The sequence below is a fragment of the Methylobacterium sp. GC_Met_3 genome (assembly GCF_026540775.1).
Lineage (GTDB): Bacteria > Pseudomonadota > Alphaproteobacteria > Rhizobiales > Beijerinckiaceae > Methylobacterium.
This window is the reverse complement of record NZ_JALNUL010000002.1, coordinates 168,426-224,694: the sequence shown is the minus strand read 5'-3', so window position 1 is coordinate 224,694 and position 56,269 is coordinate 168,426. Positions and strand designations below refer to the sequence as shown.

52 protein-coding genes, 2 tRNA genes and 1 pseudogene (2 of these 55 only partly in view) are annotated in these 56,269 nt (G+C 67.4%); 26 read left to right on the top strand and 29 right to left on the bottom strand.

Going from position 1 to position 56,269, the window contains the following annotated elements; genetic code table 11:
- Window positions 1-279, bottom strand: the start of a protein-coding gene (gene fdhD, locus OXS27_RS04385) for a formate dehydrogenase accessory sulfurtransferase FdhD (RefSeq protein ID WP_267354797.1). Its footprint begins 519 nt before the window's first position; the window shows 279 of its 798 coding nt (coding positions 1-279); the start codon lies at window positions 277-279; the stop codon falls past the left edge of the window.
- Between the two features lie 339 nt (window positions 280-618).
- Between fdhD and coxB the strand changes: the two genes are divergently transcribed.
- The 10 genes from coxB (at window position 619) to OXS27_RS04335 (ending at window position 10,000) form a co-directional block, all read left to right on the top strand.
- Window positions 619-1,458 carry a cytochrome c oxidase subunit II gene (coxB, locus tag OXS27_RS04380; protein WP_243921242.1) on the top strand — a complete coding sequence of 280 codons (840 nt, stop codon included), beginning with the start codon at window positions 619-621 and terminating at the stop codon, window positions 1,456-1,458.
- A gap of 45 nt (window positions 1,459-1,503) precedes the next feature.
- Entirely contained in the window at window positions 1,504-3,132 is a 1,629-nt protein-coding gene (gene ctaD / locus OXS27_RS04375) for a cytochrome c oxidase subunit I (protein WP_243921245.1), read from the top strand.
- A gap of 207 nt (window positions 3,133-3,339) precedes the next feature.
- The gene (locus OXS27_RS04370) at window positions 3,340-4,290 is read left to right on the top strand and encodes a heme o synthase (RefSeq protein ID WP_267354419.1); all 951 of its coding nucleotides are present in this window, start codon (window positions 3,340-3,342) and stop codon (window positions 4,288-4,290) included.
- A 5-nt stretch (window positions 4,291-4,295) separates the two neighbouring features.
- Window positions 4,296-4,460, top strand: coding sequence for a hypothetical protein (locus OXS27_RS04365; RefSeq protein WP_243921249.1), 165 nt, complete (start codon window positions 4,296-4,298; stop codon window positions 4,458-4,460).
- Between the two features lie 11 nt (window positions 4,461-4,471).
- Entirely contained in the window at window positions 4,472-5,083 is a 612-nt protein-coding gene (locus tag OXS27_RS04360; protein WP_243921251.1) for a cytochrome c oxidase assembly protein, read from the top strand.
- 153 nt (window positions 5,084-5,236) lie between these two features.
- Window positions 5,237-6,097, top strand: a complete 861-nt coding sequence (locus OXS27_RS04355; protein ID WP_243921253.1) for a cytochrome c oxidase subunit 3 — start codon at window positions 5,237-5,239, stop codon at window positions 6,095-6,097.
- Window positions 6,098-6,243: 146 nt separating this feature from the next.
- A complete protein-coding gene (locus tag OXS27_RS04350; protein ID WP_243921255.1) occupies window positions 6,244-6,618 on the top strand; it encodes a DUF983 domain-containing protein in 375 nt (124 codons plus the stop codon).
- Window positions 6,615-7,376: an SURF1 family protein gene (locus OXS27_RS04345; protein ID WP_267354418.1), complete on the top strand. Its 762-nt coding sequence runs from the start codon at window positions 6,615-6,617 to the stop codon at window positions 7,374-7,376. The genes OXS27_RS04350 and OXS27_RS04345 overlap by 4 nt, the downstream gene beginning before the upstream one ends.
- 211 nt (window positions 7,377-7,587) lie before the next feature.
- Window positions 7,588-8,703 carry a dimethylsulfone monooxygenase SfnG gene (gene sfnG / locus OXS27_RS04340; RefSeq protein WP_267354417.1) on the top strand — a complete coding sequence of 372 codons (1,116 nt, stop codon included), beginning with the start codon at window positions 7,588-7,590 and terminating at the stop codon, window positions 8,701-8,703.
- A 40-nt stretch (window positions 8,704-8,743) separates the two neighbouring features.
- Window positions 8,744-10,000: an SfnB family sulfur acquisition oxidoreductase gene (locus OXS27_RS04335; RefSeq protein ID WP_267354416.1), complete on the top strand. Its 1,257-nt coding sequence runs from the start codon at window positions 8,744-8,746 to the stop codon at window positions 9,998-10,000.
- A gap of 8 nt (window positions 10,001-10,008) precedes the next feature.
- Here the strand turns inward: OXS27_RS04335 and OXS27_RS04330 are convergent, their stop codons facing one another.
- From OXS27_RS04330 to OXS27_RS04320, 3 genes are all read right to left on the bottom strand, one after another.
- Window positions 10,009-10,896: a cation diffusion facilitator family transporter gene (locus tag OXS27_RS04330; protein WP_267354415.1), complete on the bottom strand. Its 888-nt coding sequence runs from the start codon at window positions 10,894-10,896 to the stop codon at window positions 10,009-10,011.
- 98 nt (window positions 10,897-10,994) lie between these two features.
- Entirely contained in the window at window positions 10,995-11,210 is a 216-nt protein-coding gene (locus tag OXS27_RS04325; RefSeq protein ID WP_243921265.1) for a hypothetical protein, read from the bottom strand.
- 11 nt (window positions 11,211-11,221) lie between these two features.
- Window positions 11,222-11,470, bottom strand: a complete 249-nt coding sequence (locus OXS27_RS04320; protein ID WP_267354414.1) for a hypothetical protein — start codon at window positions 11,468-11,470, stop codon at window positions 11,222-11,224.
- Between the two features lie 97 nt (window positions 11,471-11,567).
- Between OXS27_RS04320 and queA the strand changes: the two genes are divergently transcribed.
- Window positions 11,568-12,632: a tRNA preQ1(34) S-adenosylmethionine ribosyltransferase-isomerase QueA gene (queA, locus tag OXS27_RS04315; protein WP_267354413.1), complete on the top strand. Its 1,065-nt coding sequence runs from the start codon at window positions 11,568-11,570 to the stop codon at window positions 12,630-12,632.
- On the top strand, window positions 12,629-13,765 hold the full coding sequence (tgt, locus tag OXS27_RS04310; RefSeq protein WP_267354412.1) for a tRNA guanosine(34) transglycosylase Tgt: 1,137 nt from the start codon (window positions 12,629-12,631) through the stop codon (window positions 13,763-13,765). The genes queA and tgt overlap by 4 nt, the downstream gene beginning before the upstream one ends.
- 7 nt (window positions 13,766-13,772) lie before the next feature.
- Here tgt and OXS27_RS04305 read toward each other — a convergent pair whose 3' ends face one another.
- From OXS27_RS04305 to OXS27_RS04290, 4 genes are all read right to left on the bottom strand, one after another.
- Window positions 13,773-14,771: a hypothetical protein gene (locus tag OXS27_RS04305; protein ID WP_267354795.1), complete on the bottom strand. Its 999-nt coding sequence runs from the start codon at window positions 14,769-14,771 to the stop codon at window positions 13,773-13,775.
- 584 nt (window positions 14,772-15,355) lie between these two features.
- On the bottom strand, window positions 15,356-15,628 hold the full coding sequence (locus tag OXS27_RS04300; RefSeq protein ID WP_267354411.1) for a hypothetical protein: 273 nt from the start codon (window positions 15,626-15,628) through the stop codon (window positions 15,356-15,358).
- A gap of 510 nt (window positions 15,629-16,138) precedes the next feature.
- A tRNA-Pro gene (locus OXS27_RS04295) sits at window positions 16,139-16,215 on the bottom strand.
- Window positions 16,216-16,301: 86 nt separating this feature from the next.
- Window positions 16,302-16,985, bottom strand: a complete 684-nt coding sequence (locus OXS27_RS04290) for a 4'-phosphopantetheinyl transferase superfamily protein (protein WP_267354793.1) — start codon at window positions 16,983-16,985, stop codon at window positions 16,302-16,304.
- Window positions 16,986-17,121: 136 nt separating this feature from the next.
- Here OXS27_RS04290 and OXS27_RS04285 point away from each other — a divergent pair, with 136 nt between their 5' ends.
- From OXS27_RS04285 to OXS27_RS04275, 3 genes are all read left to right on the top strand, one after another.
- On the top strand, window positions 17,122-18,417 hold the full coding sequence (locus OXS27_RS04285; protein WP_267354410.1) for an MFS transporter: 1,296 nt from the start codon (window positions 17,122-17,124) through the stop codon (window positions 18,415-18,417).
- A 64-nt stretch (window positions 18,418-18,481) separates the two neighbouring features.
- Window positions 18,482-20,914, top strand: a complete 2,433-nt coding sequence (ligA, locus tag OXS27_RS04280) for an NAD-dependent DNA ligase LigA (RefSeq protein WP_267354409.1) — start codon at window positions 18,482-18,484, stop codon at window positions 20,912-20,914.
- A 72-nt stretch (window positions 20,915-20,986) separates the two neighbouring features.
- Complete coding sequence (locus tag OXS27_RS04275; protein WP_267354408.1) at window positions 20,987-21,868, top strand: 3'-5' exonuclease; 882 nt, start codon at window positions 20,987-20,989, stop codon at window positions 21,866-21,868.
- 6 nt (window positions 21,869-21,874) lie between these two features.
- Here the strand turns inward: OXS27_RS04275 and OXS27_RS04270 are convergent, their stop codons facing one another.
- Together OXS27_RS04270 and OXS27_RS04265 are read right to left on the bottom strand one after the other, a co-directional pair.
- Window positions 21,875-22,924, bottom strand: a complete 1,050-nt coding sequence (locus OXS27_RS04270) for a GntG family PLP-dependent aldolase (protein ID WP_267354407.1) — start codon at window positions 22,922-22,924, stop codon at window positions 21,875-21,877.
- Between the two features lie 32 nt (window positions 22,925-22,956).
- The gene (locus OXS27_RS04265; protein WP_243916646.1) at window positions 22,957-23,868 is read right to left on the bottom strand and encodes an amino acid ABC transporter substrate-binding protein; all 912 of its coding nucleotides are present in this window, start codon (window positions 23,866-23,868) and stop codon (window positions 22,957-22,959) included.
- A 113-nt stretch (window positions 23,869-23,981) separates the two neighbouring features.
- Between OXS27_RS04265 and OXS27_RS04260 the strand changes: the two genes are divergently transcribed.
- Entirely contained in the window at window positions 23,982-24,926 is a 945-nt protein-coding gene (locus tag OXS27_RS04260; RefSeq protein WP_267354406.1) for a LysR substrate-binding domain-containing protein, read from the top strand.
- A gap of 2 nt (window positions 24,927-24,928) precedes the next feature.
- On the opposite strand, the gene OXS27_RS04255 is transcribed toward OXS27_RS04260, so the two are convergent.
- Entirely contained in the window at window positions 24,929-27,130 is a 2,202-nt protein-coding gene (locus OXS27_RS04255; RefSeq protein ID WP_267354405.1) for a 3-hydroxyacyl-CoA dehydrogenase NAD-binding domain-containing protein, read from the bottom strand.
- Window positions 27,131-27,243: 113 nt separating this feature from the next.
- On the opposite strand from OXS27_RS04255, the gene OXS27_RS04250 reads away from it, so the two are divergent.
- Window positions 27,244-28,023 (top strand): EAL domain-containing protein, encoded by a 780-nt coding sequence (locus OXS27_RS04250; RefSeq protein WP_267354404.1) that lies wholly within the window; start codon window positions 27,244-27,246, stop codon window positions 28,021-28,023.
- 30 nt (window positions 28,024-28,053) lie between these two features.
- Here OXS27_RS04250 and OXS27_RS04245 read toward each other — a convergent pair whose 3' ends face one another.
- From OXS27_RS04245 to rpsT, 4 genes are all read right to left on the bottom strand, one after another.
- Window positions 28,054-28,560 carry a hypothetical protein gene (locus tag OXS27_RS04245; RefSeq protein WP_267354403.1) on the bottom strand — a complete coding sequence of 169 codons (507 nt, stop codon included), beginning with the start codon at window positions 28,558-28,560 and terminating at the stop codon, window positions 28,054-28,056.
- Window positions 28,561-28,679: 119 nt separating this feature from the next.
- A complete protein-coding gene (locus OXS27_RS04240; RefSeq protein ID WP_267354402.1) occupies window positions 28,680-29,888 on the bottom strand; it encodes an acetyl-CoA C-acetyltransferase in 1,209 nt (402 codons plus the stop codon).
- Between the two features lie 269 nt (window positions 29,889-30,157).
- A complete protein-coding gene (gene dnaA / locus OXS27_RS04235) occupies window positions 30,158-31,651 on the bottom strand; it encodes a chromosomal replication initiator protein DnaA (RefSeq protein WP_243916662.1) in 1,494 nt (497 codons plus the stop codon).
- A 487-nt stretch (window positions 31,652-32,138) separates the two neighbouring features.
- On the bottom strand, window positions 32,139-32,405 hold the full coding sequence (gene rpsT, locus OXS27_RS04230; protein WP_243916652.1) for a 30S ribosomal protein S20: 267 nt from the start codon (window positions 32,403-32,405) through the stop codon (window positions 32,139-32,141).
- 279 nt (window positions 32,406-32,684) lie between these two features.
- On the opposite strand from rpsT, the gene OXS27_RS04225 reads away from it, so the two are divergent.
- Both OXS27_RS04225 and OXS27_RS04220 read left to right on the top strand, forming a co-directional pair.
- Complete coding sequence (locus tag OXS27_RS04225; protein WP_267354401.1) at window positions 32,685-33,764, top strand: hypothetical protein; 1,080 nt, start codon at window positions 32,685-32,687, stop codon at window positions 33,762-33,764.
- Window positions 33,761-34,528, top strand: coding sequence for a hypothetical protein (locus OXS27_RS04220; protein WP_267354400.1), 768 nt, complete (start codon window positions 33,761-33,763; stop codon window positions 34,526-34,528). Before OXS27_RS04225 ends, OXS27_RS04220 begins: the two co-directional genes overlap by 4 nt.
- A 477-nt stretch (window positions 34,529-35,005) precedes the next feature.
- On the opposite strand, the gene ccmB is transcribed toward OXS27_RS04220, so the two are convergent.
- The gene (ccmB, locus tag OXS27_RS04215; RefSeq protein ID WP_267354399.1) at window positions 35,006-35,674 is read right to left on the bottom strand and encodes a heme exporter protein CcmB; all 669 of its coding nucleotides are present in this window, start codon (window positions 35,672-35,674) and stop codon (window positions 35,006-35,008) included.
- A complete protein-coding gene (ccmA, locus tag OXS27_RS04210; protein WP_267354398.1) occupies window positions 35,671-36,309 on the bottom strand; it encodes a heme ABC exporter ATP-binding protein CcmA in 639 nt (212 codons plus the stop codon). Before ccmA ends, ccmB begins: the two co-directional genes overlap by 4 nt.
- Window positions 36,310-36,412: 103 nt before the next feature.
- Between ccmA and OXS27_RS04205 the strand changes: the two genes are divergently transcribed.
- Entirely contained in the window at window positions 36,413-36,598 is a 186-nt protein-coding gene (locus tag OXS27_RS04205) for a hypothetical protein (RefSeq protein WP_267354397.1), read from the top strand.
- On the opposite strand, the gene OXS27_RS04200 is transcribed toward OXS27_RS04205, so the two are convergent.
- A complete protein-coding gene (locus OXS27_RS04200) occupies window positions 36,599-37,372 on the bottom strand; it encodes an RNA methyltransferase (RefSeq protein WP_267354396.1) in 774 nt (257 codons plus the stop codon).
- A gap of 194 nt (window positions 37,373-37,566) precedes the next feature.
- Between OXS27_RS04200 and OXS27_RS04195 the strand changes: the two genes are divergently transcribed.
- Window positions 37,567-38,781, top strand: a complete 1,215-nt coding sequence (locus OXS27_RS04195; RefSeq protein ID WP_267354395.1) for an NADP-dependent isocitrate dehydrogenase — start codon at window positions 37,567-37,569, stop codon at window positions 38,779-38,781.
- A 654-nt stretch (window positions 38,782-39,435) separates the two neighbouring features.
- Here OXS27_RS04195 and OXS27_RS04190 read toward each other — a convergent pair.
- From OXS27_RS04190 to OXS27_RS04180, 3 genes are all read right to left on the bottom strand, one after another.
- Complete coding sequence (locus OXS27_RS04190; protein ID WP_267354394.1) at window positions 39,436-40,815, bottom strand: HD-GYP domain-containing protein; 1,380 nt, start codon at window positions 40,813-40,815, stop codon at window positions 39,436-39,438.
- 341 nt (window positions 40,816-41,156) lie between these two features.
- Window positions 41,157-41,594 carry a DUF3429 domain-containing protein gene (locus OXS27_RS04185; protein ID WP_243924963.1) on the bottom strand — a complete coding sequence of 146 codons (438 nt, stop codon included), beginning with the start codon at window positions 41,592-41,594 and terminating at the stop codon, window positions 41,157-41,159.
- Window positions 41,595-41,733: 139 nt separating this feature from the next.
- Complete coding sequence (locus tag OXS27_RS04180) at window positions 41,734-45,066, bottom strand: hypothetical protein (RefSeq protein WP_267354393.1); 3,333 nt, start codon at window positions 45,064-45,066, stop codon at window positions 41,734-41,736.
- 296 nt (window positions 45,067-45,362) lie between these two features.
- On the opposite strand from OXS27_RS04180, the gene OXS27_RS04175 reads away from it, so the two are divergent.
- Window positions 45,363-47,150, top strand: a complete 1,788-nt coding sequence (locus OXS27_RS04175; protein WP_267354392.1) for an acyl-CoA dehydrogenase C-terminal domain-containing protein — start codon at window positions 45,363-45,365, stop codon at window positions 47,148-47,150.
- Window positions 47,151-47,260: 110 nt separating this feature from the next.
- On the opposite strand, the pseudogene OXS27_RS04170 reads toward OXS27_RS04175, so the two are convergent.
- The 5 genes and pseudogenes from OXS27_RS04170 to OXS27_RS04150 all read right to left on the bottom strand — a co-directional run.
- Window positions 47,261-47,536 (bottom strand): annotated as a pseudogene (locus OXS27_RS04170) (type II toxin-antitoxin system YafQ family toxin); the annotation flags it as partial.
- Complete coding sequence (locus OXS27_RS04165) at window positions 47,482-47,784, bottom strand: type II toxin-antitoxin system RelB/DinJ family antitoxin (protein ID WP_267354391.1); 303 nt, start codon at window positions 47,782-47,784, stop codon at window positions 47,482-47,484. The gene OXS27_RS04165 and the pseudogene OXS27_RS04170, both read right to left, overlap by 55 nt.
- A 124-nt stretch (window positions 47,785-47,908) precedes the next feature.
- On the bottom strand, window positions 47,909-49,189 hold the full coding sequence (locus OXS27_RS04160) for an O-acetylhomoserine aminocarboxypropyltransferase (RefSeq protein WP_267354390.1): 1,281 nt from the start codon (window positions 49,187-49,189) through the stop codon (window positions 47,909-47,911).
- Window positions 49,190-49,295: 106 nt separating this feature from the next.
- The gene (locus tag OXS27_RS04155; protein ID WP_243924968.1) at window positions 49,296-49,511 is read right to left on the bottom strand and encodes a hypothetical protein; all 216 of its coding nucleotides are present in this window, start codon (window positions 49,509-49,511) and stop codon (window positions 49,296-49,298) included.
- 29 nt (window positions 49,512-49,540) lie between these two features.
- Entirely contained in the window at window positions 49,541-49,783 is a 243-nt protein-coding gene (locus OXS27_RS04150) for a hypothetical protein (RefSeq protein WP_243924969.1), read from the bottom strand.
- Between the two features lie 184 nt (window positions 49,784-49,967).
- On the opposite strand from OXS27_RS04150, the gene OXS27_RS04145 reads away from it, so the two are divergent.
- The 3 genes from OXS27_RS04145 (at window position 49,968) to OXS27_RS04135 (ending at window position 54,047) form a co-directional block, all read left to right on the top strand.
- On the top strand, window positions 49,968-50,153 hold the full coding sequence (locus tag OXS27_RS04145) for a hypothetical protein (RefSeq protein WP_243924970.1): 186 nt from the start codon (window positions 49,968-49,970) through the stop codon (window positions 50,151-50,153).
- Between the two features lie 398 nt (window positions 50,154-50,551).
- On the top strand, window positions 50,552-52,381 hold the full coding sequence (locus OXS27_RS04140; protein ID WP_243924971.1) for an ATP-binding protein: 1,830 nt from the start codon (window positions 50,552-50,554) through the stop codon (window positions 52,379-52,381).
- Window position 52,382: 1 nt separating this feature from the next.
- Window positions 52,383-54,047: an EAL domain-containing protein gene (locus OXS27_RS04135; protein WP_243924972.1), complete on the top strand. Its 1,665-nt coding sequence runs from the start codon at window positions 52,383-52,385 to the stop codon at window positions 54,045-54,047.
- Window positions 54,048-54,316: 269 nt separating this feature from the next.
- Here the strand turns inward: OXS27_RS04135 and OXS27_RS04130 are convergent.
- The 3 genes from OXS27_RS04130 to OXS27_RS04120 all read right to left on the bottom strand — a co-directional run bounded on the left by OXS27_RS04130 (window position 54,317) and on the right by OXS27_RS04120 (window position 55,679).
- Window positions 54,317-54,391: transfer RNA gene (locus OXS27_RS04130), tRNA-Gly, on the bottom strand.
- Between the two features lie 107 nt (window positions 54,392-54,498).
- Complete coding sequence (locus tag OXS27_RS04125; RefSeq protein WP_243924981.1) at window positions 54,499-54,963, bottom strand: NUDIX domain-containing protein; 465 nt, start codon at window positions 54,961-54,963, stop codon at window positions 54,499-54,501.
- A 20-nt stretch (window positions 54,964-54,983) separates the two neighbouring features.
- Window positions 54,984-55,679 carry a fumarylacetoacetate hydrolase family protein gene (locus OXS27_RS04120; protein ID WP_267354389.1) on the bottom strand — a complete coding sequence of 232 codons (696 nt, stop codon included), beginning with the start codon at window positions 55,677-55,679 and terminating at the stop codon, window positions 54,984-54,986.
- Between the two features lie 135 nt (window positions 55,680-55,814).
- Here OXS27_RS04120 and OXS27_RS04115 point away from each other — a divergent pair, with 135 nt between their 5' ends.
- A protein-coding gene (locus OXS27_RS04115) for an FAD-binding oxidoreductase (protein WP_267354388.1) crosses the window boundary here: on the top strand, window positions 55,815-56,269 show its 5' portion. 1,009 nt of this gene lie beyond the right edge of the window; 455 of the gene's 1,464 nt are visible here — the first part of the coding sequence; it begins with the start codon at window positions 55,815-55,817; the stop codon falls past the right edge of the window.

Genomic DNA, 56,269 nt, shown 5'->3' with positions numbered 1-56,269 from the left:
GCGCAACCGCCCCGGGGCCAGATCGATGTGGAGCCGCACGCCGTCCGACCCGGCCTCGACCCGCGTTCCGCGGATCTCTTCGGCACCCTCAACGATTCCTTCGGTGAGACTGAAGCCGTAGGCGAAATCGTCGAGATCGGACGGTGTCGCCATCATGACCGCGTGCGGCACGCTGCCGTACACCAAGTTGACTGGTGTCTCGACAGCGAGCGCCCGATTGCCGGACAAAGCCCGGTCGCCGGACCGCGTCGCATCGCCTGTGTAAGCAACGACCAGCATCGGGACGTTCACCGAGCAGGGCGGCAGGCTGGTGAGTTGAGTCCCGGTGTCGGTCGACATACAGCGCTCCAATAGCGAGTCTCCTACGTATCGATCACCGTTCGCGACACAATGGTGCGGCGGCAAACCTGCGCGCGACCGAGGTGGGACCCTCGCAAACCGCTGGAAAGCGCGCGATGCGACGCTTGTGCGGTTGCGCCATGGCGGCCCTTGTGGTCTGAAGCCTCGGTCGGATAATGCCGGGTGACACAACCGGCACTCCGTCACGTTGGCACAATCTCACTCTCAGTCGAGTGGCGGCCGGCGGGACCCAGCAGCCAGGGGAGCCACGAGAGGCAGATGCGGACGGTGCGGACGATCAACCGGTCACTCTGGAGCCTCGCCACGTTCGGCGCCCTGCTCTTCCCGACAGCGCATGCTCAAGCCGGCGGCTTCGGCCAGCCGATCCCGTGGGAGATGAGCCGGCAGATCCCGGTCACTGAGAACGCCCGGGACATCCTGAACTTCGAGATCGGCCTCCACTGGTTGTCGATTGCAATCTCGGTCTTCGTCCTGGGCTTGATCCTGTGGTGCGTGTTCCGCTTCGGCGAGAAGCGCAACCCGACACCCTCGCGTACGACCCACAACACCGCCATCGAGGTCGCCTGGACGATCGTTCCGGTGCTGATCCTGGTCGCTGTGGCGATCCCGTCCTTCCGCCTGCTGCGCACGCAGCTCTCCGATCCAAAGGCCGACATGATCGTGAAGGTCATCGGCCACGCATGGTACTGGTCCTACGAGTACCCGCAGACCGAGGCCGGTGGCGGCTTCACCTTCGATGCCAACATCGATGAGGACAAGCAGCCCCGCCTGCTGCAGACCGACAACGAGATGGTGGTCCCGGTCGGCAAGATCGTGAAGATCCAGGTCACCGCCGCGGACGTCCTGCATTCCTGGGCGATGCCGTCCTTCGGCTTCAAGATCGACGCCGTGCCCGGCCGCCTGAACCAGATGTGGTTCAAGGCCGACAAGGAAGGCACCTTCCACGGTCAATGCTCCGAACTCTGCGGTCAGCGCCACGCCTACATGCCGATCGTCGTCCGCGTGGTCAGCGAGCAGGCCTATGCCGAATGGCTGACGGAGGCGAAGACCAAATACGCCCGCATCGATAACGGCACGAGCCTCGCCGAGGCGCGCTGAGCCCCGGCTGACCGAACCCTTCCGATTCACAAGGCACCCGAATCCATGGCTACAGCCGCAGCCCATGCCGAGGCCCACGAGGTCCACGACCACAAGCCCTCGTTCTTTGCCCGGTGGTTCCTGTCGACGAACCACAAGGACATCGGCACCCTCTATCTGCTCTTCGCCTTCTGCGCCGGCATGATCGGCGCCTTCCTCTCCTTCGGCATCCGGATGGAGATGGAGCAGCCTGGACTGCAGTACTTCTCGAACCCGGCGACCTACAACGTGTTCGTCACGGGTCACGGTCTCATCATGGTGTTCTTCATGGTGATGCCGGCGCTGATCGGCGGCTTCGGCAACTGGTTCGTGCCGCTCATGATCGGTGCGCCCGATATGGCGTTCCCGCGCATGAACAACATCTCGTTCTGGCTGACGGTGGCGGGCTTCTGCTCGCTGCTGTGCTCGCTCTTCGTCGAGGGTGCACCGGGAGCCTCGGGCGCCGGCACCGGCTGGACCGTCTACCCGCCGCTTTCGACCGCCGGCCATCCCGGCCCGGCCGTCGACTTCGCGATCTTCGCCCTGCACCTTTCCGGCGCTGGCTCAATCCTCGGCGCGATCAACTTCATCACCACCATCCTGAACATGCGCGCCCCGGGCATGACGCTGCACAAGATGCCGCTCTTCGCCTGGGCTGAGCTGGTCACCGCCTTCCTGCTGCTGCTCTCGCTGCCGGTTCTGGCGGGCGCCATCACGATGCTGCTGACTGATCGGAACTTCGGCACGACCTTCTTCGATCCGGCCGGCGGCGGTGACCCGATCCTGTACCAGCACCTGTTCTGGTTCTTCGGTCACCCCGAAGTCTACATCATGATCCTGCCGGCCTTCGGCATCGTCTCCCACATCATCGCCACCTTCTCGCGCAAGCCCGTCTTTGGCTACCTCGCGATGGCTTACGCCATGGTGGCGATCGGCGTGGTCGGCTTCGTCGTGTGGGCCCACCACATGTACACGGTCGGCCTGTCGCTGCAGACGCAGTCCTACTTCGTGTTCGCCACCATGGTGATCGCGGTGCCGACCGGCGTGAAGATCTTCTCGTGGATCGCCACCATGTGGGGTGGCTCCATCCGCTTCACCGCAGCGATGCACTGGGCGGTGGGCTTCATCTTCCTGTTCACGGTCGGCGGCGTCACCGGCGTCGTGCTCGCCAACTCGGCGGTCGATAAGTACCTGCACGACACCTACTACGTGGTCGCCCACTTCCACTACGTGCTGTCCCTGGGCGCGGTGTTCGTCATCTTCGCCGGTGTCTACTACTGGTTCCCGAAGATGACCGGCCGCATCATCCCGGAATGGGCTGGCAAGCTGCACTTCTGGCTGGCCTTCATCGGTGCGAACGTCCTGTTCTTCCCGATGCACTTCCTCGGCCTCGCCGGCATGCCGCGACGCTACGCCGACTATCCGGAGGCCTTCGCGGGCTGGCATAAGGTCTCGACCTACGGCGGCCACATCTTCGGCCTCGGCATGTTCGTGTTCGTCATCGGCGTGGTCATGGCCTTCCGCTCGAAGGAGCGCGCCGCGGACAATCCGTGGGGCGAAGGCGCCACCACGTTGGAGTGGACGCTCACGTCCCCGCCGCCCTTCCACCAGTTCGAGACGCTGCCCCGCATCGTCGACGAGCCGGGCGCACACTGATAGACACCCGCGAGGGCCGCGTATGCGGCCCTCGCCCTTCCCCGGAGGCCGGTTCACCGACCTCCGGGCAAGGGCGAGCGCGATCCGCATGGGCCGTGGGACAAATCCCGGGCCCCGCTCACGTAACCCCTTGGAATACGTCGAATTCGAAACTCGACTCGGCCGTGACGCGCGTGGCCGGGCGCCGGCACAGCAGCGGCAGACGCGATGACGAGCCTGACGAACACCATTGGACGGGACGGCCCGGCCCCAGCCCTTTCGACGGCTGGCGGAGATGTCCCGGACTATTTCGCGCTTCTGAAGCCGCGGGTGATGGTCCTCGTGATCTTCACAGCCCTCGTCGGCATGGTCGTGTCGCAGGGTCACGTGCAACCGGCGATCGGTGCGATCTCGCTGCTCGCCATTGCAGTCGGTGCCGGCGCCTCCGGCTGTCTCAACATGTGGTGGGATGCGGACATCGACGCCGTGATGAGCCGCACCGCCACGCGGCCGATTCCGGCCGGTCGCATTACGTCCGAGGAGGCCCTCGGCTTCGGGCTGTTTCTGTCGGTCGCCTCGGTGCTGGTGCTGGGCCTCGCCGCCAACCTTCTGGCTGCGGCCCTGCTCGCCTTCACGATAGTGTTCTACGCGGTGGTCTATTCGATGTGGCTGAAGCGGGCGACCGCGCAGAACATCGTGATCGGCGGCGCCGCGGGCGCCCTGCCCCCGGTCATCGGCCAAGCCGTGGTGTCCGGTTCGGTCGGGATCGAGTCGCTGGTCCTGTTCGCCATCATCTTTATCTGGACGCCGCCGCATTTCTGGGCGCTGGCCCTGATCAAGGCGGACGAGTACGCCAAGGCCGGCATTCCGATGATGCCGAACGTGGCCGGTCCCGCGTCCACCCGCCGCCAGATCGTCGGGTATTCCTTGTTGCTGGCGCCCCTCAGTCTCGCACCCGTCGCCCTGGGCTTCGGCGGCCTGCTCTACGCCGTGATCGGTCTCGTGGGCGGTCTCGGCATGGTCGCCTTCAGCATCCGCGTGCTGCGCAATCGCGAGGGTGAGGCGGAGCGGCGTGCGGCCCTCGGCATGTTCGGCTTCTCGATCCTCTATCTCTTCGCGTTGTTCTCCGCGTTGCTGGCCGAGCAGAGCTTCGGCCTGTTCCGGCCGGTCCTGGGCTGAGCGCGATGCTAGAGCCGAAGGGCCAGTACCGTCCGCTCACCCCCGAGGAGGAAGCCCGCCGCCGGAAGCGCTCGGTGGCGATCGCCCTGGCGCTCGGAGCCTGGGTCCTGCTGTTCTTCGTGCTGACGATCGTCAAGCTCGGGCCGCAGATCCTCAGCCGGCCGCTCTGAGAGGACTCGTCATGGCCGCACCGCATCAGAACCCGAGCCGCGGCGCCAACCGGACGGCGCTGGCCTGCGCGGGCCTCGCGGTTGGCATGATCGGCCTCGCCTTCGCGTCCGTCCCGCTCTACGACGCCTTCTGCAAGGCCACCGGCTATGACGGGACGCCCCGTCAGGGTCCGGCGCTCGCGGCATCCGCGGCCCGGGCCGACGACAGCATGGTGGTCCATTTCGACACCAACGTCGCGCCGGGTCTGCCCTGGAAGTTTGCTGCCGAGACGAACAGCGTCGAGGCCAAGCTCGGCGAAACCAAAACGGTGTTCTTTCGCGTGCAGAACACCGGGACGAAGCCTTCGACCGGGGTCGCGACCTTCAACGTCCAGCCCGGCCTGATGGGCGGCTACTTCGTGAAGATCGCCTGCTTCTGCTTCAACGCCCAGACGCTGCAGCCGGGCGAGACCCTCGACGTGCCGGTGGTCTTCTACGTCGATCCGGCAGTGCGCGACGACTCGAACACTGCGCATCTCAGCGAGATGACGCTGTCCTACACCTACTTCGCCAGCAAGAATGGTGAGCCGGTGACCGCCGCGGCGGCCATCGCGGCCCCATCCGGGACGAAGCGGGAATTCTGATCGCGGACGCGTGACAACACGGGTCCGCACCGACTAAACGTGCAGACAAGCTTGGGTGTGGCTTGTGCCGCGTCCGGCCAAGAGCAAACAGCAAGCAGCGTCAGGCCGGATGCCGAAAACGGCGCAGGGCGGCGGGTGAGGAGCGACGGGATAATGGCCGAGGCGCACGCCAAGAATCACGACTTTCACATCCTGAGCCCGAGTCCGTGGCCGCTGATCGGCGCCTTCTCGGGCTTCCTGATGGCGTTCGGCGCCGTCTTCTGGATGAAGAGCCTGCAGATCGGCACCCTGACGCCGGGCCCCTACATCTTCGGTGCCGGCACGATCGGCGTCCTCTACACCATGTACTCGTGGTGGAAGGACGTGGCCCACGAGGCGAATTCGGGAGACCACACCCGGGTCGTCCAGCTTCACCACCGCTACGGCATGATGATGTTCATCGCCTCCGAGGTGATGTTCTTCGTGGCTTGGTTCTGGGCCTACTTCGAAGCGGCGCTCTACACCGCCGACCCGATCCAGGTGTCGCGCGTGGAGTTCACCGGCGGTGTCTGGCCGCCGAAGGGGATCGAGGCGTTCGACCCCTGGCACCTGCCGCTGCTCAACACCCTGATCCTGCTGACTTCGGGCACCACCGTGACCTGGGCCCACCACGCGCTGCTCGAGGGTGATCGCAAGGGCCTGAAGTACGGCCTGTGGTTGACCATCATCCTGGGCGTGCTGTTCACCGCGTGTCAGGCTTACGAGTACAGCCACGCCGAGTTCGCCTTCTCGGGCAGCATCTACTCGTCGACCTTCTTCATGGCGACGGGTTTCCACGGCGCCCACGTGATCATCGGCACGATCTTCCTCGCCGTCTGCCTGTTCCGCGCCTATGCGGGCCAGTTCACGACGCGCCAGCATCTCGGTTTCGAGTTCGCGGCCTGGTACTGGCACTTCGTCGACGTGGTGTGGCTGTTCCTCTTCGCCGCGATCTACGTGTGGGGCTCGGGCGTCTTCCACGGCGCCGCTCACTGAGATCCATCCCGCCACCGCATGGCGGACCTGTGAAGGGCGGCTTTGGCCGCCCTTTTTCGTGTCCGGACCCCGCGAATCCCCATATCGTTGCGGACACCTCGGATGCGGCATGGTCGTCGACATACGGGTGAGTCTGGAGTCTGCCCGTGGATCACCGCATTTACGCGCCGTTGCCGCCGGTCCCCACGGGTTTACGCGGCCGGTGTCCGCGCTGCGGCGAGGGTCACCTGTTCAAGGGTTACTTGGCCCTGCGGCCCGCCTGCGAGTCTTGCGGGCTCGATTATTCGCATTTCGACTCGGCCGACGGCCCAGCCTTCTTCGTCATGTCGATCGTCGGCTTGATCGTGGTCGGTCTCGCCCTATGGCTTGAGATTACCTACGAGCCGCCGATCTGGGTCCACGCGCTGGTCGCCGTCACGATGTCGGTCGGCCTCAGCCTGATCCTCGTCCGGCCGCTCAAGGGCATGCTGATCGCCCTCCAGTACAGCAACAAGGCCGAGCAGGGGCGCTTCGAACCGTGACGGCCGTTGTTGCCAGAGGCGCCTGGCGCGATCTCGTCGCGCCAGGCATCGCCGCTCTGATTGCGCTGGCAATCCTCATCGGCCTCGGGACGTGGCAGATCGAGCGCAAGACCTGGAAAGAGGAGCTGATCAACCGCATCGTCCGGCAGACCCAGGCGGTGCCGGTGGCACCACCGTTGGCCGCGGATTGGGATCCGGCCCGGGACGAATTCCGCCACGTGCGCGTCAGCGGCCGCTTCCTCAACGACAAGGAGACGCTGGTGCACGGGCTCGCCGCCGGCGAGACGCCGGGCCGGGCTCTGCAGGGCTATTATGTGCTGACGCCTTTCGTGCGCGACGACGGCGGCATGGTGCTGATCAATCGCGGCTTCGTCCCGACCGAGCTCAAGGCCCAATCGGATCGGCGGGACGGTCTGATCGACGGGTCCACCACGGTGACCGGCATCCTGCGCGCCAGCGAGCCGCGCGGCCTGTTCGTGCCGGAGCCGGACCCGGCACGAGGTGAATGGTTCAACCGGGACATCGCTGGTATCGCGTCCGCCCGCGGTCTCTCGGACGTCGCGCCCTATCTGATCGAGGCCGATGCGGCCCCCGGCCCGACCACTTGGCCCCGCGGTGGCCAGCTCCGGGTGGATCTGCCCAACAACCACCTGCAATACGCGTTCACGTGGTTCAGCCTCGCGGCCTGCCTGATTGCGGTCTTTTCCGTGTTCGCTTGGCGCCGCCTTCACGAGCCGGACACGCGGCAAGAGGCCTAGCACAAACCCGCTCCGCTGAGCCACTTTCGAAGAAGAGCCTCATCTAGGCAGCGTTCAAAAGGGCAACCCGTTCCTTTGACCTGCGGCCGTTCCGCCGGAATACTTCCGCTCGACTTGATCGATCGGCCGCTCTCTGGATCTTGTATTCAGTTTGCGGCGATCCCTCGAAATGGACACGGCGCAGGGCGCCGCTCGGTCCAGGGAGCGCCGAATGACCAGCCTTCACATTGCGGAAGCGGAGCCTGCGCCGATCCGTTTCGCCTACTGGGTGCCCAACGTCTCGGGCGGCCTCGTGATCAGCAAGATCCCGCAACGAACAAGCTGGGACGCTGACTACAACCGGAAGCTGGCACAGATCGCCGAGGCAGCCGGCTTCGACTATGCGCTGACGCAGATCCGGTTCACCGCCGGCTATGGCGCCGAATACCAGCACGAGTCGGTGGCGTTCAGCCATGCGCTGCTGGCGGCCACCACGAAGCTCAAGGTGATCGCCGCGATCCTACCCGGCCCCTGGAACCCGACGCTCGCCGCGAAGCAGATCGCCACGATCGCACAGCTCACCGACAATCGCGTTGCGGTGAACATCGTGTCGGGCTGGTTCTCGGGCGAGTTCCGGGCGATCGGCGAGCCGTGGCTCGACCATGACGAGCGCTACCGCCGCTCGGAGGAATTCATCCGCAGCCTGCGCGGGATCTGGACCCAGGACAACTTCACCTTCCGCGGGGATTTCTATCGGTACAGCGACTACACGTTGAAGCCGAAGCCGGGTCAGCCGCTGCCGGAGATCTTTCAGGGCGGCTCCTCGCGGGCAGCGCGCGACATGGCCGCCCGGGTGTCCGATTGGTACTTCACCAACGGCAACACGCCCGACAACATCCGCGCCCAGGTCGACGATATCCGCGCCAAGGCGGCGCAGAGCGGCAACAACCCGCGGATCGGCGTCAACGCCTTCGTGATCGCCCGCGAGACCGAGGAAGAGGCCCGCGCCGTCCTTCAGGAGATCATCGACCACGCCGACGCCGATGCCGTGAAGGCCTTCGGCCACGAGGCGAAGAATGCCGGCAAGGCCTCGCCGGAGGGCGAGGGCAACTGGGCAAAATCCAGCTTCGAGGATCTGGTCCAGTACAACGACGGTTTTCGGACCAACCTGATCGGTACACCCGATCAGATCGCCGAGCGGATCCTCGCTCTCAAGGATGCCGGTGCGGATCTCGCGCTTCTGGCCTTCCTGCATTTCCAGGAGGAGGTCGCGTATTTCGGTACGCACGTGATCCCGCGGGTGCGCGCCCTGGAGGCCGCCCGCGCCCAGCGCGCCGAAGCGGCCTGACCGTCCAGCGTTTCCCTTCGCCATCCATCAGGAGCGTGCCATGAACATCGCTGTCGATGCACGGACCCTCGAACCACAGGGCGCGCGGGGCGCATCCGGTCCGGAACGCCCCCCGACCCAGGCCCACGTCATCGGCGGCGACTCGGAGGCGCTCGACATCGCCCGCCGGCTGGCAGCCGATTTCCGCACCGGCGCCTCGGAGCGGGATCGCGCCGCCGTGCGTCCGCTCGCCGAGCTCGACGCCTTCTCGCAGAGCGGCTTGTGGTCGATCAACGTGCCGCGGGCCTATGGCGGGCCTGAAGTGTCCTACCGGACCCTGGCGCAGGTGATCGCCATCATCGCGGCAGCCGATCCCGCGATCGCGCAGATCGCGCAGAACCATCTCGGCATCATCGCGGCGATCCGGACCGTGTCGGACGACGCGCAGAAACGGCTGCTGTTCGGGGAGGTGCTGCGCGGCACGCGGTTCGGCAACGCCTTCTCGGAGCGGGGCACCAAGCGGGCGGCCGAGTTCGACACGCGCGTCATCGATGACGGCGACCATGTCGTGGGGCGCGGCCAGAAGTTCTACGCTACCGGCGCGCTGCTCGCACATCTCGTTCCGATCGTCGCCCTCGATGACGAGGGCCGGGCTTGGTACGCCATCGCCGAGCGCGATGCGCCGGGCCTGACGATCATCGACGATTGGTCGAGCTTCGGCCAGCGCGGCACCGCGAGCGGCACCGTGCGGATTGAGGATGTCCGGGTACCCAAAACGCATCTGGTCCCGGCCTGGAAGGGTTACGAGGCGCCAACCGCGGACGGCGCCGTATTCCAGATCATCCAGGCGGCAATCGATGCCGGGATCGGCCGGGAGGCGCTGGACGACACGATCCGGTTCGTCCGCGAGAAGGCCAGGCCGTGGATCGACAGCGGGCTGGAGCGCGCAAGTGACGATCCCTACACGATCCAGGCGATCGGTGACCTGACGATTCGCCAGCACGCCGCGGAGGCCCTGCTCGATCGGGCGGGGCTCCTCCTCGACGAGGCCGTGGCCAAGCCGGATGCGCAGCGCGTGGCCGCCGCGCAACTGGCGGTGGCCGAGGCGAAGGTGCTGACCACCGAGGTCGCCCTGGCCGCCTCCAACAAGCTGTTCGAGCTGTCGGGTACCCGCTCGACCCTGGCGGCGGAGAACCTCGACCGCCACTGGCGGAACGCGCGGACCCACACGCTCCACGACCCGGTTCGGTGGAAATACGCCATCATCGGCAACCACGCGCTGAACGGCGTCGCCCCGCCGCTCCACGCCTGGAGCTGATTGCCGGATCAGAGCACCGGCACGCCGCGGGCCTTGGCCAGCTCGCCGGGCTCGACATGGATCGTCACCACCGCCCCAGGGATGGTCGTCGCCAGGGCGTTCTCCAGCCGGTCGCAGATCGCGTGCGAGGCCTCGACGCTCATGGCGCCGGGGACCACGAGGTGGAAATCGATGAACGTGGCTTGCCCGGCCGCGCGCGTGCGCACGTCGTGCGCCTCCAGCGCGCCCTCGCCGTGCTCCGAGATCAGCGTCCGGATCTGGTTCACCATCTCGTGCGGGGCCGCGCGATCCATCAGACCGTCGACCGATTCGCGCACCATGCGGAAGCCGGACCAGAGGATGTTCAGCGCCACCAGCCCGGCCACGATCGGATCGAGGATGGGATATCCGGTGACCAGAACGGCTCCGACACCGATCAGGACGCCGCAGGACGTGACGACATCAGCGAAGATGTGGCGCGCGTCGGCGATCAGGGCCGGCGAGCGCCACCGCTGACCCCAGCGCATTAGCGCCATGGCCCAGACCGCGTTGATGATGCCGGCCCCGACATTGATCGCTACGCCGAGGGCCGGGGCGTCGAGGGCCTTGGGCGCGAGCACGCCGTAATACGATTCGCGCAGGATCAGGAGCGCCGCCACGATGATGAGCGCGCCCTCGATCACCGCCGAGAAGAACTCGGCCTTGTGGTGCCCGTAGGGGTGATCCTCGTCGGCCGGACGCGCCGCAACCCGCAACGCCACGAAGGCGCCGATCGCGGCCACTACGTTGATAATGCTCTCGAGGGCATCCGAATACAGCGCAAGGCTGCCGGTGAGCCAAGCGGCGTAGAACTTCAGGGCCGTGACGGCGAGGCCGATGCCCGCGCTGAAGAGAGCGGCTTTCTGGGTACGATCCATGGGTCGGCGCCGAGTTGGGGTGGCCGCGCCCATACGGCATGAACCTTATCCCAGGCCACGGCAAAGGTTCGACGCTTCCGAAAAGGTCTTAGCCTTGGCTAAGTCTCGATCGATCCGGGCGCGTTCCCGCGGGCGGCCTCGCGCTCGCGACTCGTCGCTGCCTTCGCACGGGCAGTCTCCGCTTTCCGCGCCAATCGGCGGCGCTGCCATGCGAAGCGTGCGGCAGCGGCCAGGGAGTCCAGGCGGGCCGCTTCACGCTCCCAATAGCCGAGCAACTGACCGTCCAGGGTCACGCGCCGGTTCCGGCTGGGCATCGCCACGGCGCCTAACCGCGCTGTGCGGGCGGCTCGCCCGTCTCGGTCACGACCAGCGCGTCCGGTTCCCCGCGGAAACTGCCCAGGCCGGCATCCGGCACGGGCACCGTCGGGCTTCCGAAGGGCTGGCTCGGATAGGCATCCTCGAATTTCGATCGTGCCTCGTCGGGGCTCTGGGCCTTCAGAACGATCTCGGGCTTACCCGGCAGCGGCCATCGCGGGTCGGCTTCGTCACGGGGGCGAACGGCGTACCAGGGCATCGATGGTCATCTCGCGTCTCGGTGACGCGGAAAACGGGCGCGATCCCCAGGGGTTCCGCGGTTGAAACCGCCTGCGGTTCGGTGCACGCAGCCCGCGATGCGCGTGGACCTGTTCGATTTCGACCTGCCGGAGACCAGCATCGCCCTGCGCCCGGCCGAGCCGCGGGATGCCGGGCGGCTGCTCGTCGTGCGGCCGGGGACGGCTTTGGCCGACCGGACCGTGCGCGATCTGCCCGGTTCCCTGCGGACCGGCGATGCTTTGGTGTTCAACGACACCCGGGTGATCCCCGCCCGCCTCCACGGCGTACGCACGCGGCCAGGCGCGCCCGGTCAGCGTACGGAGGCAATGCTGCACCTGCGCGAGGGACCCGCGCGCTGGCGCGCCTTCGGCCGTCCGGCCAAGCGGCTCGCCCCCGGCGACATGCTCCGCTTCGGCGATCTGACCGCCACCGTGGCTGAGAAGGGCGAGGCCGGCGAGATCGTGCTCGATTTTGACAGGTCGGGGCCTGAGCTCGACATGGCTATCGCGGCAGAGGGTGTCCTGCCGCTGCCCCCCTACATCGCCGGCAAGCGCGCCGCCGACGCGCGGGACACCACCGACTACCAGACGATCTACGCCCGGAACCCCGGCGCCGTCGCGGCCCCAACGGCGGGCCTGCATTTCTCGGAAGGCCTGCTCGCGGATCTCGACGCGGCCGGTCTTCGGCGCCACCACGTCACGCTGCATGTCGGAGCGGGCACGTTCCTGCCGGTGAAGGCCGAGGATACCGAGGCCCATCGGATGCATGCGGAAATCGGCATCCTCGACGCGGACACCGCCGCGGCGCTCAACGCGACCCGAGCCGCGGGGGGCCGGATCGTCGCGATTGGGACTACCGCCCTACGCCTGCTGGAAAGCGCAGCGCGCCCGGACGGGACCCTCGCACCCTTCTCGGGGCCGACCGACATCTTCATCACGCCGGGTTACCGCTTCCGGGCGGTGGACGCGCTCGTGACGAACTTCCATCTGCCGCGCTCGACACTGTTCATGCTGGTCTCGGCCTTCTCGGGCCTCGACACAATGCGCGCCGCCTACGCGCACGCGATCCAAGCCGGCTACCGGTTCTACTCCTACGGCGACGCCAGCCTGCTCTTCCCGGGCCCGCGCGCGGACCAACCATGACCGATCCCCTCCCCTTCGGCTTCAGCCTGCACGCGCAGGACGGCACCGCCCGCACCGGCGCGATCACGACGCATCGCGGCGCGATCCGGACGCCGGCCTTCATGCCGGTCGGCACGGCCGCCACCGTCAAGGCGATGTATCCCGGACAGGTCCGCGACCTCGGGGCGGACGTCGTGCTCGGCAACACCTACCACCTGATGCTGCGCCCCGGCCCCGAGCGGATGGCGCGCCTCGGCGGGCTGCACCGCTTCATGAACTGGGACCGGCCGATCCTGACCGATTCCGGCGGTTTCCAGGTGATGTCGCTTTCCGCCCTGCGGAAGATCGACGAGCAGGGTGTGACCTTCCGCTCGCATATCGACGGCACGGCGCACCACATGAGCCCGGAGCGCTCCATCGAGATCCAGGGGCTGCTCGGCTCCGACATCCAGATGCAGCTCGACGAATGCGTGCGCCTGCCGGCCGACCATGCGGCGATCGAGAAGGCGATGCACCTGTCCCTGCGCTGGGCCGAGCGCTGCCGAATCGCCTTCGGCGACCAGCCCGAGCGGGCCCTGTTCGGCATCGTGCAAGGGGGCGACATCCCGGCCCTCCGGATCGAGAGCGCCCGCGAACTGAGCGGCCTCGACCTGAAGGGCTACGCGGTCGGCGGCCTCGCGGTCGGCGAGCCGCAGGCGGTGATGTTTTCGATGATCGAGACCGTGGAGCCGCACCTGCCGACCACCAAGCCCCGCTACCTGATGGGTGTCGGCACGCCCGACGACATCCTCGGCGCAGTGGCCCGCGGCATCGACATGTTCGACTGCGTGATGCCGACCCGCGCCGGCCGCCACGGCCTCGCCTATACGCGCCATGGCCGGGTCAACCTGCGCAACGCCCGCCACGCCGAGGACACGGCCCCCCTGGACGAGGCCTCGACCTGCTCGGCGACGCGGGATTATTCGCGCGCCTATCTGCATCATCTGGTCCGGTCGAACGAGATCCTGGGGATGATGCTGCTGACCTGGAACAACCTCGCCTACTATCAGGACCTGATGGCCGGCGCCCGGGACGCGATCCGGGATGGTCGATACGCCGAATATTGCAGCGAGACTCGCGCGGGCTGGGCGCGGTCCGAGCGCGCCGCCGCGTGAGGCCGGATCAGGGGTGGGCCAGCACCCGGTAGGTGCCGGCGGGATCGTCGGCGCCGGTCGCCACCGCATCCTTCAGATCGGCGACGATCCGCGCCGCCACCGGCAAGCGGTAATGCAGCGCGTCCCAGTAATTCGCGTCCTGGCTGGTGAGCGGCGACGGGAAACGAAAATCCATCACCGTGGCGCCGTGGCCGGCGCCGATCGCGGCGACCTGGCGCTTGCAAGCCGCCTCGCGCCGACCCGCCGCCGTCCCGGGCGCGCCCTGTGCGGCGGCGTGGACCGGCATGAAGACGAGGAGCTTGACCGCATCGGCGGCCACGCGGTCCAGGAGATGAGCGAGGCGGCCGAGCGCCGGCATGGGCGCATCGACTGGATCGACAATGGCACTCGGATCGGCAGCACCCGCGCGGATATGGGCGCGCGCGCGCTCCGGATCGTAGCGATCCTCCGGCGGTGTGAAGACGGCGTAACCGTCCTGCCGGATCCGCGGACGGGCCAAATCGGTACGCGCGAGCCCGACCTGCGCCGCCACGGTGACCGCGCGCAGGTTCACCTGGCGCAGCACGCCCCACGGCGTGCCCTCCGCATAGAGCCAGTCCGGGAAGGCGTTGGCCGTACGGGCGGGGGGATCGGCCGAACACCACGTCCCATCGAGCCCGAACAGGACCGCACGCACCGCATGGTGCGCGATGAAAAGTTCGGCGAGGCGGATCTGCTCGTCCGGCGTCGCGGCGTTCACGGCAAGATTCGCGAATTGGGCGCCGAAGGCTTCGTCGAGGGCGTTCGGATCGAGCAGGCGGGACGTCGAGGTGCCGAAGACCGCGGCGTCGAACGGGCCTCCGCGGGCGATCTGCGGGTATGAGAGCCGCTGGTTGGTGTCCATGATCGGACCCGGCGGATGCCCGGGCGCTGCGCGCAGGCCGTAGGGATCCATCGCAGCGACGAAGACCAGCGCCGCCGCGCCGACCAGGATCGTGCCGGCAAGGAAGTCCCGCGTGAACGCCATCCAGGCGACAGGCGCCGGACTGGGACAGTCGGGCGCTGAGGGTGTCGAGGCCATGGCAGCGAACATATCCGCTTCGCGCCGCGCTGTCGCAGACCGTTAGCCGAGGTCCGAGCAATTCGCCGGCGTGCCTTCAGCGTTCCTCGACTTGAGCTCTTCCCGGCTTCGAAGGTGGCCGACATCGTCGCCGCAGTAATGCACATCATCCCGCGTTGGAGTGCCGACGGCTCCATCCTTCGGGGAACAGGGCTTTTGCCGCGATGTGCTTCGCGGCCTTCGCGATGCTCTCCATCGTAACGCTCGCGGCACGCTCAAACCCGCCGCCGCTGATCGACATGATGCCGGCGTGGACCCACGATGTGTTCCGTGTTGGCGCGCTCCGTGCTGCCGAGGGGCCGACCGATTGATGCTCGGGACCCACTCAGGAGAGGCGATGACCCTGATCCGGATCGGCATCTTCGCTGGCCCTATTTCGGCGGCGGGGTGGCGGCCGCCATAGCGAGCCCGCCGCTTGCGAGAGCCCATTTCCCTCCCTCAGCCTCCACTGCCCAGCCGCACAGCGCTTTTTTTATATAACCTAAGCGATACTAACCACCCGGCATGCTCTGGATTGGCCATCGGATCCTGGCGCCCATAACTTCAACCTGATCTCGACAGATAAGTTTATATTCTGGTCCGTCGCTGGGCCAACCACCCGAAGATGGAGTAACACCAGTCTCGTCCGCGATAAAAGCCTGAACGGACTTTCCAGAATTATAATCGTCGAACTCTATGAAAAATCGGTCGCTCAGCCCGTTCAATCGAAAAATTTCTTTCAGCGATTTGATAGCCTCGATTATTGCTTTTGCGCCGTTGGTCATATCTGCCTCCGAGCAAGAGGTAACACAACCTATGGTGTGTGTCTGTGGCTCGGCCGCTACAGTCAGGCCACGTCTCTCCGACCAACCGCCGGCATCCGCACGGCAGCGTTTTCGCTTCAGTTCTATGCTGGCGGCTTTCCGGTCCACGAGTTCCACGCCTCCGCGCAACTCGACGCAGCGGCTGGAGCTTTGATCACTTCATCTCGGATCGCAGCGTCATCGTTGAGGCAGGCGCACGCCCTGGGCCTGTTGGCCACGCTGCCATCCGGTGCGGGCCTAGGACCGGATCCGATCCGACGCGGGCTGACGTCGCTGTGCCGGGTACGGCCGAGGTATTGGCCAGCCTCCATGGTCACGAAACCAGGGTGGTTGGTGGGGAAAGTCAGCAGTATATGGAGGTCGCCGATCCAGCTTGCGCAGCGCAAAGATGGTAAGGTCGGCCGCTAAAATCAGAGACAATTTCTTGTCGGAATAACTGTCGGGTCAGCTATACCAGTCTCTGCTAAGTATTGGTCGGAGTGGCAGGATTTGAACCTGCGACCCCCACGTCCCGAACGTGGTGCGCTACCAGACTGCGCTACACTCCGAAGGCCGTCCCGCGCATCGCTGACCGGGTCGACGAGCGGGTGTATAGCCGTGCCTTGGCTGGGCCGCAAGCCGGGTTCGTCCGGTTTCAGCAGAGCCGGTCGGGCCAATCTGTTGGGAGCCTCCGGAGCTGGATCGTCGCGTCATCCGCCCGCACCGCGACGGTGGCGGCGTAGCCGGCGCCGGCATCGAGCGTCGCGAGGGTCCATCCTGTCGAATCCCGCAGCAGGCGCGGAGCAGCCGGCGGCAGCGTCACGCTGAAACGGTCGAGGGGCAGGGACAGGCCGGTCCCCAGCGCCTTCACCACCGCTTCCTTGCGGGTCCACAGGCCGAAGAAGGCCGCCTCGATGGCCTCAGCTGGCAAACTCGCGAGGGACGCGGCTTCGTCGGGCGCGAAATGCGTCCGCGCGATGCGGACCGCGTCCGGGATCGCTCGCATCAGTTCGAGATCGACGCCGATGGCGACCGGGCCCGCGAGACCGATCAGGGCGCGGGCCCCCGAATGCGACAGGTTGAACTCCAACGGGCTTCCGGCCGGCTCGGCGAGGTGCGGCTTGCCGGTAGCCTTCGCGGTCAGGCGGATCTCGGACGGAGCGCAGCCGCGCGCATCCGCCAGGGCCAGCCTGAGGGCCGCGTGGCTTACAATGAAACGCGCGCGATCCGCGGGCCGCAGGAACCGGTTGCCGCGGTCGCGCTCCGAGCTGTCGAGCACCTGCGCGCATCGTTCGAGCCGGTCCGGCGACACGGCGAGATCGACCAGCCACACATCCACCGCGCTCAAGCGACGCCTCGCGGCCGCCGGACGCAGAAGTTAAGGTCGCGCGATGGTGAGGGCACGGGGGCGCATCCGGTGACGACGGCATGAGGAGCATCGCGCCACGGCGTGCGGTGGGCAAGGTGCCGCGCGCTTGAGCGTCCCGGCCGCGTTTCCCGTCCGCCCGTCCCTGCGTGTGCCGCTGAGCCTCGCCGGCCGCCGGACCCGCTACGGCGTGTTCTTCGCCACCTACCTCTATCAGGGGCTGATCGCGGGGTTCTCGCTCACGGCGTTGGCCAATCATCTCACCGCCAAGGGCGTGTCGGCGACGGAGATTGGCTTCCACTTCGCCCTCGCCGGCCTGCCCTGGACCCTCCAACCCATCCTGTGGGGCCCGGTAGTCGACCGCGCCGGCGATTCCCGGATGGGCCGGCGCCGGGTCTTCGCGGTCGCGGCGGTCTTCGGATGCCATGCCGCCCTGGCGCTGCTGCTGTGCGGCGCCGAGGATCGGGTCGGCGGACTCGGCCTGATCTTTCTGGCCCACAGCCTGTGCGCCTCGCTCCTCGACACCGCCTGTGATCGGATGATCATGGATCACGTGCCGGCCGGCGAACTCGGCCGGGTGAGCGGCTGCACCCGCGCGGGCTTCGTCGCCGGAAGCAGCCTGAGCGCGGCCGTCTTCGGGTGGATGCTGACGACCGACGGCTTCGCCATCAGCGCGCGTTGGCTCCTCGTGGCCGCCATCCTGGCGAGCCTGCCGATCCTTCTGGTCCGCGAGGCGCCCACGGATGCGCTCGTTACCCCGGGTCGGCGCGGAGTCGCCCCGCGGCGCGTGCCGTTCCGCCGATTCCTGCGTCGCCTGATCGTGAGCCTGCGGCGCCCGCGGGCTCTGCGGCTTCTCGCCCTGTGCTTCGGTCTCGACGGCGCGCTCGGGCTGTTCGAACTGCCCTTCTCGGTGGACCTGCTCCAGCGTCAGGCCTGGGATCCGGCGGTCCTGTCCCGTCTCCAGGCCGGCCTGGCGCTGGCGAGCGGAACAGCCGGCGCGCTGGCGGTCGGCTTCTGGTCCGACAGGTCCGGCCCGGTCCGGCCGCTGCGCATCCTCCTGCTGGCCAGTACCGGCACGTTCCTGCTGGCCGGAGCCCTGATCGCGTCGGACTTCGTCGGCGCGGCCGGACCGGTGATCCTCGCGCTGACCAACATGCTGCCCGGCCTGCTGATCGTCGCGCTGATGCCGGCCCTGCTTCAGGCCAGCCAGGGGCGCCCGGGTGCGGCGACGCAGTTCGAAGTCTACATGGCGGCGATGAATCTCGGGTCCGTCGCCGGAACCGCGCTGGCCGGGTGGCTCGCGCCGGTTTTGCCGCTGGCTGCGGTGGCTGTGTTCGTCGCCGCGGCCTTCCTGGGCGCGTTCCGGATCGCCGGGCGCGGCGATCTGCTCGGTCCCCGCCAATGAGGGAAAGCGGGGATGCCGCTCGCGAACGGCTCCCGGCCGGCCGTCGATGCGCTAGAACCCCACCATGGCCGCCGCGAAAACCGACACGCCCGATCTCGACCTGACCGCCGAGGAGGCCCGCGCCGAGCATGCGCGGGTCTCGGAGGCGATCCTCGAAGCCGACCGGCTCTACTACCAGGAGGACGCGCCCGAGATGTCGGACGCGGACTACGACCGCCTGCGCCGACGCCTGGAGACTCTGGAAACCGGCTTCCCGGATCTCGCCGGTACGGGCGCCGCCAGCACGTCGGTGGGCGCCAAGCCCTCGGAAAAGTTCGCCAAGGTGCGGCACGCCGTGCCGATGCTCTCGCTGGGCAACGCCTTCGACGATGCCGAGGTGGCAGAGTTCGTTGCCCGGGTGCGCCGCTTCCTCGGCTGGCCCGAGGATGCACCGCTCGCCTTCACGGCCGAGCCGAAGATCGACGGCCTGTCGCTGTCGCTCCGCTACGTGCGGGGGCGCCTCGACACCGCGGCGACGCGCGGCGACGGCGAGGTCGGCGAGAACGTCACCGCCAATGCGCGGACCGTACAGGACATCCCGGAGACGCTGGCCGGCACGGACTGGCCGGAGGTCTGCGAGGTCCGCGGCGAGGTCTACCTGTCGCACGCCGATTTCGCCGCCATCAACGCCCGGCAGGAGGCGGCCGGCAAGGCGCTGTTCGCCAACCCGCGCAACGCCGCCGCCGGGAGCCTGCGCCAGCTCGATCCCGCGATCACCGCGTCCCGGCCGCTGCGGTTTTTCGCCTATGCCTGGGGCGAACTCTCGGCGCCGATCGCCGAGACGCAGACCGGCGCGCTGGAGCGTTTCGCGGCCTGGGGCCTGCCGGTGAACGCGCTGACCCGAACCTTCACCGACCGCGACGCGATGCTCGCCCATTACCGGCAGATCGAGGCGGACCGGGCCGGGCTCGGCTACGACATCGACGGCGTCGTCTACAAGGTCGACGACCTCGCGCTGCAGAAGCGGCTCGGCTTCGTGTCGCGCTCCCCGCGCTGGGCGCTCGCCCACAAGTTCGCCGCCCAGGAGGCGACGACGGTGGTGGACGACATCGTCATCAATGTCGGCCGCACCGGTTCGCTGAACCCTCTGGCGAAGCTCCGGCCGGTGACGGTGGGCGGTGTGGTGGTGTCGAACGCCACGCTGCACAACGAGGGCTACGTGAAGGGCGTCGGCGCCGATGGCGAGCCGATCCGCGACGGTCGCGATATCCGCGTCGGCGACACGGTGACGGTGGTCCGGGCCGGCGACGTCATTCCGAAGGTGATGGATGTCGATCTCACCAAGCGTCCGGCGGATTCGCGGCCTTTCGAATTTCCGGAAACCTGCCCGGCCTGCGGCAGCCGGGCTGTGCGCGCGGTCAATCCGCGCACCGGCCGTCCCGACGCGATCCGACGCTGCACTGGCGGCCTGATCTGCCCGGCGCAGGGGGTGGAGCGGCTGAAGCACTTCGTCTCGCGCAACGGGTTCGACATCGAGGGTTTCGGCGAGACCTATATCGAGGTTCTGTTCGAGGCTGGCCTCGTGCGCCAGCCGGCCGATCTATTCCGGCTCGACTTCGACAAGCTCAAAACGGCGGTCGTGGCACGGCGCGAGGCGCTGTCGGCCGAGCGGCGCGCCGAATCCGGGGCGGCCGAACCGCCCAAGAAGGCCGCCAAGAAGAAAGGCGAGGAGGACGACAAGGCGATCAAGAACTTGCTGGCTGGCGTCGAGGGCCGGCGTCAGGTGCCGATGAACCGCCTGCTCTTCGCCCTCGGAATCCCACAGATCGGCGAGGCAACCGCCAAGGCGCTGGCCAAACGCTTTACCGACATGCCGACACTCGTCGCGTCGATCCGCGAGGCCGCTGCGGCGCAGCCTGGGCCCGACTGGATCGAACTGACGGCGGTGCCCCGGGTCGGTGGGACGACCCGCGACCGGCTGCTCGACCTGGGCCTTCCGGAGGACGAAGCCACGCCCGGCCAGGAGCGGGCGCGCCTCAGCACCGTCCAGCGCGAAAATCTCATCGCCCATTACGGCAATGCCGAAGCGGTCCGCGCAGCGATCACCAAGGCTGCAGCGCAGCGCCCCGGGGATGCGTACCGCCTGTTCGCCGATGACGGCGAGATCGGGCCTGTCGCGACGGATGCGCTGCTTCTGTTCTTCTCCGAACCTCACAATGCCGATGCCGTTACGGCTCTGCTCGAACAGGTCGAGGTCGAGCCGATGGAGCAGGCGGCTTCGGCCTCGGCCTTCGCGGGCAAGACCGTTGTGTTCACCGGCACCCTGGAGAAGATGACCCGCAACGAGGCCAAGGCCGTGGCCGAGCGCCTCGGCGCAAAGGTCTCGGGCTCGGTCTCGGCAAAGACCGATCTTGTGGTGGCCGGCCCTGGGGCGGGCTCCAAGCTGAAGGATGCGCAGAAGCATGGCGTGCGCGTCGTCTCGGAAGACGATTGGCTCGGGATGGTGGCGCAGGGTTGAAGCGCGAGTCCGGGCGGCCTAGACCTCCTGGGGAACAGCCCGAGAACTCCCGCCCGGCATGGTTGCCCCCCGATGACGGTCCTGGCCCTCGACTTCGAGACGGCCAACGAGCGGCGCGACAGCGCCTGCGCGGTGGGTCTCGCCTGGATCGCGGACGGCCGGGTCGTGCGCCGGGAAAGCCACCTGATCCGCCCGCCCGAGATGCGCTTCTCGCCTGGTAATATCCGGGTGCACGGTATCCTGCCGTCCAACGTCGCCGACGCCCCGGACTTTGCCACCGCGATGGCACCGTATCTGGACGACCTGCGGCGCGGGCTCATCCTGGCGCATAACGCGAGCTTCGATATCGGCGTCCTGCGGGCCGGGCTGGTGCGCGCCGGCCTGCCGGTGCCGGATCTGTCCTATCTCTGCACCGTGCAGGTGGCGCGCCGCGTATTCCCAGGGCCGGAGGGCTGCGGGCTCGGCAAGGTGGCGCGGCGTCTGGGCATCCGCTTCGAGCACCACGATGCCGGCGAGGACGCCTATGCCTGCGCGGAGATCGCGCTGGCGGCCATGCGCGAGCGGGACGCCGCGGACGTTCACGCGCTGGCCGCTTTGCTCGGCCTTCCGATCGCGCGGGCGGACGGCGGACCCGCCGTGCCGCGACGGCCCCTTGGGGCGCCCCCTGGGGCGATCAGCGGGCGCGCGATGGCGGCCTTCCAGCAGGCGCCATCGGCGCTCTGCTTCGCCATGCGGGGATCCACCGGCAACCGGTACGACGTGCGTCTCGAGGAACGGCCCGGCGGCCCGCAGCTGCGCTGCACCTGCTCGGCCGGCCGCTTCAACGTGCGCTGCCGCCACGTGAAGGCGCTCGAGGTCGGCGACATCACCGACCTGCTCTCCAACAACGCAGCCGATGTCGTGCTGCTCGCCCGCATGCTCGGCGCGAAGGCGCGGATCGCGGGCGCGGCCTGAGGCGGATCAGGCCGCGTCGAGACAAGCCCGGAAGGCGGTGACAGCGCGCTCGATATCGGCGGCGGTGATGTGCCGGTGTGTCACAAGACGCAGCCGCGTCGGGCCCAGGGGCCGGGTGCGGGTTCCCGCCGCTTCGAGCGCCTCGACCCAGTGAGCGCTGTCGCGGCCGGTTCGCACCAGATCGACCTGCACGATGTTGGTCTGCGGCACACTCGCGGACAGGCGTGCCCCCAGCGCGTTCAACCCGTCGCTGAGCTGCCGGGCCCGCGCGTGATCCTCGTCCAGCCGCGCACCCATGGCGGTGATCGCTTCAAGACCCGCCGCCGCCACGATTCCGACCTGCCGCTGGGTTCCACCGATCATCTTGCGCAGGCGCCGGGCCGTCGCGATGACCGGGGCGTCGCCGGCCAGCACCGCACCCATCGGCGCGCTCAAGCCCTTCGACAGGCAGAGCGAGACCGTGTCGACATGCGCCGTGAGATCGGCCGGGGGGACACCGAGATGGATCGCGGCGTTGAACAGACGCGCTCCGTCGAGATGGACCGGGATGCCGCGCCTGCGGGCGATGTCGGCCAATGCCGCCATGTGGGCGGGCGGCAATACCGTTCCGCCGGCCGCATTGTGCGAGGTCTCGACCGCGATCATCGCGGTGCGCAGCGGGCTCGCGGAGGGGTGCAGCGCCGCCTCCAGACGGTCGAGATCCATGGCGCCGTCTGCGCCTTCGATCCCGAGCAGGAAGGTCCCCGTGAGGGTCGCGGCCCCGCGCTCGGTGTTGAGCATGTGGGCCTGTGCTTCGAGCAGCACCTGCTCGCTGCGCTGAACCTGCGCCAGGATCGCCAGGAGATTGCCCATCGTGCAGCTCGGCACGAACAGGCCGGCGGCCTTGCCCAGCATCGCGGCCGCCGTCTCTTCCAGCGCCCGCGCGGTCGGGTCGGCGTCGAGACCGTCATCGCCCAGCGGCGCGGAGCGCATCCGCGCGTACATGGCCTCGGTCGGCCGGGTGACCGTATCGCTGCGCAGGTCCACGATGTCGGACGCTTCAACCGCGGCGTTCATGTCGGTGTGCATCTCAATACCTGCCGGCCGGCCTATCGATAGGCGGCCTCGTCACCGGAATCGGTCGGATTGGCCAGAGCCCGCTTCAGTACGTCGCTCATCGGCAGTTCGAGATTGATGCCCCTCGGCGGGATCGGCTGCTCGAAGTAGCGGCTGTAGAGACGCGCCACGGTACCGTCCTGGATCAGCTCGATGACCGCCTTGTCGACGGCAGCCTTGAAGGCCGCGTCGTCCTTCGGCTCCAGGATACCGTAGGGCGCGAATTCCAGCCCCTGGGTGCCGATTTTGTAATCGCCCGGCCGCTTCGCGCCCGCGACCGTAGCGTGCGCGAGGGCATCGTCGTTGATCGTCCCCGCGGCGCGGCCGGTCTCCAACAACAGGAAGACCTCCGCGGTGTCCTTGGCGGGCATCACCTGAATGTCGAGCTTGTCGCGGACGTTGATCCGCGTCGCGACGCGCTGGGTCTCACCGCCCGCCTGGGCTGAGATCGCCTTGCCGCGGAACGAAGCGATATCGTTCACGTCGACCGGCGAGTCCTTCCTGGCCGTCAGCACCACCTGCGCCACGAAGGTGGTCGGCGCGAACGCGATCAGCTTGTGCCGCTCCGGCAGGTTGCTGGCGGTGCCGCATTCGAGATCGATCGTGCCGTTGTTGATCAGCGGGATCCGCGTCGCCGACATCACCGGCACGTGCCGGATGTCGAGCTTGGGCAGGCCGAGCACCGTCTTCAGCTTCTGCGCGACGTGCTCGCATATCTCCAGCGAATAGCCGACTGGCTTGGCATCCTTGTCGAGGAAACCGAACGGCGGCGACGCGTCCGGAAAGCCGAGGCTGATCTGACCGGTGGCGCGGAGCTTGTCGAGGCGCCCCTCCGCGATCGACGGTGCGGCGAGCCCGGCCCAGCACAACGCGGCTCCGATAAGCGAAAGCGTCCTCGACACCATCCAAACCCCCTGGTTATGCCAGACTCTGCGTCTCAAGCTTTGCCGGCTGATCCTAGGAGCGGCTGCGCACCGGCGTCCAATGCCGATTCCCGGCCCCAGCATACGGATCTGATATGGCCGCACGGCGCATGACCTTCCGGCACATCGAGGCCTTCCGGGCCGTGGTGGTCACGGGCTCCATGACCGAGGCGAGCCGGAAGTTGCACACCTCGCAACCGCAGGTCAGCCGCCTGATCGGGCAGCTGGAGGCGATCACCGGCCTGCCGCTGTTCGACCGCAGCGGCAGTCGCGTCGTCCCCTCCCTCGACGGCACACGCTTCCACGCCGAGGTTGAGCGGGCCTTCGTGGGTCTCACCAGCCTTGAGGCGGCGGCCACGCGGATCCGCGCCTTCGGTGCCGAACGGTTGCGGGTCGCCGCGATGCCCCGGCTGGCCGGGGGTCTCCTGGCGCGGGCCGTGGTGCGTTTCCGGGTTGCGCATCCGGACGTGATCGTGGCGATCCATTCCGGCGACGACGCGAGTGTGAATCACTGGATCGACACCGGCTTCTGCGACGCGGCCCTCACGATGCTCTACGGCGACGTTCCGGAGGGCAGGCTCGACCATGTCGAGACCCGGGCCTGCGTGGCGGTGCTGCCCCAGGACCACCCGCTCGCGGACAGCGCCGCGCTCGTGCCGGAGGATTTTCGCGATGTGCCGTTCGTCGCCGCCTCACACGGCAGTGCACTTCGCGATCGAACCGAGGCTGTCTTCGAAGCAGCGGGCGTCACGCTCGCGATCACCGCCGAGGCCGGTCTCGGCGCATCGATCTGCACGCTCGTCTCGGCGGGGCTGGGCGTCAGCGTGATGAATCCGCTGGCCGCCCACGAGGAGGCGAAGGTCTCACCGATCGCGATCCGGCCCTTCACCCCCACCCTGCCGGTGCATTTTGCGCTGCTGTTCCCGCCCGATCACGCGCGGGGACGCTTGATGCGGGCCTTCGGCGCCTGCGCCCGGGCGGTCCTGCGGGAGGAACTCGCCGCGCTGCCGGATGCCGCCACCGGGCGTCCGGCAGGCTGAGCTCAGGCGGCGCGCTTCCGGGCCTCCCCGTAGAAGGTACCGCCGCGCTCGGCCATCGCGGCGAGGGTGTCGGGCACGGCGAACCGCAGGCCGTGCTTGGACTCCAGCGACCGGGCCAGATCGACGAAGGTCGCCGCGCCCATGAAGTCGATGTAGGACAGCGCGCCTCCGGTGAACGGCGCGAAGCCGAAGCCCAGGATCGAACCGACATCGGCCTCGCGCGGGTCCGTGACGACGCCCTCGCCCACCGTGCGGGCAGCCTCCAGCGCCTGGACGACCAGGAGCCGCTGCTTCAGCTCGTTGAAGTCGACGGATTCGGGATCGAGCCGGTTCGGCTGCAGGTCCTTCAGGCCGGGCCAGAGGCGCTTCGGCCCACCCTCGGGATAATCGTAGAACCCCTTGCGGTTCTTCCGGCCCAGGCGGCCCTGCTTCTCCACCAGCTCGGACAGGATCGCCTTCTGCGCCGGATCGACGGCGCCGGCTCCGACCTGCGCCTCGGTGGCCTTGGCGATCTTGAGCACGAGATCGAGGGCGACCTCGTCGTTGAGCGAGAGCGGCCCGACCGGCATGCCCGCCTGGCGGCCGGCGCTCTCGATCATGGCCGGCGGCACACCTTCGGCCAGCATCTTGTGGCCTTCGAGGATGTAGGCGCCGACGCAGCGGTTGGCGAAGAAGCCGCGGGCGTCGTTGACGACGATCGGGGTCTTCTTGATCAACCGCACGTAGTCGAGGGCCGTGGCGAGCGCCCGGTCGCCGGTCGCCTCGCCCTTGATGATCTCGACCAGCATCATCTTCTCGACCGGCGAGAAGAAGTGGATGCCCACGAACTGGTCGGGCCGCTGCGCGCTCATGGCGAGCCCGGTGATCGGCAGGGTCGATGTGTTGGAGGCGAAGATCGCGTCGGGCCGGATCACCGCCTCGACCTTCCGGATCACCTCGGCCTTCACCTTCGGATCCTCGAACACCGCCTCGATCACGAGGTCGCAATCCGCCAGCGCGGCATAATCGGAGGTGGCCTCGATACGGCCGAGCAGCGCGTCGCGATCAGCGGTCTTGGCGCGGCCCTTGTTGATCTGGCCGGTGATCAGCGTGTGGGCGTAGGCCTTGCCCTTCTCGGCAGCCTCGACCGACTGGTCGACCAGTACCACCGCGATCCCGGCCTGCGCCGTCACGTAGGCGACGCCCGCGCCCATGAAGCCGGCGCCGATCACGCCGACCTTCTGCAGGGTACTGGCCGGCACGTCCTTCGGACGGCGTGCCCCCTTGTTCAGCTCGCCCATGGAGATGAACAGCGTGCGGATCATCGCCGCCGCCTCCTTGCTGCGCAGGATATGCGCGAAGTACCGGCTCTCGACCCGCAGGGCGAGGTCCATCGGCAGCTGCAGGCCCTCGTACACAGAGGCCAGGATCGCTTTTGCGGCAGGGTAGTTGTCGTGCGTCTCGCGCCGATAGATCGCGTTGGCCGGCGGCCAGATCATCATGCCGGCGGGCGAGTAGACCTTGCCGGAGGGCGCCTTGAACTTCGGCACGTCCCAGGGCGCCACCGCCGAGCCGCCTTCGCGGATCCAGGTCTTGGCACGCTCGACGATCTCGGCCTGTGGCGCCAGCGCGTGGACCAGCCCCATGCCCTTGGCCATCGGCGCACGGATCTGCTCACCCTTGAACAGCATCTGGAGGGCGTCGCCGGTCTGCATCAACCGGGCGACCCGCTGCGTGCCACCGCCACCCGGAAACAGGCCGACCTTGATCTCCGGCAGGCCGACCCGCGTCTTCGCGTCGTCCGACGCGACCCGGTAGTGGCACGACAGGGCCAGCTCGAAGGCGCCGCCGAGGCACAGGCCCTGGATCGCCGCCGCGAAGGGTTTGCCGCAGGTCTCGAGCCGCCGGAACAGCAGCGACAAGCGCCGGGACGCCTCGAAGAAATGGCGCATCGCCACCTCCTCGCCCTGCTCGGCCTTGAGCTTCTCATAGGCGAGACCGAGGCCCTGCAGCATGGTGAGATCGGCGCCACCAGAGAAGTTGTCCTTGCCGGTGGCGATGACGCAGCCCTTAATGGCGGCATCGGAGACGACCTGCGCGATGATCTGCTCGAGCTGATCCATCACGCCCTCGGTGATGACGTTCATCGACCGGCCGGGCATGTCCCAGGTCGCCAGGGCGATGCCGTCGGCATCGGTCTCGAACCGGAAATCGGTCAGCGTCATGGTGCCGTCCTCCCAGGACAATGTCGGAAAGATACCGAAGCGGTCACGTTAAGGTTGTATAGAGTCCGAGCTGGCACGGTCCGACGGTTGGGGGGCACCGACGGAAACCAGTCATGACGAAGGAAACCGGATGCCGCGCCTGCCGCACCGGCACCACCCTCGATTTCGATTTCACGATGGCCTTCCAGCCGATCGTCGACATCAGCACGGGATCGGTCTGGGCCTACGAGGCCCTGGTGCGGGGCCCGAACGGTGAGCCGGCGCCGACGATCCTGAGCCGCGTGACCGACGAGAACCGTTACCAGTTCGACCAGGCCGCCCGCGTCCGGGCGATCGAACTCGCCGGCCGGCTGTTCCCGCGGGACAGCGACACGCGGCTCTCGATCAACTTCATGCCGAACGCCGTCTACGAGCCGATCGCCTGCATCCGCGCATCCCTGGAGGCGGCGCGGCGCGTCGACTTCGCGCATCAGCGCCTCATGTTCGAGTTCACCGAGCAGGAGCGATTCCGCGACATCGCGCATGTGCAGCGCATCGTTGCCGCCTATCGCAAGCAGGGCTTCCTGACCGCGCTCGACGATTTCGGCGCCGGCTTCGCGGGCTTGAGCCTGCTGGCGAATTTCAGGCCCGACCTGATCAAGATCGACATGGATGTGCTGCGCGGCCTCGACACCGATGCCGGCCGTCACGCCATCGTGTCCGGCGTCGTCGGGATCGCCCGGGCGCTCGACGTGACGGTTCTCGCCGAAGGCATCGAGACCGCCGCGGAACGCGAGGCCCTGCGCGCCCTCGGGATCGACCTCATGCAGGGCTACCACTTCGCCAAGCCGATGCTGGAGGCCTTGCCTCCGGTCGCCGGCTTCGCGCCCATGAGTGCCGCGCGCGCGGCCTAGGGCCAGCCGAGGGCGCGCGGCAACCATCGCTTACTTCGGAGCCGGGACGGGCACCGCAGCGGGCGGCATTGGCGGCGCGCCGGCCTTCGGCGCGTTGTCGGTAGCCGAGGCCACCGCCAGCATGTTCAACAGCTTGGTGACCGAGTTCTGCGAGATCGCCGTCGCGGCGGAATTCGGATCGGCGTTCATGGTCTGGAACTTGAGGTAGGTCGGATCGGAATAGATCTCGTCGAGATGCTTCAGCTCGGCGAGGCTGAACTTCTCCGCGTATTCCTTCGACAGTCCCTCGACCATGATCTTGCGCTGCTTCTCGAACTCGTCGTTGAGTTCCTTGCGCACGGACTCGGCCCGCGCCTCCGGCATCGGCGCGACGGTCTTTTCCAGCGCGACGTTGAAGCCGGTCTGCAGGTTCTTGATCAGGGTCTTGTTCACCAGGGTCGTGGCCGTGGCGACTCGGTCCGCCGCCTCGTCGGCGTGGGCAGCGAGCGGCAGGCTTAGAGTGACGCCAAGGCACAGCGTCGCGATCAGGCGGTTCAAGGGCTTGTCTCCCATAGTCTTATCGTCGAGCCCGGATGCGGGCTGGACGTCGCCCGCGCCTCTAGCAGCGTTCCCGATCTTTGGGGAGCGGCGCAACACCGCGTCCGGACATGGACCCGTCAAACCCGCTCGATGATCGTTGCCGTGCCCATGCCGGCGCCGATGCACAGCGTGATCAGCGCCCGCTCCTTGCCGGTGCGCTCCAGCTCGTCGAGGGCCGTGCCGAGGATCATCGCTCCGGTCGCGCCGAGCGGATGACCCAGCGCGATCGCGCCGCCGTTGACGTTCACGGCCGCCGGATCGAGATCGAAGGCCTGGCAGAAGCGCAGGACCACCGCCGCGAAGGCCTCGTTCACCTCGAACAGGTCGATGTCCGACACGCTCATCCCGGCCCGGGCCAGGACCTTCCGGGTGACGTCGACCGGGCCGGTGAGCATCAGGGCCGGGTCGGAGCCGATATTGGCAAACGCCCGGATGCGTGCACGCGGACGCAGGCCCGCGGCCTCGCCAGCCGCCTTGGAGCCCACCAGCACGGCCGCCGCGCCGTCCACGATGCCGGAGGAATTGCCGGCGTGGTGGACGTGATCCACCACCTCGACGTCGGGATGCGCGTCGGTCGCCACGGCGTCGAAGCCGCCCATCTGGCCCATCTGCACGAAGGAGGCCTTCAGCGCGGCGAGCGACTGCATGTCGGTACCGGGGCGCATGTGCTCGTCGCGGTCCAGCAGGGTGATGCCGTTCACGTCGCGCACCGGGACCACGGAGCCGTTGAACAGCCCCTCCCCCCAGGACTTCGCCGCCCGCTCCTGGGAGCGAACCGCGTAGGCGTCGCAATCGTCCCGGGTGAAGCCGTACTTGGTGGCGATCAGGTCGGCCGAGACACCCTGGGGCATGAAGTAGGATTTGATGGCGATGGCCGGATCCACCGGCCAGGCACCGCCCGACGCGCCGATGCCGATGCGGCTCATCGATTCGACACCGCCGCCCACCGCCATCTCGTGCTGGCCGCTCATGACCTGCGCGGCCGCAAAGTTCACGGCGTCGAGGCCGGAGGCGCAGAACCGGTTGATCTGCACGCCCGGCACATGGGCGCCGTAATCGGCCACGAGGGCCGCCGCCCGGGCGATGTCGCCGCCCGCCTCGCCCACCGGATCGACGCAGCCCAGAATCACGTCGTCCACGAGGCCGGTATCGAGCCCGGTGCGATCCTTGAGGGCACGCAGGGTCGTCTCGGCGAGGCGCAACGCGGTGACTTCGTGCAGGGAGCCATCCGCCTTGCCACGCCCGCGGGGCGTGCGCACATGGTCGTAGATGAAGGCGTCCGTCATCAGCACTCCCCGGGGGTGTCGGTCCTCGCCTCGCGGCGACGCGGCCTTACAGGGCCGTCTCGGTTCACACCAGTGTGCCACGGCGCGTGCGCCCTCGGCCAGCCCCAATCGCGAGGAGCCGGCGGAGGACGCGTGACAGGGCGGGGGATTTCTAGTTCTTTTCGAGGCAGCGCGCCGATCTGGCGATAGCGGGCCGCGTACCCGGAGCCTACGGCTGCCTGTGTCGCGCTCCCCGGCCAGTACAGACCCGGCCGGGGATCGAAGAGCAGCTAGTCCTGCAGCATCCGCTTCAGCAGCTCGACTTCATCGCCGAGCACCGTGTCTTCGCCGATCAGCTTCTCGATCTTGCGGACGGCGTGCAGCACCGTGGTGTGATCGCGTCCGCCGAAGCGCCGGCCGATCTCCGGCAGCGAGCGCAGGGTCAGCACCTTCGAGAGGTACATGGCGATCTGGCGCGGCTTGACCACGGCGGCGGTGCGGCGCTCCGACAGGATGTCCGAGCGCGAGACGTTGTAGCGCGAGGCCACCAGCTTCTGGATGTCCTCGATCTTGATCCGCTTCGGCTCGCGGTTCTTCACGAGATCGCGGATCGCGTTCTCGGCGGTGTCCATCGTCACCGCGGTGCCGGTCAGCGTGGCGTGTGCCAGGAGGCGGTTCACCGCGCCCTCAAGGTCGCGGCCGTTGGCGGTGATCGCCCGGGCCACGTAGGACGCCACCTGCGGCGAGACATCGAAGCCCGGATGCGCGGCCCGCACGGCGGCGAGACGCGCCGACAGGATCGAAACCCGCAGGGCCTCGTCGAGGGCGGTGATCTCGACCACGAGGCCGCCGCCGAGGCGCGAGCGGACCCGCTCGTCGAGCGCCTCCAGCTCGGTCGGCGGCCGGTCCGAAGCCACCACGACCTGCCGGCCGGCATCGATCAGGGCGTTGATCGTGTGGCCGAACTCGGCCTGGATCGACTTACCCTGGATGAACTGGACATCGTCGAGGATCAGCAGGTCGATCCCGCGCAGCCGCTCCTTGTAGACGAGCGCCGACTGCGTCTTCAGGGCGTTGACGAAGCCGTACATGAACCGGTCGGCGGTCAGGTAGATCACCCGGCGCCCGGCTTCCCGGGCGGCATGGCCGATCCCGTGCAGCAGGTGCGTCTTGCCGAGGCCCACGCCGGCATGGAGGTAGAGCGGGTTGTAGAGCGCCCCCTCCCCCTGATGATTGGCCACCCGTTCGGCGGCGGCATGCGCCAGGGCGTTGGAGCGACCGATCACGAAGCTCGCGAAGGTCAGCCGCGCGTCGAGCGGCGTGCCGCTGAGGTCGCCACCGGCCTCCGCGGCCTGGCGGGGCTCCGGCGCTACGGCGGCGACCGGAACCGAAGCGCCGGCCGCATGCAGCCGGGCGAGCGGGCCGCTGGCGGGATTCGCCTTGGGCGCCCCCGTGGTGACCGTCCGCACCGGCGCGCCGGTGCCGCGCACCCCGACCTCGATCCGCGCGATCTCCTCGACCTCGGCCTTGAAGGTGCCGAGCACGCGGTCGAGGTAGTGCGACTCGATCCAGCTCTTGAGAAAGCGGGTCGGCACCGTGAGGCGGGCCGTCCCGCCAGCGACCGCCTCGAGTTCGAGACGGGCGAACCAGCTCGCGAAGACGTCCTCGCCGAGCTCGGCGCGCAGCCGGCGCTTCACGCGCGCCCAGGCGGACCCGTAATCCATCGTACCGCCGCCGTTGCGGCCACCCTCGTCGTCGCTCGCCACTGTTCCGTCGACACGCATCATTGGCTCTCCCGACGCTGCCCCCGGTCTCCCGCGGGCCGCGCCTACGCACGATTTACGCTCTTCGAGTCCCGCAAGGACGGGCGGGACAGAGTCCCTCGAACGGAGTCAAGCCCATTGCGAGGAACTTTTGCCGATTGAGAGAGCCTATCAACAATTACCTACGGTTCCTTTAACAGTGGGACTTGTGGGGATGGCGCAGATTCCCATTTCAAAGTCTTCCGCCCGCCGCGGAACGACCCGGCTAGAGTCTTGGCGAATCGGAATGATTCGCCAAAATCCCGAATCGGCGCCGTTTTGCTTGATCGGTGTCAGTCTTTGTTAAGCTACACGCGGCGCCGAGACTCTGCAATGTCGCCGAGTCTTGAACAGGGTTAATGCTTTCCGTATCACTGGCATCGGTCTCAGACGGCCGGCGGCGATACAGGCATGAAAAAAGCCCGGCTCGTGGAGCCGGGCTTCAAACCGTCTGAAGAATGCGGGTGGTTCAGGCGGCCAGCGCCTTCACCCGGGCGGCCAGGCGCGAGACCTTCCGCGAGGCATTGTTCTTATGGACGATGCCGTGCTGGGCAGCGCGCATCATCTCGGGCTCGGCCTCACGGAGGGCGGTGAGCGCGTCCTGCTGGTTGCCGGTGGCGATCGCCTCCTCGACCTTGCGGACGAAGGTGCGCATACGCGAGCGGCGCGAGCGGTTGATCGCCGTACGCTTGGCGATCTTGCGGGTCATTTTCTTGGCCGAGGCGGTGTTGGCCATCTAAGTCCTCGTTCTCTTCGTCGGGCGATGCCGACGGGCCGGCTTTGCCGGAAATCGGTCGTCGCGTCAGGTTGTCTGGCGATAGCCGAGACGCAGCGCGCGCGAAAGCGCGGCCCCTCGGCGAAGCGGTCTCTATAGTGAGCGGGTCGCCCTGCGTCAACGCGGAACAGTTGGACGCCGCTCAATGGCGACAGGCGCCCTAAATCTTGACATTTTTCCTATGTTGCTGCTTTGTTCTCACGCCGCCATGGCGGGGCGGTGTGGCGGGGCACGACGATCATGCGTGAAGAGTCTCCAGCACACAGCGAGTCGATCGTTCTGCGCAACATTCTTGCCGGCCTCGCACTGGAGACCAAGCTGATCCGCCTCCAGCGGGAGCTCCAATTCCGAGGTTGGGAGACGCAGCCGCGCGCACCAGCGGGACAGCCGAACGGTGGCGAGTGGGTGCAGGGCCCGAGCGGCGGCCAATGGGCGTCGCTCCACGAGGACCGGCCGGGCGGCCCGTCGCCTCAGGATCCGCCGCCGCTCACGGAAAGCACCACGCTGGAGGACGGGACGCGCGTCCTGTCGGTCCGAATACACGCGGGGCGACAGCCCTTCGACGAACATCACACCGTCACGGCGCCGGATGGCGAGAGCCGGATCTTCGAGACGTCCGGCGAAACGCAGACGGTTCGCGACGGCAAAACGGGCGAGGTTTTATCGCGGACCACCTTTACGCCGACCGGTCTCGTCGCTGAGCCGATCGTTCAACAGGCCTTTGCCCCCGCCCTACCGCTGATCGCCGCCCCCGTCATCGCAACCTTCGAGCTTGGGTTGCAGCTCCTGACGTACCTCTCCACTCGTGAGGACGGGTTCGGCACAGTTTTGGGGCTTACAGCGCAAGCATATAAGTTTGGGGACGATCCGCAGATGAGCATGCCGATGTGGATCGGCCGGCTCAGCCAAGCTCAGCTGGATAACGCCTGTCCCAGAAACGGGGAAGTGCAAGCTATCGTGGACGAGGTGACTGCGCGTGTGACAGCACAAGGTGGGTATGCCAATGCTACGCAGCTGGGTACGATGATTCACATTGAGATCGCGCGCATCATCAACGAAAAGAGAGATCTAAACTTTGTTGCAGAACGTATATTAGCTGAACGAAAGGAAGATGGAATTTACATTCTTATTGGCAGCAAGAGAGCCGACGTATTTGAGAGGCCTCGCATCGACACCGTGTGTATCTACGACCCAAAAACTGGTCGACAGGGCTGGACCCCTAAGCAAGCTGTTGACTCCGTCAAGGCGGCAAAGCGCGAATTTCCGGAAGCAATGCGCTTCATTATGATACAGGTAAGACCTAGGAAATGGCCCAAATGATTGGCACACCGGCACAGCAAATCAAGGAACTGTCGATGCCATTAATCGACAGAAATCAGGATGTCACTCTGACAGGCGGCAAATTTCTCTGCATTCAGAGTGTCGGTCATATTGCCAGGCAGATCCGAATTCACAACCGCGCTAGCCGAGGCTACTTCACGCTCGAATGGAGACTGACGGAACTGTATATTCGTGGAGACAAATTCGGATTCGGAGGTTATGGCCGATCGATCGGTATGATCGGACGGTCGCGCCAATTCAAACCCGCTGGCCAAGATGGAGTTTGGGATTGGGACGACCCGACGATCACTGAGGATTTCGTCGCTCAGGTTGAGACCGAAATCCTTCCGCTTCTTAGATCCTTAGACTCAATCGAGAAAATTGTAAACTTTATTTTATCCCAAGAAATGCGAGGTTATAGCTTCCACAAAGACCATATCTGGATGTGCCTTACAAACGCCGCGCTCGGCGAATTTGCGATTGCCAGAAAACATTGCGGCCTGATTACCCCAAGCTTCAAGGAACAATACGAGAAGAAAAAAGCGATCGATGATGAATCGATATCTGATTACCTTCGGAGCTGGGTTGCGCTGGGGGAGGCCCTGCAGGCCGGCGATTACATTACTTTGGCGAGGCTTCTCTGGGAGAACGAACGCTCTGAAGCAGACCGTTTCAAACTCGGCCGTCACTGGCAGCCCACGGCGTTTCCATTTCAGAAGACTGCCACACCGACAAGGATGGCCGGCGGACCGGATCAACAATGATCAGCGTGCGAGGGACTAGAATCCCTTCAGCATCTCTGACAGTAGTAATAATTCGCAAAGTAAAATAAAAATGCTATATAAATTAACTTTCGGATAGTAGCAGAAAGATGTATATTTGCAAAAGTTTCCAATGTAGCCAGGGCCTGCATTAATTTGCGAAGAGGATAGGCGTATCGAGCAGCACAAAATCTTCGAAGTGTTAAAGACTTTGGAGGATGCCAAGATTTTTCCGGCTCGCGCGGGATCGGCCAGATACGATCAGGGTCGACGCAACGCTCTATTGGTTGCGCCTGGAGATCGAGTGCTTTGACGACAACCACGTCGAGGTATCAACCTTCCGAGGGACGGAAGACATCGATGGAGATTTCAATTATATTATAAGAATACTGGCTGATAACCCAATGGATTTGATAGGACAATGCGCCATCGCGGTCATCGGCACACCATCGGCAGGGCGCAGCGCTCGAGCGTCAAACCTCACTCCGGCCAGCGCAAAGCCGCCGCCGCCGCAAGCGTTCCGACCACGGCGGCGATCAGCGTCAGCGCGGCCAGCACGGCCAGCGGCACGAGGAACGGCACCGTCCCCCCGCTCGCCGCCTGAGCGGCCGAGACGCCGAAGATCAGCGTCGGGATCATCAGCGGCAGCACCAGCACCGCCAGGATCAGCCCGCCCCGCCGGATCGAGGCCGTGAGCGCCGCGCCCACCGCACCGATGAAGCTGAGCGCCGGCGTCCCGGCGAGAAGCGTCAGGGCCGTAGAGCTCATGGCGGTGCCGTCGAGGGCGACCAGCAGGCCGAAGAGCGGGGCAGCCAGCGCGAGCGGCAGGCCGGTGGTCAGCCAATGCGCCGTCACCTTGCCGAGCACCACCAGTTCCAGTGGCACCGGCGCGGCGGTCATCAGGTCGAGGGAGCCGTCCTCCTCGTCGGCCTGGAACAGGCGGTCGAGGCCGATCAGCGTCGCCAGCACGGCGGCGAGCCACAGGATCGCCGGGCCGATCCGCGACAGCAGGTTCAGATCGGGCCCGAGGGCGAACGGGACCAGCGCAACGATCATCAGGAAGAACACCAGCGACAGGGCGCCGGACCCACCGACGCGGCCGGATAGGCGTAGGTCGCGGGCGATGAGGGCGAGAACCGCGCGGATCACGCCCAGTCCTCCGTCACGTCGGTCACAGGGGCCGCGGCGGCGGTCTCGATGCGCAGTTCGGCGGCGTCGGAAAGCCCAAGCGCTTGGTGCGTCGCCGCGATCACGAGGCCGCCTTCGGCACGGTGTGCCGCCATCAGCGCGGCGAGCACCGCCTGCGAGGCCGTATCGAGGGCCGCCGTCGGTTCATCGAGCAGCCAGAGCGGCCGGGCGCAGACGAGGAGCCGCGCGAGCGCCACCCTTCGCCTCTGGCCCGCCGACAGATAGGCGACCGGCAGATCATGGGCATGGCCGAGGCCGAGCCGCTCCAGGGCATCGCCGGGCGAGAGGCGCGGTGCTCCCAGGATGCGCTGGGCGAACAGCAGGTTCTCCCCGGCGGTCAGCGAACTCTTCAGCCCATCGCGATGGCCGACCGCATGCAGGCATTCCGGCAAGCTCGCCTCGCCGACATCGGCGATCGCGATCTGCCCGGCGTCCGGCCGCAGCCGGCCGGTCAGGATGGCCAGCAGGCTCGACTTCCCGGCCCCGTTCCGCCCGGTCACTGCGAGCGCATCGCCGGGCCCGAGGCCGAAGGACAGGTTGGCAAAGATGCGGCGGCCGGAGCGGCGGCAGGCCAGATTGTCCACGCTGAGCCGCACCCGATACCCCACCCCGTCCCGTACCCCCCTCCATGCCCGATTGCGCCGCGTAACGGAACCGCACCGCCCAGCTGAGCTTTCGTTCCGAAACGGAGGATTGCCTATGACCGAGGCGAGAAACCCGAGCGAGGCGGACATCGCCACGACACCCGATGCGGTGGCCGGCCGCGCCAAGGTCGAGGCGCGCATGGCCGCCTGTACGCGGGAGGAGCAGGCGGCCTTCTGGGAGGCGGTCGGGCGCTGCTTCGGTGGCGGCAAACCGCCGGAGATGAAGCCGGTCAACGAATAGTCAGACGCCCTTGCGGGTCAGCGCCCGCAACGCGCCGCGAAAGGTGCGCACATCCTGCTCGGTCATGCTCATGCGGTGGAGCATGTCGCGCATGTTGCGGGCGATGATGTCGCGCTTCTCCGGCGGATAGAACCTCGCCGTGTCGAGGACGGCCTCCAGGCTTCCGAACAGGGCAAGCAATGCCTCGCGGGTCGCCGGCGGGGTGAGCAGTTCGCCCGAGAACGGCAGTTGCGCCCGGCCGCTTGCCTGTCGCCACGCGTAGCCGACGAGCAGCACCGCCTGCGCAAGGTTCAGCGAGGGAAAGTCGGGCGACACCGGAAACGTGATGATGGCGTCGGCCAGCGACACCTCGTCGTTGGTGAGCCCGACCCGCTCTCGGCCGAACATCACCGCGGTGCGCTGCCCGTCCCGGCCGACGAGCTCGCCCATCGCCTCCTCGGGCGCGAAGACGCGCTTCATCTGCCCGCGCTCGCGCGCCGTGGTGGCCAGCACGTACTGGCAATCGGCAATCGCCTCGGCGACGCTGCCGAAGAGCGTCGCGCCGTCGAGGACATGCGTCGCGCCCGAGGCCGCCTCGCGCACGCCCTTCTTGGGCCAGCCGTTCTTCGGATTGACCAGGCGCAGCTCCGACAGGCCGAAATTCGCCATGGCGCGGGCGGTCATGCCGATATTCTCGGCGAGTTGCGGCTCGACCAGGATCACCGCAGGGGCAAGCCCCGGCGGGAGTTCGGTCACCTTCCTGGGGGCGTCGCCCTGCTCGTCTCGGCTCGTCATGCAGGCGATCTGGCATGGCCGGCCCTCACCCGTCGAGGGCCGGGTGACGAAGCAGCCCGGATGACAGTGCGCGCCTTCCGTCGCCGGAAGGGCCGCGCTATGTCGCAGAGCGAATTCCAGCCCGGGCCGCCCGGGCGCACGACCGCACGGCCTTTGCATGCCGTGGGCGGGCACAACGCGGAAGGCATCTTTCCATGGCGAAGATCAAGGTAGCGAACCCCGTCGTCGAGCTCGACGGCGACGAGATGACCCGGATCATCTGGTCCGAGATCAAGGACAAGCTGATCCACCCCTATCTCGACGTCGATCTCGAATATTACGATCTGGGCGTCGAGCACCGCGACGCCACCGGCGACAAGGTGACGGTCGATGCCGCCGAGGCGATCAAGCGCCACGGCGTCGGCGTGAAGTGCGCCACCATCACGCCGGACGAGCAGCGGGTGAAGGAATTCGGCCTCAAGGAGATGTGGCGCTCGCCCAACGGTACGATCCGCAACATCCTGGGCGGCGTGATCTTCCGTGAGCCGATCATCTGCAAGAACGTGCCGCGCCTTGTCCCGGGCTGGACCCAGCCCTTCGTGATCGGCCGCCATGCCTACGGCGACCAGTACCGCGCCACGGACTTCAAGGTGCCCGGCAAGGGCCGGCTTACCATCAAGTTCGAGGGCGATGACGGCACGGTCATCGAGAAGGAGGTGTTCAAGTTCCCCGACGCCGGCGTAGCGATGTCGATGTACAACCTCGACCAGTCGATCATCGACTTCGCCCGGGCCTCGCTGAACTACGGGCTGGCACGCAAGTACCCGGTTTACCTCTCGACCAAGAACACGATCCTCAAGGCCTATGACGGCCGGTTCAAGGACCTGTTCCAGAAGGTCTACGAGGAGGAGTTCGAGGCGAAGTTCAAGCCGCTCGGCATCACCTACGAGCACCGCCTGATCGACGACATGGTCGCCTCCTGCCTGAAGTGGTCGGGCGGCTACGTCTGGGCCTGCAAGAACTACGACGGCGACGTGCAGTCCGACACGGCCGCGCAGGGCTTCGGTTCGCTCGGCCTGATGACCTCGGTGCTGATGACGCCGGACGGCCAGACCGTGGAGGCCGAGGCCGCCCACGGCACCGTCACCCGCCACTACCGCGAGCACCAGAAGGGCCGCGAGACCTCGACCAACTCGATTGCCTCGATCTTCGCCTGGACCCGCGGCCTGTCGCACCGCGCCAAGCTCGACGGCAATGACGATCTGGCGAAGTTCTCCGCGACGCTCGAGAAGGTCTGCGTCGACACCGTCGAGGCCGGCTTCATGACCAAGGATCTGGCGCTGCTCGTCGGGCCCGAGCAGAAGTGGCTTTCGACCACCGGGTTCCTCGACAAGGTCGATCAGAACCTGAAGACCGCCATGGGTGTGTGAGGCCCCAGCCTCGGATGACGTTGCGGCGGGCGCCCTATGGGTGCCCGCCGTTTCGTTTCACGCTTCCACTTTTGATCACGAAAAGTCTTCTCAGCGTGATCCGGCGGACTGCAAAGCAGCCGCCCGCTGAGTCGGGATGTGTTTTTCGATAGGCCGCTTCGGACCACGCGCAATCCGGCCATCGGTCGATGTCGAATGCCATCGCCGGCGTTCTGGCGGCCAGTCCCGGCCCGCGCCGAAGTCGCCTTTGGCCCCAACGAGACTGTCTACAAACCACTGACCGCGGTGGCGTCCCAGCCAATACGCAGAAAGGTCTTTACAGCTAGAAGGTGCAAATACGGTTGCATCAAATGCAATCGAAATTGCTATCAGCATGGAGTGGCGGATGGTGCAGTCTCTCGCAAGGCGCCAATGATAGATCCAAGAGCGATCTAAGCTTGGCACTTGGCAGAAGCCCAGGACGCTCAAAGCATGCTCACCCGTCTTCTTTCCACGCTCTGCCTTCAGGCCCTGCGTTCGCCAGCCTGCGGATGGGTGGTGCGGACGGTCGTTGTCTTGGCGTCGCGGGAGGCATCACCGCGCGGCAGGGCGGCCCGCGGCGGCGCTGGCGAGATGGCCCAAGTCCGGTAGTCGACAGGCCGGCCGGAGCGTGGTTCAGGCCGCGCGGGCAAGATCACCCTCGATGGCGGCGAGCGCCCGCTCCAGCGCTCCGAAGCAGGCGGGATCGAACGCCGCACCGAGGTCAGCGCGCATGATGCCAAGCGCCTTCTCCAGCGACATCGCTGCGCGGTAAGGCCGGTCTGCGGTCAGCGCGTCGAAGACATCGGCGACAGAAACGATGCGGGTCTCGGGTGCGATCGCGCCGCCGCTTATCCCGCGGGGATAGCCCCTGCCGTCCAGCCGCTCATGGTGACCACCACCGATGCTGGCCATTTCGTGGAAGACCGCGACCCGCGCCAGGATCGTCTCGGACAGAGATGCGTGGTTGCGCATATCGCGCCACTCCGCCTCGTCCAGCTTGCCGTTCTTGTCGAGGATCGCGTTCGAGACCCCGAGCTTGCCGACATCGTGGAGGAGCGCGGCCCGCTTGAGCCACCGGCGTCGTTCCGGCGGGTAACCGAGTTCGGCCGCGATCATGTCGGCGTAGACCGCGACGCGCTCGGAGTGGCCAGAGGTGAACGGACTCTTGGCATCGATGATCTGTGCGAAGGCACGGGCAATGTCGTCGAGGTAATCCTCGTCCACCACGATCGGGCTGGTCGGCGCCAAGGCGAACACCGCCGCCTCGACCTCGGCCGAGGCCAGGGTGTCCCAGAACCCGGGTTCGGAAGCGATTGCCTCGAAACAGGCGACGACCTGAGGATCGAACCATGTGCCCGAGCGCGCCCGCACCTCGGCGATCGCGGCCGCCGGGCCGGCTGCGGTGTGGAACACATCCGCCACCTGGGCGAGAAGCGCCACGCGGGCGTAGAGCGGGATCGCGGAGCCGGCGAGACGGTCTGGCCGCCCGCTGCCGTTCCAATGTTCGTCAAGGGCGTGGATGGCTTCGCAGACGCTCGCCGGGAAGCGAAGCTGACGGGCGATCTGCGCGCCGCGCTGGCAGCGGGTCTGGATGAGGTCGTCGGCGATCGTTCCGCCGTTCTGCAGGATGTTGAGCACGGCCCGGAAGCGTTCAGCGAGGCCTGCCTTCAGACCCGTGTGAGAAAACACGAAGCCGAGCACCTTGGGCAGGCTATCGCTCACCGTCTTGAAGTCACGCTTGAAGCTGAGATCATCGGAGAGATAAAGTTCACAGATGCGCGCGGCGTTGCTGGAACACCCGAGGTCTTTCAACATCACCGTGTGATAGAGTTCCCAGAGCTGTAGGTCCGGCAGGCCCAGCTCTCGGCCGATGTGAAATCCAATCCACGTCGCGCGCACGCAATGGCCGACGGGCTGCCCCTCCGTGAGATCGAGGGCATGGCTCAGGGCGCCGAGAACTTCCGAGAGCTGGATCGTCCTGGCTTCGACCGCGCTGCCCGATACGATCCGCATCGTTTTGGTCCAGTCTTACGTCTTATAGGCTTCTACAGGGGCAGATAATACCAGCAGAGCCTCACCAAAACGTTGCGCCAAGTCCTGTCGTGTTCGTCTGAAACGCGCGCCACGACGCGGCTGCGCGGGCATTGGCCTTGGGCTTTCTTCGGAACAAGGCGTTCGACGCGGTCGATGCGTCCCGTCGTGGCTTGGCGTGATGCTCTATTGATGTCGGCTTTGATGCCTCGGCCACCTGGAGTGAGCCGGCAGAATACTCCAGACACAGAGCGACGCCTGCACCGGCTGCCTGTTTTCAGGTCCGAGTAACCCGCGATCGACGCGGACCGCGACGCTGAGCCTCAGGCCGCCACCAGCAATGCCGCGCCGGCGACACCGGACAAGACCAGCCGCAGCCGCCCGAGCCAGAGCGGCACGAGGCCGCGGCGGTGCAGATCCTGGTCGATCAGGCCCCAGGCGAGCACGAGGACGCCGAGGATGCGCAGGTCCCAGGGCGCCGGCGCCGCCATCGCGGCCCAAGCCACCAGCGAGGGGATGATCGCCACGAGATAATCGGCATTGCCGGCATTGCGCGCAGCGGCGGCGCCCCATCGGATGCCGCCGAGGAACGAGGCGATCACCGCCCCATAGGCCGACAGAATGGTGCGCGGCGCCAAACCGAGGCTGCTCAGGCCGCCGTCGCTGCCCGAGACCGCCAGGGCCGCAAATCCCAGGAACGGAATGAGACCCGCCACGCCGAGTACGACGGCGCCGATCGGGACGGTGTTCCGGCTCGCCATCCATCCTCCCAGCAGCGGCATGGGCTGGCGACCTACGCGTTCCAACCGCGGTCCGACGCCGCCCCGGTCGGAGCGTTCCTGCATCGCGGGAGCGCGGTCAAGCTCGGATTGTCCGAGGCCGCGCTCCGGCAAATCTGCGCTAGGACCGCTTCGGAGCAGCCGTCAACGCGACGGAACTGGGTGCAGGAGCGCCGAGCAGTGACATCGGGGCGGTGGCACTTGTTTTGGCGCTCGGCGGCTCGTTGACGGCCGCGTCAATCTTTCGCGGCTTGAACGATGCTGCGAGGGACTTCGCACTGGCGAGTTCGGCGGTGCTCAGCTTGTTGGCCACGTCGTCGCGCTTCTTGGCCGCGTCCTCGTCGCCCTGGGAGGCGGCGGCGGCGAACCACGCGTAGGATTGGACCAGATCCTGCGTCAAGCCCATGCCGCGGGCGTACAGCACGCCGAGGTTGTACTGGCTGTCGCGGACACCATACTCGGCACCCTGACGGAACCAGGAGGCCGCGGAGGCGAAATCCGGCTTCCCGTTGGCGGCCGGGTTCTCGGCGAAGATCACCGCGAGATTGTGCATCGACCGGGCGTGGCCCTGTTCGGCGGCGCGGCCGTACCAGAGCTTGGCCTTGTCGAGGTCGCGGACCACGCCGGCGCCCTTCTCGTACTGGCCGGCGATCTTGTATTGCGCCGGCGCGTAGCCCGCCGCGGCCAGCTTCTCGAAGAGCTTGGCGGCCACCGCGAGGTCGCGGGGCATGCCGCGGCCATCGGCCTCCCGGGTGGCAAGATCCCAGACCGCCGAGCCGTCGCCTTCGAGGGCGGCCGTCTTCACTTTGGCGAGCCCCGGCGGCACGCCGCCGAGTTCGGCCTGCAGGGTGTTCATCCCCGAAACCTGCGGCAGGGTGGTTTTCGCGGCGGTCGCACGCGCCTCGGCGGGAACCGGGTTCGGAAGGGCCTGGGTGGTCGTCGGATCGGTCACGGGCGGCTTGGCTCCCGGAGCATCCTTCCAGGCTTCGGCTCCGGCCACCTTGGTGGCCTCCTTCGGGACGTCCTTCGACGCTTCCTTGACGACGGTGCCGGTCTCGGATCCTGCCGCGGCCTTCGCAGTGTCGCCGGCTGCCTCGCTGGCAACGGGGCCGGCCTGGCTCGCGGCGACGACCGGGCGGGGCTCGTCCGGGGCGCGCAGTTTGACCGCCTGAAGGGCTCCGAGCGCCAAGACGATCGCGGCGAGCCCGAGCAGCAGCGGCCGACGCCGACGGTCGATCTCGCTCCGCAACCGGCCGAGGCGGCCCGGCTCGCCCACCGCCTGCGCTGTCGCGGGCTTCGCGGCGCGGGTCTCCCGGCGGTCGATCGGCGCCTCGGCGGCCAGTTCCGCCTGCGCGGCCTGGGCGGCGCGGCGCGCGGCCGCGATGAAGCTGGTCTTGATATCGCTATCCGACCCGGGTTCGGCATTCAGCCTGACGCGGGCCGATTCGGTCGGCAAAGCCTTGGCCGACCGGCGGCTCGCCGAATCGCGGCCCCCGCGGGGCGCCCGGATCGGCCGCCCGCTACCCGGCTCGAGAAGGTCGTCGGCGATCAGCGGGGTCTCGGCCCCGGCCATCCGGACGGCCGGGTTCAGATCCGCGGCGGCAAGCGCCACCTCCGGGCTCGTCGAGGACATCAGGCGATCGTCGAGGGACGGAACCCGCGACTCCGCCGTCTCGGTGGGGCCGAGCCGGACGAGAAGGCGTTCGAGGGCCGTCTGGACACCTTCCAGTGTAGCACCCAGACGCGCGTCTGAAGCCGCCTGCCGCGCCTGCATGTCGGCGAGGCTCGCGCGCAGAAGGCCGATCTCGCCCGAATCCGCGGCGATTGCCGAACCGCTCAGGGTCTGCGCGACCGCGTTGCGGGCGGCGCGTTCGACCACGGCCTCGCTCGGGGCCGCGTCCCTGAGGGCGGCCACCTGTGCCAGCAGATCGCCCATCGTGCGCTCGAGCCCGGCCAGGGCCGGATCGCCGCCCTTGGGCGCATCCAGCCGGTCGGCCAGGGTCATGACCTGCTTCTCGAGGGCGTCGAAGCCCTCGTGCTCACCGGCTTCGTCCACTTTCTCGGCCAGCGTGTGGAGCATCGCCTGGATGGAGGCCATCTCGCTGGGCTCGGCATGAACGACCGCGCTGACCGGCTCCGCATGGTCCTGCAGCGCGCAGAGGTGATCGACCTTCTCGGCCAGCGTCTGGATCTGCTCGGCAAGCGCCGCGGGCGCGGCGATCTTCACGTCGCCGCGGATTTCTTCCAGCAGCGGGCGCAGATCCGGGCCGGCGCCGACGCGTTGCAGCTGCACCACCTGGGCACTGACGACCTGAAGGCTGTTCGCCAGGCTCTGGATCCGCTCCGGATCGGCCAGCGTGCTGATCAGCTGCCGGATCTCGTCGAGTTCCGTGAGCAGCCCGGCCAGCGTCTGACCCTCGGGGTCCGTCGGACCGGCCGCCGCGACATCGTCGAGACGCGCGGCCAAGCGGCGGACATCCTCCGCTACGCGGGCGTGGACATGTTCGGCAACCTCGTCGGCCAGGCGCTCGACCTGATGCCGGATCTCGGCGATCGGTGTCGCGATCGCGCTGAGATCGGTACCAACTTGGGCACGCTCCAGGCCGCTCGTCAGGGCGGCCACGGCCTGTTCCAAAGCACCGAGATCGCGGCTCGTGGCCAGCCGATCGATGGCCTGGCGCAGGCGGAGGGTTTCCACCTGAAGCTCCGCGAGGGCGACCGACGTCGCGGCGGCGTCCTCGGTGCGCGCCTCCAGGCGCCGCGCCAGATCCTGGCGCATGCTTGCGACCACACCGCCATCGGCGGCCAGCGGCGCGGCGTCGCCGGCAGGCTCCTGCGACAGCTCCCGCTGGCGCTGGCGGATGTCCAGAACCGCGCTGCGGATATCGGCGGGCGCCGGGCGCGCACGCCGGCCGGGCTGGCGCGTGGCGACCTGCTCGCCGAGCAGCGACATGCGGCGCTCGATATCCCCGAGCCGCTCGGTGACCTGCTGGACCGGGGCGGCCTGCAGGGCGCGCTCGATTCTGGCTTCGATCTCGGCCAGGCGCTGCGCCTCGGCGATCTGTGCTTCGCGCCGGTCCGCATCCAGGGTCCGGTCGAGGCCGTCGAGACGGTTCATCAGAGCGGCAAAGCCCTCGCCGTAAGTCTCGGCGATGGGTGCCGGACGCTCGGGCGGTCGCGACTCGGTCGGAAGATCCCTCTGGCGGGCGCCGATCTGGTCGATGCCTGATTCGGTGCGGACCGCAGCCTCCGGCCGGTTGACGGGCCGATCGAGCTGCTCGGCGCGGAAGCGGCGACGCTGGTTGCGGTTGCCGGACAGACCGGGCTGCGGTTGCGGAACGACCGAGGCGATCCAGGTCTCGAGCGGGACACCCGCCCGGGCGGCGACGTCGCGGGCGGCGTCGAGCACCTCGGGATCGAAACTGTCGAGCTGCGGCATCGCGGTGCGGGTCATCGGGGGCCTGTGGTCGGCAGCGTTCGTGGTCCAGCCCGTTGCGCGGCAGTTCCCCAAATGGGTATCCGCGGATCACGCCCCGGGTCGTTCGAGTGTGATCATTAACTTTCTTGGTAAACACGAGGTTAAGGGTGTTCTGAGCCGGTAATCATCGCGGCGTTCAAGACGCCGCAGGTCGTGACGCGTGTCACCACGTGGCAGGACTGAGCCGTTGCTCCCGCGGTGGCCGGGCGGTTACATGCGCTGCTGAAAGCGGATCGCGCCGAGAGATCCGCGCAGACGGGGGAAGCCTCACGATGCCGCAGTACCGTGCTCCGGTCGACGATACGCTGTTCCTGCTCTCCGACGTGCTGGGCTTCCACGCGCGGGACAATCTGGCGGGCTTCGCCGACGCATCGCCCGATGTCGTCGAAGCGGTCCTGCGCGAAGGTGGCAAGCTCGCCGAGGAGGTGCTTGCGCCGCTCAACCGGACGGGCGATCTCGAAGGCTGCCGCCGGGAGGCCGATGGCCGCGTGCGCACGCCGACCGGCTTCAAGGCCGCCTACGACACCTATGCAAGCGGCGGCTGGATGGGCCTCTCCGTCCCCGAAGCGTTCGGCGGCCAGGGGCTGCCGCACACGCTCAACACGGCAATCCAGGAATTCGCCTCGGGCGCGAATCTGGCGTTCGGCATGTATCCGGGCCTGACGCAGGGCGCGATGGCGGCCCTGCTGGTGCACGGCACCGACGAACAGAAGGCAATGTACCTGCCCAAGATGGTCGAGGGCGCATGGACCGGCACCATGAACCTGACCGAGCCGCATTGCGGCACGGATCTCGGCCTCCTGAAGACCAAGGCGGTGCCGAACGGTGACGGCTCCTACAGCCTCACCGGCACCAAGATCTTCATCTCGGCCGGCGAGCATGACCTGGCCGACAACATCATCCACCTCGTCATCGCGCGAATCGAAGGCGCGCCCGCTGGCACCAAGGGCATCTCGCTGTTCGTGGTGCCGAAGTTCATCGTGAAGGCCGATGGGTCGCTCGGCGCCCGCAACGGCGTGTCCTGCGGCTCCCTGGAGCACAAGATGGGCATCCACGGGAACGCCACCTGCGTCATGAACTACGACGGCGCGACCGGCTGGCTCGTCGGCCAGGAGAATCGCGGACTCAACGCCATGTTCGTGATGATGAACGAGGCGCGGCTCGCCGTGGGCGTTCAGGGCCTCGGGCAGTCCGAGGTCGCCTACCAGAATGCCGCCGCCTACGCGCGGGACCGGCTTCAGGGCCGCGCGCTGACCGGCGCCACGGCGCCCGAGAAGGCCGCCGATCCGATCATCGTGCACCCGGACGTGCGCCGGACGCTGCTGCAGATCCGCGCCTTCAACGAGGCGGCGCGCGCCCTGATGCTCTGGACCGCGCTCCAGGCCGACATCCTGCACCGCTCGGAGGATGCCCAGGAGCGGCAGGCGGCCGACGACTACCTCGGCCTGATGACCCCGGTGGTGAAGGGCGTCTTCACCGATCGCGGCTTCGCCAACGCCGTCGAGGCCCAGCAGCTGTTGGGCGGGCACGGCTACATCGAGGAATGGGGCATGTCGCAGTTCGTGCGCGATGCCCGCATCGCCATGATCTACGAGGGCGCCAACGGCATCCAGGCCATGGACCTGATCGGCCGCAAGCTGCCGAAGGACGGCGGCCGGGCGATGATGGCCTTCCTGGGCGAGGTCCAGGCCTTCGTGAAGGATCACGGCGAGGACCCCGCCATGGCGCCGTTCGTCAAGCCGCTCCAGGCCGGGCTGAACGATCTCCAGGGTGCCGTGATGTGGCTGATGCAGAACGCGTTCAGCAAGCCCGACAATGCCGGCGCCGGCGCGACCGACTTCATGCACCTCTTCGGGCTGGTTGCGCTCGGCTACATGTGGGGCCGGATCGCCAAGGCCGCCCTCATCAAGCAGGAAGAGGCGCCCTCCCCGCGCTGGGAATCGAAGCTCACGGGCGGAAGGTTCTTCATGGAGCGGATGCTGCCGGAGACGAGCCTGCGGCTGACGCGGATCAAGGCCGGCGCGGAGAGCACCATGGCGTTGGAGGCGGAGGCGTTCTGACGTCGACGTATAGCCATCGACAACGGCCTCGTTCCGGCTGCTGCATCCGGAACGAGGCACGCGTCGCGATTGGCCAGGTCTTCGGCGTCGATGGCCGACCGCGCTTTAAGGCCGAGTTCGGCGTGCGATCCGAGGCGGACCAGCTGGATCGTCGCAGGATCGGGAAGACGGTAGATCAGAACGAGATCCGGCCTGATGTGGCAGTCCCGATGGTCATGCCAATCTCCGATCAGGGCATGGTCCCGGTGCCGCGCTTCGAGGGGCAGGTCGCACGCCAAGCGTTCCAAAACGGCCGCGAGGTCGCCGGATAGCGTTGCGCGGTGGCGCCCCTTCAGCTCTCGTTTGACATCGCGCTTGAACTGGCCGGTGTGCTCAATCGTCCGCATCGAGGGCGGCCATCAGCGAGGCCACGTCGTCGAAACGCGGCAGCTCCCCCCCGCCGTGCTTCACGCATCGCGGCGATTGTCGTTTCATTCGGCGCGAGTGGTTCGAACGGCAGCGCCTTCTCGCGGGCGACCCGCGTCAGCAGCAGCCGTACGGCATCGGACACCGTGAGACCCAGGCCGGCCAGAACCACGGCAGCCTCTTCCTGCGTGACGGGATCAAGGTCGGTCTCGATCACGGCATTCGGCATCGTGACAGCCTCCGGACGCGTAGCCCACCATAACGCTGCGATTGCCCGGAAACCATAAGACCGAGGCGGCATGTCTCCGCAGCCGCGCGTCCGGCAGGCCCGTTCACAGGATTCGATGGCGCGCTCAGGCTGTGAGCGCCCCGTCCAGATCCTCGATGAGATCCGCCGGATCCTCCAGGCCGATCGACAGCCGCACAACATCCGGCCCCGCCCCCGCGGCGGTCTTCTGCGCGTCGGTGAGCTGGCGGTGTGTCGTCGAGGCTGGGTGGATGATCAGCGAGCGCGTGTCGCCGATATTGGCCAGGTGCGAGAACAGCTGGAGGTTGGAGACGAGCTTCACGCCCGCCTCGTAGCCGCCCTTCAGGCCGAAGGTGAAGACCGCGCCGGCGCCGTTCGGCGTGTAGCGCTTGGCCAGTTGGTGGTAGCGGTCGGTCTCCAGGCCCGGGTAGCTCACCCACGACACCGCCGGGTGCTGGACCAGGTGCTTGGCAACCGTCAGGGCGTTGTCGGAATGGCGCTGCATCCGCAGCGGCAGCGTCTCGATGCCGTTGAGGATCAGGAAGGCGTTGAAGGGCGACAGCGCTGGCCCGAGGTCGCGCAGGCCCAGCACCCGGCAGGCGATCGCGAAGCCGAAATTGCCGAACGTCTCGGCGAGCACCATCCCGGAATATTCCGGCCGCGGCTCGCTCATCATCGGGTAGCGGGCATCCCCGGCCCATTGGAACGTGCCGCCGTCGACGATCAGGCCGCCGATCGAATTGCCGTGGCCGCCGAGGAATTTGGTGGCCGAATGAACGATGATGTCGGCCCCGTGCTCGAAGGGCCGGATCAGGTACGGCGTCGCCATGGTGTTGTCGACGACGAGCGGGATGTTGTGCTTCTTGGCGATCTGCGACAGCGCCGCGATGTCGGTGATGACGCCGCCCGGATTGGCGATCGACTCGCAGAAGATCGCCTTGGTGCGCGGCGTGATGGCCGCCTCGAACGAGGCCGGATCGTCGTTCTCGGCCCAGGCCACCGACCAACCGAAGTTCTTGTACGAGTGATTGAACTGATTGATAGAGCCGCCGTAGAGCTTGTTCGAAGCCACGAACTCGTCGCCCGGCTGCATCAAGGCGTGCATGGTCAGGAACTCGGCCGCGTGACCAGACGCGACAGCGAGGGCCGCCGTCCCGCCTTCGAGGGCGGCGATACGCTCCTCCAGCACGGCGTTGGTCGGGTTGGTGATCCGCGTGTAGATGTTGCCGAACGCCTGAAGACCGAACAGCGAGGCGGCGTGATCGACGTCGTCGAACACGAAGCTCGTGGTCTGATAGATCGGCGTTGCCCGCGCGCCCGTGGCGGCGTCGGGTGCGGCGCCCGCGTGGATCGCCAGCGTGTTGAAGCCGGGCAGGCGGTCGGTCATCGTCGTGTCTCCTCCAGGCAGGCGAGCCTCTACGCCCGTGCAGGAGCAGGGCGCAAGAGATCACGCGATGGGGTATCGGCCGGGTGTTGGCCCCAGCTTCGAACGGCTACGCGTCCGGTGACGGGCCGATATCGACGTGCGGCTGGCCGGCCTCCACAAGGGCGCGGTCCACGGCCTCGATGGCCACGAGGGTCCGGGTCAGGTCCTCGGACATGGAGATCGGCGCCACGTCGAGGCCGCCGATCCTGCGGGCGATGGCGTTCCGCTGACGTGCCAGCGACGCGCGGGCACGATTGAGATCCTGTACTTCGTCGGCGGTCATCCGCACTTCCTTTCCGAAACTCGTGCCGGTCAATCCCCAGGCGTCCAGTCGATATCAGGCCGCTGCGCCAGCATGCGATCGAGATAATCGGCCACCGCCTGGGCTCCGTCGGTGTGCATCATCGCGACGGGATGGGCGAGATAGGCGCGGGCCAGATCCAGAGGGATCTTGTCGGACTGGAGGGCGCTCAGAACCTCGTCGATGAAGGCGTCGTTGGCCTCGTTGAAGTCGTTCGAGAGCTTCTTTCGATCATTCAAGGCTTTGATCGCCATGCCGTGCTCTTGCTCCTTCACTGGGGGCAGGTTGGCCCTCCCGACCGTTCGAACGGGATAGGGCATCGTGCGTTCCGTTGACAGGACGCCGCCCGCCGGGGACGCGACGCGGTGCCTCTCGGTAACCGTGCATATCGTGTTTTTGGAGCGGAAGCGTCGCCGGGCGCGTTAACGCAGCATGTCGATGCCTGCTTCACAGACCCACACCGTTGAAATCGTACCCTGCTCGGAGGGCTACCGCTGGGTCATCCGCACGCGGGGTGGCGCCGTCGTGGAAGCCTCGCCCTACGCTTTCGTGACCTCGAACGGTGCGCGCATCTCGGGCGAGTGCTGGAAGCGCGAGCATTTCAACGACGCCTCGGGCGATTAGACCACTTTTGCCCCAGGAAGATTGAGAACGGCGGCATACCGAAGGGGCCCCCGCCCGGTGCGGCGTGATCGAGCATAGGCCCTCGCTTTCAAGCATTGCCCTCGATCCGCGACAGTCGACCGCGCTGCTGGTGCAGCCGCGGCTTTGCTTGCTGGACCCCGCGAGCCAACGACTCAATCCCTGCGTGTATTTTACTGCGGAAGATGCACCCAGTGTATGCAGCCCCTCCGACGCGCTTTGCCATGCACACCCATACTAGTATTATATCATACAGGCCGCTGTGTATTAGCGGAAGGATTGATTAATCATCGATCCACTGTATCGCCGTCTTTGTCTGATTCTTAATCGGCCGATCCCACCATAGCGTCACGTTTGATTGGCAGGTTCGGGCACACGCAATGGTGAACGGTGACGGCATGGACCGGGACGAGGTTCCGGCGGCGCAGATGGGTTCGGTTACGTCGATCGAGGGTTCGAAGGTTCATCTCGAACTCGCCGGACAGAACGGCCGGCCGCACGTGCGGGCAACCGTCGGCAATTTCGTCCGGATCGAGGCTGGCGCCGCACTCCTGATCGGGATCATCACGACACTCTCGTCGGGCGGTGATCGGTCCGGACAGCGGGGCGCCTATGCGAGCATCGATCTCCTCGGGGAGATCCTGTCGGATAACGGGACCAAGCGGTTTCGCCGGGGCGTGACCTGCTACCCCGCCATCGGGGATGCGGTCGACCTGCTCGCTGCGGGAGATCTGCGGATCCTCTATCAGGTTTCATCGGCGAACATGGCCCCGGTGGGGGCGCTGTATCAGGATCCGGACACGCCGGCCTGCATCAAGGTCGAGGATCTACTCACGAAACACTTCGCGGTGCTCGGCACCACCGGTGTCGGCAAGTCGAGCGGCGTTGCCGTCATCCTCGACCAGGTGATGCGGTCCCAGCAGGCGGTGCGCATCTTCCTGCTGGACGTTCACAACGAATACGCGGCCTGCTTCGAAGAGCATGCGAGCGTCATCAGCCCGCGCAATCTCAAGCTGCCCTTCTGGCTGTTCAATCTCGAGGAGATCGCCGACGTCATCTACGGTGGCCGCTCACCGATCGATGAGGAGATCGAGATCCTGGCGGAAGTCATCCCGCTGGCGAAGAGCAAGTACGCGCAGTACAAGGAGGCCAGCGACAGGCAGATCGTCAAGCGTACCATCGGCAAGAGCTCCGGCTACACCGTCGATACGCCGGTCCCTTACATGCTTCAGGATCTGATCGCCCTGATCGACGAGCGGATGGGGCGCCTGGAGAACCGCGTCGGGCGGATGCACTACCACCGCCTGATCACGCGCATCGAGGCGATCCGCAACGATCCGCGCTACGGCTTCATGTTCGAGAACGCCAATGTCGGTGGCGACATGATGGGCGAGATCCTGGCACACCTGTTCCGGCTCGATCCGGACGGGCGCCCGATGACGATCATGCAGCTCGCCGGGCTCCCCATGGAGGTGGTCGACGCCGTCGTCTGCGTCCTGTGCCGTCTGGCCTTCGAGTTCGGGATCTGGAGCGAGGGCGCGATCCCGCTGCTGTTCGTGTGCGAGGAGGCTCACCGCTACGCGTCCGCCGACCGTTCCATCGGCTTCACCCCGACTCGCCGCGCCCTGTCGCGGATCGCCCGCGAGGGCCGCAAGCACGGCGTGTATCTGGGACTCGTCACCCAACGGCCGGCGGAACTCGATCCGACGATCATGTCCCAGTGCAGCACGCTCTTCGCCATGCGGATGACCAACGATCGCGACCAGGCTTTCCTGGCCGCGGCGGTCTCCGATGCGGTGAACCTGCTCACCTTCGTGCCGTCGCTCGGGACCGGCGAGGTGATCGCCTTCGGCGAGGGCGTGCCGATGCCGGTGCGGATGAAGTTCGCCGCCCTGCCCCCGGAGCGCCAGCCGCGCAACGACATGAGCGGGCGGGCTTCCGACCACGGCGACGCGATCGCCGGCGCGGCCTTCGTGGGCGCGGTGGTCGAACGCTGGCGGGGTGCCACCATGAGCAAGGCCAGCGGGCTCGATTCAGCGGACCAATCCGCAAGCCCGCGCCTCGCCCGGGAACCGAGTGCCGAGGGCAGCAACGGCGCCGCGCTCGACCAAGTGCACCGTCGCCTGCTCCGTCGTCCCCTCGAAGGCGCGGATGCCGCAGCCGCCGAGTCGGGCCTGCGCGCGCCCAAGACGCTCTGGCAGCAGGGCTGACGTGAGCACGTCCGCGCCCCGACATCGCCAGAGCCTGCTGGAAGCCGCCATCCAGGCGCTTCCGGTCGGCGTCGTGGTCCACGACGAGCGAGGGCTCTGCATCCTGGCCAACGACGCCGCCCGTGCTCTGGGATCGCGGGCGATCGACGACCTCTCGGCCAGCGCCTTCGACAGCCCCGACGCCGCGATCATCGCGGAGATCGGCGATTTCGTCGTCGAGGCGCAGGCGCAGGCGGTCGCCACCGAGGCGGATACCTACACGCTCACCACCCTCACGGATGTCACGCACCATCACGACATGCAGCGCGATCTCATCGCGCGGGCCTTCATCGACGCGCTGACCGGACTGCCCAACCGGACGATGTTCGAGCAGAGCATCGAGGAACTCATCGTCGGAGCCGGCCCGGACGACCGCTTCGCCCTGGCCTTCATCGATCTCGACAACTTCAAGCACATCAACGACTATTACAGCCACGCCGCGGGCGACGCCCTCTTGCGCAAGGTGGCTGACCGCATCCGCGGTACGCTGCGCCCGAGCGACATGCTCGCCCGGATCGGCGGCGACGAGTTCGTGTTGCTGCTCAGCCCGGTGGCCGATCGGGACGCCACCCTGGCTTCGGTGCTCGATATCTCGGACCGCCTGAAGCAGCCGTTCTTCATCGACGACCACGAGATCTTCGCCTCGGCGTCGATGGGACTGAGCCTGTTTCCGGAACACGGCACGACCTACGAGATCCTGCGCCGGCAGGCCGACAATGCGATGTATCGGGTGAAGGGTGGGGTGAAGGGCGGCGTCAGCGTCTTCGAGGAGACGATGAGCCACGCCGCCACGGCCCGCATGGCCGTGGAGCAGCGCCTGCGGCTCGCGATCCGCGACCGGTGCTTCTGCTGCGCCTTCCAGCCGAAGGTCGACATGCGGACGCACGCGGTGATGGGCGTCGAGGTTCTGCTGCGCTGGCGGGACGAGCTTGGGATGATCCAGGCTCCCGGCGACTTCATCGAGCTGGCGATCGAACTCGGTCTCATCAACGAGATCACCCTGCAGGTCCTGACCGAGACCGTGCAGACCATGCCGGACATCGACGAGGTGTTCGGGCCGGATGTCACGGTGAGCCTCAACATCGCCGCCAAGCAGGCCTGCGACGTGCCGTTCATGTCGGCTTTCTGCGACGCGCTCGGGGCGACGGGCATGGCCCGGCGCTTCGTGCTGGAACTGACCGAGGAGGCCTTCTTCACCAAGGGCAGCTTTCAGCGCGAGGTTCTTCCGCGCATCCGCGCCATCGGCGCCCGGGTGTCGATCGACGATTTCGGCGTGGGCTATTCCTCGCTCGCGGCGCTGGCGGAAATCACCGCGGATGAACTGAAGATCGACCGGTCCTTCATCACCGATATCGACAAGCGGCCCCGCAGCCAGATCGTCCTGAAGGCGATCGAATCGCTCGGGATGGCCCTCGGCATGTCGGTGGTCGCCGAGGGCGTCGAGACCTTCGAGGAGGTCGCCTACCTGCTGGGCGCCACGCAGATCCGCTGCGCGCAGGGCTATTATTACGCCAAGCCTCAGTTGATCGAGCAGATCCGGCAGGGGGAACAGCGGATGTCGGTGCCGCGTACCTCCCAGAGCCGCGGCTCGGATTTCCGCTCCCCGAGCCTGTTGCGGCGGGCCTGACGGGTGTGATGCGGCAGGACGACCGGTTGCTGCCGGTCGTCCCGAGAGCGCGTCCGGTCGGATGGCTGTCGGAACCGGCCGTTCTAGCCTCGGCCGACTGCCGGCCTGAGCGGTCGGGGCTATCGCGCGGCGCAGTCGCGGCCACGTGCCGAACCCGTGCACCACTGCGCGCCGCCTCAAGAGGCGCGTCGGTCACCGCTCCCTGCACGACCAGAAACGACAAAGGCCGCACGGAGGCGGCCTTGTGAACGCACGTATGGTTGGAAAACTGGAGCGGGCGAAGGGATTCGAACCCTCGACCCCAACCTTGGCAAGGTTGTGCTCTACCCCTGAGCTACACCCGCTCACTAGTGCCGGGCCGCCTGGACTTTCGTGCTGGCGGCCCCGACGGCGCTTTCTAAACACCATTCCGACGGGCGACGCAAGCGTCTCTTTGCCCGCTCACGACGATTCACCAATGCGGGTCCGCAGGGAGGTTGCGCCGCACCTCGTCGAGGCGGGCGCGGGTGGCGCGAGTCGTCCCCTCCGGAAGCGCTTCGACCGGGAAGAACGCGCAGGCGGCGATCTCCCGGTCGGGTGCCTTCGGCCGCAGCACCGTGAAGGCCGGCAGGACGAACAGCGCCACGTGATCGCGGGGCGCGGCGGCGACGTTCCGGTACAGGCCGACGAGGCGGGGCGGCGCATCCGGGACGATCTCCGATTCCTCACGGAATTCGCGAATCATCGCCTCGGCCGCACTCTCCCCGCGTTCGACGCCGCCGCCCGGCAGGTGCCATCCGCTGACATAGGTGTGGCGCACCAGGGCCACGCGGCCCTGCGGATCGATGGCGATTCCGCGGACGCCGAGCGTCATGCCCCGCGTGGCGAACGCCCCGAGGTGAAACAGGCGCCGCAGCAGCCAACGATCGAGGAGCATGACGGTCCGCGGCTGCCGGATCAGATGACGTCGAGGGTGATCGCGCCGAGACCGGCGATCGAGGCCACCATACGCTGGCCGCGCTCGACCGGACCGACGCCCGACGGCGTGCCGGTGAAGATCAGGTCCCCCGGCTGCAGCGCGAAGTAACCCGACAGGTAGGCGATCTGCTCGGCCACCGACCAGATCATATCGCCGAGGTCGCCCGTCTGGCGCGTCTGGCCATCCACCGACAGCGTGATCTCACCCCGCGCCGGGTGGCCTATCAGCGAGACCGGGTGCAGGGCGCCGATCGGGCCCGAGCCATCCGCCGCCTTGGCGGTGTCCCAGGGCCGCGACAGCCGCTTGGCCTCGTCCTGAACGTCGCGTCGGGTCATGTCGAGACCGATCGCGTAGCCGTAAACGTGATCGAGGGCGTCCTCGACGGGGAGATCGGTGCCGCCGCCGGCGAGCGCGGCCACCAGTTCGACCTCGAAATGGTAGTTGCTGGTCTTGGACGGATAGGGGTGCGGGGTCGGTTCGGAGCCCAAGATCTGAAGCGCGTCGGCGGGCTTCATGAAGAAGAATGGCGGCTCGCGATCCGGATCGGCCCCCATCTCCCGTGCATGGGCGGCGTAGTTGCGGCCGACGCAGTAGACGCGGCGGACGGGGAACAGATCGCTGCTGCCGACGATCGGGAGCGCGATGCGGGGCGGGTTCTGGATGACGGAGAGCATCTCTGCCTCTGCGGTGGAACGTCCGGGATCGGGCAAACCCTGCCCGCGATCGACGCGACCGTTGTAAGGTGCCTCCCGCCGCGCGCCAGACGGCCGCTTGCCGGTGACGCGCCTTGGTCTAAAAAAATCTTCGCGATGACACCCATGGCGACCAACCCCGATACCCTGCTCGCCGCGCTCCGCGACGGCCTCGGCGCGCGTCACGTGCTGACCGAGCCAGCGGATCTCGCCCCCTACCTGATCGAGACCCGGAAGCTGTTCACCGGCTCGGCCGTGGCGGTGCTGCGGCCGGGCTCCACCGATGAGGTGGCGTTCGCGGTGCGCGCCTGCACGCAGGCCGGCCTGCCGGTGGTCCCGCTCGGCGGTAATACCGGGCTCACCGGGGCAGGCGTCCCGCAGGGCGGGGTGGTCCTGTCGCTGGAGCGGATGACGCGGCTGCGCGCCATCGACCCGGTGGATGCCACCATCACCGTGGAGGCCGGGATGATCCTTCAGGAGGTTCAGGAGGCCGCCGATGCGGCCGGCATGCTATTTCCGCTCTCCTACGCGTCACGGGGCTCAGCCCGGATCGGCGGCGGGATCAGCACCAA

Excerpts from the sequence above, each read along its gene's own strand:
- OXS27_RS04205 (WP_267354397.1), top strand. The coding sequence starts at position 36,413 with ATGACCGAGGCGAGAAACCCGAGCGAGGCGGACATCGCCACGACACCC.
- OXS27_RS04180 (WP_267354393.1), bottom strand. The coding sequence starts at position 45,066 with ATGACCCGCACCGCGATGCCGCAGCTCGACAGTTTCGATCCCGAGGTG.
- OXS27_RS04305 (WP_267354795.1), bottom strand. The coding sequence starts at position 14,771 with ATGGCGTTCACGCGGGACTTCCTTGCCGGCACGATCCTGGTCGGCGCG.
- OXS27_RS04355 (WP_243921253.1), top strand. The coding sequence starts at position 5,237 with ATGGCCGAGGCGCACGCCAAGAATCACGACTTTCACATCCTGAGCCCG.
- OXS27_RS04165 (WP_267354391.1), bottom strand. The coding sequence starts at position 47,784 with ATGCCGAATGCCGTGATCGAGACCGACCTTGATCCCGTCACGCAGGAA.
- OXS27_RS04175 (WP_267354392.1), top strand. The coding sequence starts at position 45,363 with ATGCCGCAGTACCGTGCTCCGGTCGACGATACGCTGTTCCTGCTCTCC.
- OXS27_RS04365 (WP_243921249.1), top strand. The coding sequence starts at position 4,296 with ATGCTAGAGCCGAAGGGCCAGTACCGTCCGCTCACCCCCGAGGAGGAA.
- OXS27_RS04325 (WP_243921265.1), bottom strand. The coding sequence starts at position 11,210 with ATGCCCAGCCGGAACCGGCGCGTGACCCTGGACGGTCAGTTGCTCGGC.
- coxB (WP_243921242.1), top strand. The coding sequence starts at position 619 with ATGCGGACGGTGCGGACGATCAACCGGTCACTCTGGAGCCTCGCCACG.
- OXS27_RS04370 (WP_267354419.1), top strand. The coding sequence starts at position 3,340 with ATGACGAGCCTGACGAACACCATTGGACGGGACGGCCCGGCCCCAGCC.
- OXS27_RS04260 (WP_267354406.1), top strand. The coding sequence starts at position 23,982 with ATGGCCGCACGGCGCATGACCTTCCGGCACATCGAGGCCTTCCGGGCC.
- dnaA (WP_243916662.1), bottom strand. The coding sequence starts at position 31,651 with ATGCGTGTCGACGGAACAGTGGCGAGCGACGACGAGGGTGGCCGCAAC.
- ctaD (WP_243921245.1), top strand. The coding sequence starts at position 1,504 with ATGGCTACAGCCGCAGCCCATGCCGAGGCCCACGAGGTCCACGACCAC.
- OXS27_RS04330 (WP_267354415.1), bottom strand. The coding sequence starts at position 10,896 with ATGGATCGTACCCAGAAAGCCGCTCTCTTCAGCGCGGGCATCGGCCTC.
- OXS27_RS04190 (WP_267354394.1), bottom strand. The coding sequence starts at position 40,815 with ATGCGGATCGTATCGGGCAGCGCGGTCGAAGCCAGGACGATCCAGCTC.
- OXS27_RS04150 (WP_243924969.1), bottom strand. The coding sequence starts at position 49,783 with ATGGCGATCAAAGCCTTGAATGATCGAAAGAAGCTCTCGAACGACTTC.
- rpsT (WP_243916652.1), bottom strand. The coding sequence starts at position 32,405 with ATGGCCAACACCGCCTCGGCCAAGAAAATGACCCGCAAGATCGCCAAG.
- OXS27_RS04360 (WP_243921251.1), top strand. The coding sequence starts at position 4,472 with ATGGCCGCACCGCATCAGAACCCGAGCCGCGGCGCCAACCGGACGGCG.
- OXS27_RS04120 (WP_267354389.1), bottom strand. The coding sequence starts at position 55,679 with ATGCTCTCCGTCATCCAGAACCCGCCCCGCATCGCGCTCCCGATCGTC.
- queA (WP_267354413.1), top strand. The coding sequence starts at position 11,568 with ATGCGCGTGGACCTGTTCGATTTCGACCTGCCGGAGACCAGCATCGCC.
- OXS27_RS04270 (WP_267354407.1), bottom strand. The coding sequence starts at position 22,924 with ATGAACGCCGCGGTTGAAGCGTCCGACATCGTGGACCTGCGCAGCGAT.
- OXS27_RS04125 (WP_243924981.1), bottom strand. The coding sequence starts at position 54,963 with ATGCTCCTCGATCGTTGGCTGCTGCGGCGCCTGTTTCACCTCGGGGCG.
- OXS27_RS04195 (WP_267354395.1), top strand. The coding sequence starts at position 37,567 with ATGGCGAAGATCAAGGTAGCGAACCCCGTCGTCGAGCTCGACGGCGAC.
- OXS27_RS04225 (WP_267354401.1), top strand. The coding sequence starts at position 32,685 with ATGCGTGAAGAGTCTCCAGCACACAGCGAGTCGATCGTTCTGCGCAAC.
- OXS27_RS04275 (WP_267354408.1), top strand. The coding sequence starts at position 20,987 with ATGACGGTCCTGGCCCTCGACTTCGAGACGGCCAACGAGCGGCGCGAC.
- OXS27_RS04240 (WP_267354402.1), bottom strand. The coding sequence starts at position 29,888 with ATGACGGACGCCTTCATCTACGACCATGTGCGCACGCCCCGCGGGCGT.
- OXS27_RS04160 (WP_267354390.1), bottom strand. The coding sequence starts at position 49,189 with ATGACCGACCGCCTGCCCGGCTTCAACACGCTGGCGATCCACGCGGGC.
- OXS27_RS04265 (WP_243916646.1), bottom strand. The coding sequence starts at position 23,868 with ATGGTGTCGAGGACGCTTTCGCTTATCGGAGCCGCGTTGTGCTGGGCC.
- OXS27_RS04140 (WP_243924971.1), top strand. The coding sequence starts at position 50,552 with ATGGTGAACGGTGACGGCATGGACCGGGACGAGGTTCCGGCGGCGCAG.
- OXS27_RS04255 (WP_267354405.1), bottom strand. The coding sequence starts at position 27,130 with ATGACGCTGACCGATTTCCGGTTCGAGACCGATGCCGACGGCATCGCC.
- tgt (WP_267354412.1), top strand. The coding sequence starts at position 12,629 with ATGACCGATCCCCTCCCCTTCGGCTTCAGCCTGCACGCGCAGGACGGC.
- OXS27_RS04250 (WP_267354404.1), top strand. The coding sequence starts at position 27,244 with ATGACGAAGGAAACCGGATGCCGCGCCTGCCGCACCGGCACCACCCTC.
- OXS27_RS04335 (WP_267354416.1), top strand. The coding sequence starts at position 8,744 with ATGAACATCGCTGTCGATGCACGGACCCTCGAACCACAGGGCGCGCGG.
- OXS27_RS04200 (WP_267354396.1), bottom strand. The coding sequence starts at position 37,372 with ATGACGAGCCGAGACGAGCAGGGCGACGCCCCCAGGAAGGTGACCGAA.
- OXS27_RS04155 (WP_243924968.1), bottom strand. The coding sequence starts at position 49,511 with ATGACCGCCGACGAAGTACAGGATCTCAATCGTGCCCGCGCGTCGCTG.
- OXS27_RS04320 (WP_267354414.1), bottom strand. The coding sequence starts at position 11,470 with ATGCCCTGGTACGCCGTTCGCCCCCGTGACGAAGCCGACCCGCGATGG.
- OXS27_RS04300 (WP_267354411.1), bottom strand. The coding sequence starts at position 15,628 with ATGACCAACGGCGCAAAAGCAATAATCGAGGCTATCAAATCGCTGAAA.
- ligA (WP_267354409.1), top strand. The coding sequence starts at position 18,482 with ATGGCCGCCGCGAAAACCGACACGCCCGATCTCGACCTGACCGCCGAG.
- sfnG (WP_267354417.1), top strand. The coding sequence starts at position 7,588 with ATGACCAGCCTTCACATTGCGGAAGCGGAGCCTGCGCCGATCCGTTTC.
- OXS27_RS04220 (WP_267354400.1), top strand. The coding sequence starts at position 33,761 with ATGATTGGCACACCGGCACAGCAAATCAAGGAACTGTCGATGCCATTA.
- OXS27_RS04145 (WP_243924970.1), top strand. The coding sequence starts at position 49,968 with ATGCCTGCTTCACAGACCCACACCGTTGAAATCGTACCCTGCTCGGAG.
- OXS27_RS04185 (WP_243924963.1), bottom strand. The coding sequence starts at position 41,594 with ATGGCGAGCCGGAACACCGTCCCGATCGGCGCCGTCGTACTCGGCGTG.